The organism is Fictibacillus sp. NRS-1165 (genome assembly GCF_050468105.1).
GTDB lineage: Bacteria > Bacillota > Bacilli > Bacillales > Fictibacillaceae > Fictibacillus_C > Fictibacillus_C terrinigri.
This window is the reverse complement of record NZ_JBDPNU010000031.1, coordinates 115,343-173,013: the sequence shown is the minus strand read 5'-3', so window position 1 is coordinate 173,013 and position 57,671 is coordinate 115,343. Positions and strand designations below refer to the sequence as shown.

General features: G+C 45.8%; 57 protein-coding genes, 1 riboswitch and 1 other annotated feature (2 of these 59 running past the window's edge). Of the genes, 54 read left to right on the top strand and 3 right to left on the bottom strand.

The annotated features are described in order from the left end of the window. From spoIIGA to ABHN01_RS15815, 25 genes are all read left to right on the top strand, one after another. Window positions 1-426 carry the end of a sigma-E processing peptidase SpoIIGA gene (spoIIGA, locus tag ABHN01_RS15935; RefSeq protein WP_429876338.1) on the top strand. The gene continues 501 nt to the left of window position 1, outside the view, so the window shows 426 of its 927 coding nt (coding positions 502-927); its start codon lies off the left edge, out of view; the stop codon is at window positions 424-426. Between the two features lie 25 nt (window positions 427-451). Continuing rightward, the gene (gene sigE, locus ABHN01_RS15930; protein WP_429876337.1) at window positions 452-1,171 is read left to right on the top strand and encodes an RNA polymerase sporulation sigma factor SigE; all 720 of its coding nucleotides are present in this window, start codon (window positions 452-454) and stop codon (window positions 1,169-1,171) included. Between the two features lie 266 nt (window positions 1,172-1,437). Beyond that, the gene (sigG, locus tag ABHN01_RS15925) at window positions 1,438-2,220 is read left to right on the top strand and encodes an RNA polymerase sporulation sigma factor SigG (RefSeq protein ID WP_062231643.1); all 783 of its coding nucleotides are present in this window, start codon (window positions 1,438-1,440) and stop codon (window positions 2,218-2,220) included. An 89-nt stretch (window positions 2,221-2,309) separates the two neighbouring features. Continuing rightward, the gene (locus ABHN01_RS15920; RefSeq protein WP_290399637.1) at window positions 2,310-2,597 is read left to right on the top strand and encodes a YlmC/YmxH family sporulation protein; all 288 of its coding nucleotides are present in this window, start codon (window positions 2,310-2,312) and stop codon (window positions 2,595-2,597) included. A 104-nt stretch (window positions 2,598-2,701) separates the two neighbouring features. Then, window positions 2,702-3,619: a peptidoglycan editing factor PgeF gene (pgeF, locus tag ABHN01_RS15915; protein WP_429876336.1), complete on the top strand. Its 918-nt coding sequence runs from the start codon at window positions 2,702-2,704 to the stop codon at window positions 3,617-3,619. After that, window positions 3,534-4,211, top strand: a complete 678-nt coding sequence (locus ABHN01_RS15910) for a YggS family pyridoxal phosphate-dependent enzyme (protein WP_429876335.1) — start codon at window positions 3,534-3,536, stop codon at window positions 4,209-4,211. Before pgeF ends, ABHN01_RS15910 begins: the two co-directional genes overlap by 86 nt. A gap of 12 nt (window positions 4,212-4,223) precedes the next feature. Further along, window positions 4,224-4,655 carry a cell division protein SepF gene (locus ABHN01_RS15905; protein ID WP_429876334.1) on the top strand — a complete coding sequence of 144 codons (432 nt, stop codon included), beginning with the start codon at window positions 4,224-4,226 and terminating at the stop codon, window positions 4,653-4,655. A gap of 22 nt (window positions 4,656-4,677) precedes the next feature. Next, entirely contained in the window at window positions 4,678-4,953 is a 276-nt protein-coding gene (locus ABHN01_RS15900; protein WP_290400423.1) for a YggT family protein, read from the top strand. A gap of 16 nt (window positions 4,954-4,969) precedes the next feature. Then, a complete protein-coding gene (locus tag ABHN01_RS15895; RefSeq protein WP_429876333.1) occupies window positions 4,970-5,743 on the top strand; it encodes an RNA-binding protein in 774 nt (257 codons plus the stop codon). Window positions 5,744-5,827: 84 nt separating this feature from the next. After that, the gene (locus tag ABHN01_RS15890; protein WP_290399632.1) at window positions 5,828-6,325 is read left to right on the top strand and encodes a DivIVA domain-containing protein; all 498 of its coding nucleotides are present in this window, start codon (window positions 5,828-5,830) and stop codon (window positions 6,323-6,325) included. 53 nt (window positions 6,326-6,378) lie between these two features. Further along, window positions 6,379-6,600 (top strand) — a binding site (T-box leader). A gap of 72 nt (window positions 6,601-6,672) precedes the next feature. Beyond that, entirely contained in the window at window positions 6,673-9,438 is a 2,766-nt protein-coding gene (gene ileS / locus ABHN01_RS15885) for an isoleucine--tRNA ligase (protein ID WP_429876332.1), read from the top strand. 153 nt (window positions 9,439-9,591) lie between these two features. After that, window positions 9,592-10,353, top strand: a complete 762-nt coding sequence (locus ABHN01_RS15880) for a YqcI/YcgG family protein (protein WP_429876331.1) — start codon at window positions 9,592-9,594, stop codon at window positions 10,351-10,353. 150 nt (window positions 10,354-10,503) lie between these two features. Then, the gene (gene lspA / locus ABHN01_RS15875) at window positions 10,504-10,986 is read left to right on the top strand and encodes a signal peptidase II (RefSeq protein WP_290399629.1); all 483 of its coding nucleotides are present in this window, start codon (window positions 10,504-10,506) and stop codon (window positions 10,984-10,986) included. Continuing rightward, on the top strand, window positions 10,967-11,884 hold the full coding sequence (locus ABHN01_RS15870; RefSeq protein ID WP_429876330.1) for an RluA family pseudouridine synthase: 918 nt from the start codon (window positions 10,967-10,969) through the stop codon (window positions 11,882-11,884). Before lspA ends, ABHN01_RS15870 begins: the two co-directional genes overlap by 20 nt. A gap of 166 nt (window positions 11,885-12,050) precedes the next feature. Next, on the top strand, window positions 12,051-12,626 hold the full coding sequence (gene pyrR / locus ABHN01_RS15865) for a bifunctional pyr operon transcriptional regulator/uracil phosphoribosyltransferase PyrR (protein ID WP_290400422.1): 576 nt from the start codon (window positions 12,051-12,053) through the stop codon (window positions 12,624-12,626). A gap of 122 nt (window positions 12,627-12,748) precedes the next feature. Then, window positions 12,749-14,098 carry a solute carrier family 23 protein gene (locus tag ABHN01_RS15860; RefSeq protein ID WP_429876329.1) on the top strand — a complete coding sequence of 450 codons (1,350 nt, stop codon included), beginning with the start codon at window positions 12,749-12,751 and terminating at the stop codon, window positions 14,096-14,098. A gap of 137 nt (window positions 14,099-14,235) precedes the next feature. Continuing rightward, window positions 14,236-15,162: an aspartate carbamoyltransferase catalytic subunit gene (locus ABHN01_RS15855; protein ID WP_429876328.1), complete on the top strand. Its 927-nt coding sequence runs from the start codon at window positions 14,236-14,238 to the stop codon at window positions 15,160-15,162. Continuing rightward, window positions 15,137-16,423, top strand: coding sequence for a dihydroorotase (locus tag ABHN01_RS15850; protein ID WP_429876327.1), 1,287 nt, complete (start codon window positions 15,137-15,139; stop codon window positions 16,421-16,423). Before ABHN01_RS15855 ends, ABHN01_RS15850 begins: the two co-directional genes overlap by 26 nt. Then, window positions 16,420-17,523 (top strand): carbamoyl phosphate synthase small subunit, encoded by a 1,104-nt coding sequence (locus ABHN01_RS15845; RefSeq protein ID WP_429876326.1) that lies wholly within the window; start codon window positions 16,420-16,422, stop codon window positions 17,521-17,523. Before ABHN01_RS15850 ends, ABHN01_RS15845 begins: the two co-directional genes overlap by 4 nt. Beyond that, entirely contained in the window at window positions 17,508-20,711 is a 3,204-nt protein-coding gene (gene carB / locus ABHN01_RS15840) for a carbamoyl-phosphate synthase large subunit (protein ID WP_429876325.1), read from the top strand. Before ABHN01_RS15845 ends, carB begins: the two co-directional genes overlap by 16 nt. Next, a complete protein-coding gene (locus ABHN01_RS15835) occupies window positions 20,708-21,481 on the top strand; it encodes a dihydroorotate dehydrogenase electron transfer subunit (RefSeq protein WP_429876324.1) in 774 nt (257 codons plus the stop codon). The genes carB and ABHN01_RS15835 overlap by 4 nt, the downstream gene beginning before the upstream one ends. Next, window positions 21,478-22,416, top strand: coding sequence for a dihydroorotate dehydrogenase (locus ABHN01_RS15830; protein WP_429876323.1), 939 nt, complete (start codon window positions 21,478-21,480; stop codon window positions 22,414-22,416). The genes ABHN01_RS15835 and ABHN01_RS15830 overlap by 4 nt, the downstream gene beginning before the upstream one ends. Continuing rightward, complete coding sequence (gene pyrF / locus ABHN01_RS15825; protein ID WP_429876322.1) at window positions 22,389-23,114, top strand: orotidine-5'-phosphate decarboxylase; 726 nt, start codon at window positions 22,389-22,391, stop codon at window positions 23,112-23,114. The genes ABHN01_RS15830 and pyrF overlap by 28 nt, the downstream gene beginning before the upstream one ends. Further along, entirely contained in the window at window positions 23,095-23,724 is a 630-nt protein-coding gene (gene pyrE / locus ABHN01_RS15820) for an orotate phosphoribosyltransferase (protein WP_429876321.1), read from the top strand. The genes pyrF and pyrE overlap by 20 nt, the downstream gene beginning before the upstream one ends. A 27-nt stretch (window positions 23,725-23,751) precedes the next feature. Continuing rightward, complete coding sequence (locus ABHN01_RS15815) at window positions 23,752-24,408, top strand: class I SAM-dependent methyltransferase (RefSeq protein ID WP_429876320.1); 657 nt, start codon at window positions 23,752-23,754, stop codon at window positions 24,406-24,408. A 14-nt stretch (window positions 24,409-24,422) separates the two neighbouring features. On the opposite strand, the gene ABHN01_RS15810 is transcribed toward ABHN01_RS15815, so the two are convergent. Then, entirely contained in the window at window positions 24,423-26,126 is a 1,704-nt protein-coding gene (locus tag ABHN01_RS15810; protein WP_429876319.1) for an Rqc2 family fibronectin-binding protein, read from the bottom strand. Window positions 26,127-26,221: 95 nt separating this feature from the next. Here ABHN01_RS15810 and ABHN01_RS15805 point away from each other — a divergent pair, with 95 nt between their 5' ends. From ABHN01_RS15805 to spoVM, 17 genes are all read left to right on the top strand, one after another. After that, the gene (locus ABHN01_RS15805; RefSeq protein WP_429876318.1) at window positions 26,222-28,888 is read left to right on the top strand and encodes a calcium-translocating P-type ATPase, SERCA-type; all 2,667 of its coding nucleotides are present in this window, start codon (window positions 26,222-26,224) and stop codon (window positions 28,886-28,888) included. Window positions 28,889-29,111: 223 nt separating this feature from the next. Further along, on the top strand, window positions 29,112-29,369 hold the full coding sequence (remA, locus tag ABHN01_RS15800; protein WP_290399615.1) for an extracellular matrix/biofilm regulator RemA: 258 nt from the start codon (window positions 29,112-29,114) through the stop codon (window positions 29,367-29,369). Between the two features lie 12 nt (window positions 29,370-29,381). Beyond that, window positions 29,382-29,996, top strand: a complete 615-nt coding sequence (gene gmk / locus ABHN01_RS15795) for a guanylate kinase (protein ID WP_429876317.1) — start codon at window positions 29,382-29,384, stop codon at window positions 29,994-29,996. 2 nt (window positions 29,997-29,998) lie between these two features. After that, window positions 29,999-30,202: a DNA-directed RNA polymerase subunit omega gene (gene rpoZ / locus ABHN01_RS15790; RefSeq protein WP_290399613.1), complete on the top strand. Its 204-nt coding sequence runs from the start codon at window positions 29,999-30,001 to the stop codon at window positions 30,200-30,202. A 130-nt stretch (window positions 30,203-30,332) separates the two neighbouring features. Then, complete coding sequence (gene coaBC, locus ABHN01_RS15785) at window positions 30,333-31,526, top strand: bifunctional phosphopantothenoylcysteine decarboxylase/phosphopantothenate--cysteine ligase CoaBC (RefSeq protein WP_429876348.1); 1,194 nt, start codon at window positions 30,333-30,335, stop codon at window positions 31,524-31,526. After that, on the top strand, window positions 31,523-33,940 hold the full coding sequence (priA, locus tag ABHN01_RS15780; RefSeq protein WP_429876316.1) for a primosomal protein N': 2,418 nt from the start codon (window positions 31,523-31,525) through the stop codon (window positions 33,938-33,940). The genes coaBC and priA overlap by 4 nt, the downstream gene beginning before the upstream one ends. 24 nt (window positions 33,941-33,964) lie before the next feature. Continuing rightward, entirely contained in the window at window positions 33,965-34,438 is a 474-nt protein-coding gene (def, locus tag ABHN01_RS15775) for a peptide deformylase (RefSeq protein WP_429876315.1), read from the top strand. Between the two features lie 9 nt (window positions 34,439-34,447). Beyond that, the gene (fmt, locus tag ABHN01_RS15770; RefSeq protein WP_429876314.1) at window positions 34,448-35,383 is read left to right on the top strand and encodes a methionyl-tRNA formyltransferase; all 936 of its coding nucleotides are present in this window, start codon (window positions 34,448-34,450) and stop codon (window positions 35,381-35,383) included. Further along, window positions 35,380-36,753, top strand: coding sequence for a 16S rRNA (cytosine(967)-C(5))-methyltransferase RsmB (gene rsmB, locus ABHN01_RS15765; RefSeq protein WP_429876313.1), 1,374 nt, complete (start codon window positions 35,380-35,382; stop codon window positions 36,751-36,753). The genes fmt and rsmB overlap by 4 nt, the downstream gene beginning before the upstream one ends. After that, window positions 36,747-37,832 (top strand): 23S rRNA (adenine(2503)-C(2))-methyltransferase RlmN, encoded by a 1,086-nt coding sequence (gene rlmN / locus ABHN01_RS15760; RefSeq protein WP_429876312.1) that lies wholly within the window; start codon window positions 36,747-36,749, stop codon window positions 37,830-37,832. The genes rsmB and rlmN overlap by 7 nt, the downstream gene beginning before the upstream one ends. A 6-nt stretch (window positions 37,833-37,838) precedes the next feature. Further along, window positions 37,839-38,603, top strand: coding sequence for a Stp1/IreP family PP2C-type Ser/Thr phosphatase (locus tag ABHN01_RS15755; protein WP_290399607.1), 765 nt, complete (start codon window positions 37,839-37,841; stop codon window positions 38,601-38,603). Further along, the gene (gene pknB / locus ABHN01_RS15750) at window positions 38,604-40,604 is read left to right on the top strand and encodes a Stk1 family PASTA domain-containing Ser/Thr kinase (protein ID WP_429876311.1); all 2,001 of its coding nucleotides are present in this window, start codon (window positions 38,604-38,606) and stop codon (window positions 40,602-40,604) included. After that, complete coding sequence (rsgA, locus tag ABHN01_RS15745; protein WP_429876310.1) at window positions 40,594-41,487, top strand: ribosome small subunit-dependent GTPase A; 894 nt, start codon at window positions 40,594-40,596, stop codon at window positions 41,485-41,487. Before pknB ends, rsgA begins: the two co-directional genes overlap by 11 nt. A gap of 1 nt (window position 41,488) precedes the next feature. Continuing rightward, on the top strand, window positions 41,489-42,136 hold the full coding sequence (gene rpe / locus ABHN01_RS15740) for a ribulose-phosphate 3-epimerase (protein ID WP_290399604.1): 648 nt from the start codon (window positions 41,489-41,491) through the stop codon (window positions 42,134-42,136). Between the two features lie 24 nt (window positions 42,137-42,160). Beyond that, a riboswitch (TPP riboswitch) is annotated at window positions 42,161-42,268 on the top strand. Between the two features lie 72 nt (window positions 42,269-42,340). Next, entirely contained in the window at window positions 42,341-42,913 is a 573-nt protein-coding gene (thiT, locus tag ABHN01_RS15735; RefSeq protein WP_429876309.1) for an energy-coupled thiamine transporter ThiT, read from the top strand. After that, window positions 42,910-43,551: a thiamine diphosphokinase gene (locus tag ABHN01_RS15730; RefSeq protein WP_429876308.1), complete on the top strand. Its 642-nt coding sequence runs from the start codon at window positions 42,910-42,912 to the stop codon at window positions 43,549-43,551. The genes thiT and ABHN01_RS15730 overlap by 4 nt, the downstream gene beginning before the upstream one ends. 100 nt (window positions 43,552-43,651) lie before the next feature. Next, on the top strand, window positions 43,652-43,732 hold the full coding sequence (gene spoVM / locus ABHN01_RS15725; RefSeq protein ID WP_053354533.1) for a stage V sporulation protein SpoVM: 81 nt from the start codon (window positions 43,652-43,654) through the stop codon (window positions 43,730-43,732). A 105-nt stretch (window positions 43,733-43,837) separates the two neighbouring features. Here spoVM and rpmB read toward each other — a convergent pair whose 3' ends face one another. Continuing rightward, window positions 43,838-44,026: a 50S ribosomal protein L28 gene (rpmB, locus tag ABHN01_RS15720; protein WP_053354532.1), complete on the bottom strand. Its 189-nt coding sequence runs from the start codon at window positions 44,024-44,026 to the stop codon at window positions 43,838-43,840. A gap of 228 nt (window positions 44,027-44,254) precedes the next feature. Between rpmB and ABHN01_RS15715 the strand changes: the two genes are divergently transcribed. The 11 genes from ABHN01_RS15715 (at window position 44,255) to rnc (ending at window position 54,702) form a co-directional block, all read left to right on the top strand. Further along, window positions 44,255-44,617: an Asp23/Gls24 family envelope stress response protein gene (locus tag ABHN01_RS15715; RefSeq protein ID WP_053354531.1), complete on the top strand. Its 363-nt coding sequence runs from the start codon at window positions 44,255-44,257 to the stop codon at window positions 44,615-44,617. A 15-nt stretch (window positions 44,618-44,632) separates the two neighbouring features. Beyond that, on the top strand, window positions 44,633-46,315 hold the full coding sequence (locus ABHN01_RS15710; protein WP_429876307.1) for a DAK2 domain-containing protein: 1,683 nt from the start codon (window positions 44,633-44,635) through the stop codon (window positions 46,313-46,315). A 92-nt stretch (window positions 46,316-46,407) separates the two neighbouring features. Continuing rightward, a complete protein-coding gene (gene sdaAB / locus ABHN01_RS15705) occupies window positions 46,408-47,070 on the top strand; it encodes an L-serine ammonia-lyase, iron-sulfur-dependent subunit beta (protein ID WP_429876306.1) in 663 nt (220 codons plus the stop codon). Between the two features lie 20 nt (window positions 47,071-47,090). Continuing rightward, the gene (gene sdaAA, locus ABHN01_RS15700; protein WP_290399599.1) at window positions 47,091-47,978 is read left to right on the top strand and encodes an L-serine ammonia-lyase, iron-sulfur-dependent, subunit alpha; all 888 of its coding nucleotides are present in this window, start codon (window positions 47,091-47,093) and stop codon (window positions 47,976-47,978) included. Continuing rightward, entirely contained in the window at window positions 47,975-50,017 is a 2,043-nt protein-coding gene (gene recG, locus ABHN01_RS15695; protein ID WP_429876305.1) for an ATP-dependent DNA helicase RecG, read from the top strand. Before sdaAA ends, recG begins: the two co-directional genes overlap by 4 nt. A 148-nt stretch (window positions 50,018-50,165) precedes the next feature. Then, on the top strand, window positions 50,166-50,744 hold the full coding sequence (fapR, locus tag ABHN01_RS15690; RefSeq protein ID WP_429876304.1) for a transcription factor FapR: 579 nt from the start codon (window positions 50,166-50,168) through the stop codon (window positions 50,742-50,744). After that, the gene (plsX, locus tag ABHN01_RS15685; protein ID WP_429876303.1) at window positions 50,741-51,751 is read left to right on the top strand and encodes a phosphate acyltransferase PlsX; all 1,011 of its coding nucleotides are present in this window, start codon (window positions 50,741-50,743) and stop codon (window positions 51,749-51,751) included. The genes fapR and plsX overlap by 4 nt, the downstream gene beginning before the upstream one ends. Then, window positions 51,751-52,689: an ACP S-malonyltransferase gene (fabD, locus tag ABHN01_RS15680; protein WP_429876302.1), complete on the top strand. Its 939-nt coding sequence runs from the start codon at window positions 51,751-51,753 to the stop codon at window positions 52,687-52,689. Before plsX ends, fabD begins: the two co-directional genes overlap by 1 nt. 4 nt (window positions 52,690-52,693) lie before the next feature. Beyond that, window positions 52,694-53,434 carry a 3-oxoacyl-[acyl-carrier-protein] reductase gene (gene fabG / locus ABHN01_RS15675; protein ID WP_429876301.1) on the top strand — a complete coding sequence of 247 codons (741 nt, stop codon included), beginning with the start codon at window positions 52,694-52,696 and terminating at the stop codon, window positions 53,432-53,434. Window positions 53,435-53,579: 145 nt separating this feature from the next. Beyond that, on the top strand, window positions 53,580-53,816 hold the full coding sequence (gene acpP, locus ABHN01_RS15670; protein WP_290399593.1) for an acyl carrier protein: 237 nt from the start codon (window positions 53,580-53,582) through the stop codon (window positions 53,814-53,816). A 100-nt stretch (window positions 53,817-53,916) separates the two neighbouring features. Next, window positions 53,917-54,702 (top strand): ribonuclease III, encoded by a 786-nt coding sequence (rnc, locus tag ABHN01_RS15665; RefSeq protein ID WP_429876300.1) that lies wholly within the window; start codon window positions 53,917-53,919, stop codon window positions 54,700-54,702. A 45-nt stretch (window positions 54,703-54,747) separates the two neighbouring features. Here the strand turns inward: rnc and ABHN01_RS15660 are convergent, their stop codons facing one another. Further along, window positions 54,748-54,972: a DUF1128 domain-containing protein gene (locus tag ABHN01_RS15660; protein ID WP_053354522.1), complete on the bottom strand. Its 225-nt coding sequence runs from the start codon at window positions 54,970-54,972 to the stop codon at window positions 54,748-54,750. Window positions 54,973-55,082: 110 nt separating this feature from the next. Here ABHN01_RS15660 and smc point away from each other — a divergent pair, with 110 nt between their 5' ends. Continuing rightward, a protein-coding gene (smc, locus tag ABHN01_RS15655) for a chromosome segregation protein SMC (RefSeq protein WP_429876299.1) crosses the window boundary here: on the top strand, window positions 55,083-57,671 show its 5' portion. The gene runs 981 nt beyond the window's last position; only the first 2,589 of its 3,570 coding nucleotides appear in the window; the start codon lies at window positions 55,083-55,085; its stop codon lies beyond the right edge, outside the window.

The window sequence follows — 57,671 nt, the reverse complement described above, 5'->3', positions numbered from 1 at the left end:
GAAATTAAAGTAGAGGATACATGCATACACGCCACTGGTTTGATCGACAGTGGAAACAAGCTTCACGATCCAATTACCAAGGTGCCGGTCATGATATTGGATCTGAATACCCATGCAGAACATCTGCCTCCCGAAATCGCAGCATTCTCAAAAGACATTGAGACGTTAAATGATGGAGGCATCATGGAACATTCATGGGAATCACGTCTGCGGATCATTCCGTTTCGTGCGGTCGGGAAAGACAGCGAATTTCTGCCAGCCATCAAACCCGATGAAGTGGTGATTGCGAGTAAACAGGGCAGCTTTTCTTGCTCTAGAGTTCTTATCGGATTAACGTATACGGTATTATCCAGTGAAAATACGTTTACTTGCATTGTTCATCCAGAAGTCATGTCCAACGGGATTGAAAGCATAGCAGCCTCATAGAACAGGGAGAGGGGAGAATGGCAAAGTGAAACAGCTTCGTCTGAAACTGACGCTTCTTTGGTACAAACTGTTAATAAAGCTGGGGATTAAAACAGAGGAAATCCACTATATAGGCGGACATGAAGCATTACCGCCGCCGCTGAGCAAGGAGGAAGAAGCTATACTTCTTGAAAAGCTGCCGACCGGTGACAAGGCAGCAAAGTCATTGCTCATCGAGAGAAACCTAAGGCTCGTTGTCTACATCGCTAGAAAGTTTGAAAATACAGGAATCAATATAGAGGATTTGATCAGCATCGGAACCATCGGATTGATCAAAGCGGTAAACACGTTTAACCCGGAAAAGAAAATCAAACTGGCTACATATGCATCCAGGTGCATTGAGAATGAAATCCTCATGTATTTGCGCAGAAATAATAAAACACGTTCAGAAGTTTCTTTTGATGAACCGCTCAATGTCGACTGGGATGGAAATGAACTTTTATTATCAGATGTCCTTGGAACAGAAGAAGATATAATCACACGCCGATTAGAGGCGAATGTGGATCGAAAACTGCTTCTCAAGGCTTTATTTACTTTAAACGACAGGGAGAAACAGATCATGGAACTTAGATTCGGGCTGTCAGGAGGCGAAGAAAAGACCCAGAAGGATGTTGCAGATATGCTGGGTATTTCTCAGTCCTACATTTCAAGATTAGAGAAGAGAATTATTAAACGGCTGCAAAAGGAATTTAATAAAATGGTCTGACGGGAGGCATATGCCTCTTTTTTATTTTCGTTTTTTTCTTTGTTAGCTCGATAATGATGGTTGAAAGACGTTTCACCCTTGACCTGAATCAGGACCATAAACTGAAGGTGCTTTTTGTTTTGAAAAAAATTTCCAGCTTATTTAAGCTGTGCTGCCATATGATTTCCGGTCTCTGCCTCCATTCATCGGGATGATGCAACTGCATAAAAAATCCTGTCAGGGAAATACTGACTTTGACAATAAACTCCCGGTAGGAGGGAAATCCATTGACCCGAAACAAAGTAGAGATCTGCGGAGTAGACACGTCTAAGCTTCCAGTATTAAAAAATCCCGAAATGCGTGAATTGTTCACAAAGATGCAGAACGGGGATCCTACTGCACGCGAAACGTTAGTAAACGGCAACCTGCGCTTGGTTCTCAGCGTTATCCAGCGATTTAATAACCGCGGGGAGTTTGTGGATGATTTATTTCAGGTCGGCTGCATCGGCCTCATGAAATCCATCGATAATTTTGACCTTGGTCAAAATGTTAAATTTTCGACATATGCAGTGCCTATGATTATTGGTGAGATAAGAAGATATTTGCGGGACAACAATCCCATACGGGTATCGCGTTCTCTGCGTGATATCGCCTACAAAGCTCTTCAGGTAAGAGACCAGCTTATGAATAAGCTTTCAAGAGAACCTACAGCACAGCAGATTGCAGAAGTACTTGAGGTGCCAAAAGAAGAAGTTGTTTTTGCACTGGATGCTATACAGGATCCCGTTTCACTTTTTGAGCCTATTTACAATGACGGAGGCGATCCTATCTATGTTATGGATCAGATCAGTGATGATAAGGCTAAAGATTTTCAGTGGATTGAAGAGATCGCGTTAAAAGAAGCGATGAGACGACTTAACGAAAGAGAAAAAATGATCTTGACGATGAGATTTTTTCAAGGGAAAACTCAGATGGAGGTCGCTGATGAAATCGGGATCTCCCAGGCCCAGGTCTCACGACTGGAAAAAGCGGCAATATCACAGATGAACAAAAATATACAGAGCAGTTAAAAGCCAACCCGCTGATGAAGCGGGTTGTTTGCTGTACATGAATTCATAAGCCCGCTCATATAGATAGTAAAAAGAAGGGCGGGGATACGATGATGAAGATTTCTGACTTTCAGGTCAAGGACGTCGTAAATGTGGCAAACGGCAAAAAACTTGGACATATCGCTGATTTGGAGATTAACTTAAGCACCGGAAAAATCGAATCACTGATCATTCCGGGACCGGGAAAAATGCTAGGTTTTTTTGCAAGAGAAAGTGATATCGTCATACCATGGAGAAATATTGTGAAAATCGGCACTGATGTCATTCTTGTACGGTATATGGATGCCCAGGAAGCCGGTGAATACATTAAAGAGCCTTTCGATCAGCTGAAAAAGTAAATAGCATTATACCCCATGACTCATCTGTGATAAAATAAATAGCATAATAATCCAATATTCGTCTCCATTTGATAATACTTTTTCACAGAAGGAAGTGTGCGGTTTTGAGAGCTGAACCATTTGTACAACAAGGCAGCATGTATAAACTGGCTGACTGGATGAACCAGCATCCCGGATTAACAGCAGGAATCACATCACGGCACAATGGTTTTAGCAAGCATCCATATGAATCATTAAATTTAGGATTTCATGTCGGAGACCACCCGAAGGATGTTCTGAAAAACCGGAAGAGCGCAAGTTCAGCCATTGGCGCTTCTTTGGAGCAGTGGGTGGGCACTGAGCAGGTGCATGATGCCATCATCAAAAAAGTAACGAAAGAGGATGCCGGAAAGGGCGCCAAAGATTTGGCAAGTGCGATTAAAGGCACCGATGGAATATATACCGCAGAAGAGGATCTACTACTCACATCACTTTACGCTGACTGTGTGCCCCTTTTCTTTATGAGTCCTGCCAACCAGCTTGTAGGCCTTGCCCATGCGGGCTGGAAAGGAACGGTCGGCAAGATTGGAGCAAACATGGTGGGTCAATGGGTGAATGCGGAAGGTGTCCAGCCCGAGGACATCATTGCAGCTATAGGCCCGTCGATCGGCAGCTGCTGCTATGAGGTTGATGAATTTGTCATAACAAAAATAAACAAAGTGCTTCATGGTGATCCGGCAAAATTTCCATACCATCAGGTAAACAAAGAACATTATATGCTGGATTTAAGGGAAGTAAATAAAATGATCCTGATTGAAGCAGGTATGAAAGAAGAAAACATCATTGCGACTTCCTATTGTACAAGCTGTATGAATGATCAATTTTTTTCTCATCGCAAGGAACACGGGAAAACGGGCAGGATCATGAGCTATATCGGGCGTTTGAAAGGAGCAGAACGTGAATATCCAGCAAAATCTTTCAGTCATACAAACGAACATATCAGAAGCATGCAAGAAAAAAAACAGAAAGCCAGAGGACGTTAAAGTCATTGCCGTTACGAAATATGTGAGTACAGAAACGGCGATTAAGGCGGTGAAATCAGGCGTTTCACATATCGGTGAAAACCGTCCGGAGGGACTCAAGGAAAAGTACGACGTTCTAGGCCGGGATGTGACGTGGCATTTTATCGGGTCTCTGCAATCAAGGAAGGTGAAGGAAATTCTTCCGTATGTGGATTATATACATTCACTGGACAGGCTTTCTCTTGCAAAGGAGATCGATAAGAGAGCAGACCGTGTCATCGATTGCTTCGTTCAGGTCAATGTATCCGGGGAAGAAACAAAACACGGCATGCCTGCTAAAACAACCCTATCATTTGTCGATAAAATGAGGGAGTACCCAAATATTCGAATTGTAGGGCTGATGGCCATGGCTCCTCATACAGAAGAAGAGGAAACCCTTCGTTCTGTATTTTCAACACTCAAACAGCTGCAAAATGACATACAGGCTAAGCATTATGATTTTGCGCCATGCAAAGAGCTTTCCATGGGAATGTCCAATGATTATGAAATAGCTGTCCAGGAAGGAGCAACGTTCGTGAGAATTGGGACCAGCCTGGTCGGCAAAGAATTTTAGGAGGTGCCAATCATGAGCATTAAGAACAAATTCAAGCGTTTTTTTGATCTTGAGGAAGATGAATATGTATATGAAGAAGTGGTTGAAGAGAATGGTGAAGAAACTGGAGAGAACAACGAATACCCCCCTGCCCATGCGAAGAAAAACAAGCAGAACGTTGTCAGCCTTCAAAGTATACATCAGCAATCTAAAGTCGTCCTTGTGGAACCAAGAGTCTATGCGGAAGCACAGGACATCGCTGATCAATTAAAAAACAGGCGTGCGGTCGTCATGAACCTGCAGCGCATTCCCCATGATCAGGCAAAACGGATCGTTGATTTTTTAAGCGGGACCGTTTATGCGATCGGTGGAGATATACAAAAATTAGGCCCTAACACATTTTTGTGTACACCGGAAAACGTAGATATCTCCGGTTCGATATCGGAAATGCTGGAAGGCGAATAAGACGAGGACGGTGCTTTCTTTGATATACCAGATTGGGGACATTATTTCTGAACTTTTCACTATCTACCGCTATATAATCGTAGCTTACATATTAATGTCGTGGTTCCCGAACGCAAGGGAATCTTCGATCGGCCAATTTATCGCCAGAATCGTGGAGCCATACTTGGCGCCGTTCAGGAGAATCATCCCTCCCCTCGGCATGATTGATATTTCTCCGATCGTTGCACTATTTGCACTGTCGTTTGCACAATACGGTGTAAGAATGGTCGTTTACTGGATTGCCCAATACCTGGCATAGAGGCATAGGAGCATAAATGAACATATATCAGCATTTTCGAAAAGAAGAATATCCATTTATCGATCAAGTGCTGCAGTGGAAGTCTGAAGCTGAAGAACGTTATTCTGTAAAACTCACCGATTTCCTTGATCCCCGGGAACAGGATATCGCTGAGAGCATGATTGGAAAAGGCTCGGAAGCTTCCCTGTCGTTCTGGGGAGGCTCTTCTTTTTCTGAGAGAAAGAGAGCCTTGATCTATCCATCCTATTTTCAGCCGGAAAAAACAGACTTTGAAATTACTGTACTGGAAGTGAACTATCCGACTAAGTTTGTAACGATCGAGCATCGGGACGTACTCGGTTCTCTGATGAACCTTGGAATGAAGAGAGGAAAGTTTGGCGATATTCTTCATAGCCAGGACAGGATGCAGATCATTGTTGCTGGGGATGTGAGTGACTTTGTCCGGCTTAACCTGGAACGGATTGGAAAAGCGGCGGTCAGACTGAAAGAAGTTTCAGAGCATGACCTCATTCTCTCTGAAGAGGCATATGAAGAGAAAGAAGGAACGGTTTCCTCATTGCGGCTCGATGTCGTTCTTTCCGAGATTTATGGCCTTTCCAGGTCCAAAATGAGCCCGCTCATTACCGGGTCTAAAGCCAAGGTCAACTGGAGGATCACAGAAGAGGCCTCGTTCCTAGTTGAACCAGGAGATTATTTATCGCTTAGGGGATATGGCCGCAGCAAACTGTTCGCAGTGGAAGGAAAAACAAAAAAAGACAGATGGCGGATAAGATACGGAATTTTACAATAAAGATGATACGGTCTAGAAGGAATGGCCTGACTATTGTCGAAACTAGGTTAGTAATAGAAAGCATCATTAGTGGAGGTGGCGGAAATGCCTTTAACACCATTGGATATTCATAATAAAGAGTTTACCCGTGGATTTCGCGGTTATAATGAAGATGAGGTCAATGATTTTCTTGACCAAGTCATAAAAGATTATGAATCAGTGATCCGTGAGAAAAGAGAATTGGAAGAAACAGTTGAAAATTTGGAAGAGAAGCTTTCCTATTTTAAAAATATTGAAGAAACGTTAAACAAATCGATTCTAGTTGCGCAGGAAACGGGTGAAGAGGTAAAGCGAAGCGCAACAAAAGAAGCGAGGCTGATCGTCAAGGAAGCGGAAAAAAATGCTGACCGCATAATTAATGAATCCCTTGCTAAATCCCGTAAGATCGCAATGGAGATTGAAGAACTTAAAAAGCAATCTTCTGTTTACCGCACACGATTCCGTATGCTCATTGAGGCACAGCTTGAAATGCTTAAAAATGAAGACTGGGATGCTCTTCAGCCAGCGGAACGCGGGGAAGAGTACGAACTGGAGATGAAATAGAACGCTTGACGTTTTTTCAACCAAAGCATATAATTTTTTAAAGATTATTATATTTGGCAACGATGAAAGGGAAAGTATGTAGAGTACCCATTTATTGCAAGCGAGCCGGTGATGGTGGAAGACCGGTAAATGGACTGTACAGAAGATCACCCCGGAGTTTCCCGGCTGAACCTATTAAAGTAAGCCTGGCGTTCGATCACGATACGATTTTAAAGCGGGTTTCTTCTTTAGGAACCTATTAGGGTGGTACCGCGGGTGGCCTTCTCGTCCCTTTACAGTGACGAGAAGGCCTTTTTTATATGCGTAGACATAGTTTGATTTGATTTTCGAGATGCAGGAGGAAAAATATGAATTACAAAGACACGTTATTAATGCCGAAAACAGAATTTCCGATGCGGGGCAACCTGCCGCAGCGGGAACCTGAAGTTCAAGCCAAGTGGGAAGAGATGGACATTTACAATAAAGTTCAGGAACATACAAATGGACGCCCTTCCTTTATTCTTCATGACGGACCTCCCTATGCAAATGGAGATATCCATGTAGGCCATGCGGAGAACAAAATCCTTAAAGATATGATCGTGCGTTATAAATCAATGTCGGGCTATCATGCACCATATGTTCCTGGCTGGGATACACATGGACTTCCAATTGAAACCGCCTTAACGAAGAGCGGAAAAGTAAAAAGAAAAGAGATGTCGGTTGCTGAATTCCGCAAGAAGTGTGAAGAGTATGCCCTCACTCAAGTAGACCGCCAGCGTAATCAGTTTAAACGGCTGGGAGTGCGAGGTGATTGGGAGAACCCTTATATTACTTTGAACAAAGCGTATGAAGCCCGTCAGATCGAAGTATTTGGCGAAATGGTGAAAAGAGGATTCATCTATAAAGGTTTAAAGCCTGTTTATTGGTCTCCTTCATCTGAATCGGCATTGGCGGAAGCGGAAATCGAATACTATGACAAGCGTTCGGCATCCATTTATGTAACATTCCAAGTAAAAGACGGGAAAGGTGTGCTCGACCAGGACGTCAGCATCGTCATCTGGACAACGACCCCATGGACGATTCCGGCAAACCTCGGTATCTCTGTTCATCCTGATCTTGACTATGTGGTTGTTGAAGCAGAAGGAAGAAAGCTTCTTGTAGCGCAAGCATTAGTCGAACAGCTTGAAAAAGAATTGGATTGGAAGGATGTCTCTGTTCTAAAGACCGTAAAAGGTAAAGAGCTGGAGTACATTGTTGCTCAGCATCCTTTTTATGACAGAGAATCCCTCGTTATGCTGGGTGACCATGTCACGACTGACGCAGGAACAGGGTGTGTCCATACGGCACCGGGGCACGGGGAAGATGACTTCCTTGTTGGTAAAAAGTATGGCCTTGATGTGCTTTGCCCCGTTGATGACCGCGGTGTGATGACAAGTGAAGCTCCTGGCTTTGAAGGTATCTTTTATGATGAAGCAAACAAACCAATCACAGAAAAACTTCAAGAAGCTGGTGCGTTGTTAAAACTATCGTTCATCACTCACTCCTACCCGCATGACTGGAGAACGAAGAAACCGGTAATCTTCCGTGCCACCGCTCAATGGTTTGCTTCCATTAAGGGAATGCGTGGAGAGATGCTTGATGCCATTAAAGAAGTCAACTGGATCCCAAACTGGGGTGAAACCAGGTTGTTCAACATGATCAAGGATCGTGAAGACTGGTGTATTTCAAGACAGCGTGCATGGGGTGTTCCGATCCCGGTCTTCTATGCTGAGAACGGTGAACCGATCATGACAGAAGAAACAATTGCCCACGTTGTTAAGTTGTTCCGCGAACACGGCTCCAATGTCTGGTTTGAACGTGATGCAAGAGAACTTCTGCCTGAAGGATTCACTTCCGAGCATAGTCCTAACGGACGTTTTACTAAAGAAACAGACATTATGGATGTTTGGTTTGACTCTGGTTCTTCCCACTGGAGCGTACTTGAAGAACGTGAAGATTTGTCCCGTCCGGCAGATCTTTATCTGGAAGGCTCTGACCAATACCGAGGCTGGTTTAATTCATCGCTTTCTACATCAGTAGCGATCACTGGGAAAGCTCCTTATCAATCAGTCCTCAGCCACGGCTTCGTTCTTGATGGTGAAGGAAGAAAAATGAGCAAGTCGATCGGGAACGTCATGGACCCGATTAAAGTGATGAATCAGCTTGGCGCAGACATTATCCGCCTATGGGTATCTTCTGTAGACTATCAGTCAGACGTCCGGGTCTCCGATGATATTCTTAAACAAGTGGCTGAAGTGTACCGTAAGATCCGTAACACGCTGCGTTTCTTGCTGGGTAATTTAAACGGTTTTGATCCAAAAGCCAACGCCGTACCTTTTGAAGAGCTTGGCAAGATTGATCAGTATATGCTGGTTAAACTCAATAAACTGACCGACCGGGTGAAGAGGGCGTATGACGAGTATCAATTCCTCACTGTATATAATGCGATCCATAACTTCTGTACAATCGACTTGTCCTCTTTCTATCTGGACATTGCAAAGGATACGCTTTATATTCAAGCAGAAGATGATATCAAACGCAGAAGCATCCAGACGGTTCTTTACGAGGCACTCGTGTCTATCACGAAACTGACGGCTCCGATTCTTGCCCACACGGCAGATGAAGTTTGGGACTATATCCCTGGAGTTACTGAGAAAAGTGTACAATTAACAAGTATGCCTGATACTGTGTCTTATTCTGGAGAAAACCAATTACTAAAAGATTGGGATCGATTTATGGATCTGCGTGATGAAGTTCTCAAAGCACTGGAAGAAGCGAGAAATGCGAAGGTCATCGGAAAATCTCTCACAGCATCCATCACTTTGTATCCTTCAGAAAATGTGAAGACTTGGCTTGAAGGGGTAGAAGACCTCAATAAGCTATTCATCGTGTCTGAAGCGGTAATCGGCGGCACAAAAAACGAAGCTCCTGAAGGCGCAGCACAATACGAACATCTGGCTGTTGCTGTTAAACCAGCTGAAGGTGAAACGTGTGAGCGCTGCTGGGTTGTTACACCCGAAGTCGGTTCTGATGAGAAACATCCAACCCTCTGTGCATCATGTGCTGAGATTGTAGCTGAAAACTACAAAAATTAAATGTTTCATCTTTGCTGAAGCAAAAGAGCTGTACTTCTCAGCCTGTAATTAACAGGTTGAGGGGAGCAGTTCTTTTTTTATTGTCTGCTTTTCATCGGACATTCACCTTATCTCTTGTTCAGCAATAAAGTAAAGTCAAGGGGGCGCGCGCGAATGGAACGTCTATTAGACAGGGAGAACGCATCATTATTGCCAGTCGGTTGGAAAAGGGAGGCTTTCCTGGCTTTTCATCAAAAAATGATCGATCAAGAGCGTAAGTTTCCTTGCATTCCTGCGATACAAGGCTATCAGCTGAATCATATACGTTTTGGTTTCGCGCCTGCACCCGAACATGAAAAAGCACCAGCTGTTTTTGCACGTTTGCTGGAGTCCTATGGTTCGTGTTCACGTGAAACCGGCGATTATTCTGCACTGGTTGTATTCTTTCATTCTCTCTCTGGCCCGGGTGCAGGAGCAAAGAACGTGGCAGCTTACGAGAACATTTTCTGGGATCTTATGATCAGAACCCATAAGATGGACAAAGAACCTTGGCCTGTTCATATTTCTCCAGATCCAGAGGATAGGACATGGGAATTCTGCTTCGGTCAGGAACAATACTTTGTATACTGCGGAACACCGGCACACGAAAGAAGGTACAGCCGTTACTTTCCTTGCTTCATGCTCGCTCTTACCCCTCGATGGGTGCTTTCCCGTTTTAATGAGGATAAAAAAAGGGCAGACAAAATGTCAGATTGGATCAGGAGCAGGCTGTTATCTTATGATACTGCGCCGATTCATCCTGAATTAAAAAAGTATGGGGATGAAGATAATAAAGAATGGAAGCAATATTATTTAAGGGATAACGAAACAGCCGCATCCGTTTGTCCATTTCATCATCTGCGGGGGAACGGCCCGCAACCTAACAATGGCAACTGATGTAATGGGCGGAAAGAGGCAGGCAGAACTCTGCTTTTTTCTATGCACAACAGGAATCCAAACTCAATTTAATTCACGCTTTAGATTGTGCTCGGCCTTCTGCCTGTGCTAAAATTTGAAAGTACAAACTTAGGAATCGGAGGAAACAAAGTGTATTATTATCTTCTGGCGCTTTTGGTGCTTGGCCTCGACCAGGTGACAAAATGGTGGATCGTTAAAAACATGAATTATGGACAAAGTATAACCGTGATCGAAAATGTTTTTTACATAACCTCACATCGGAATAGAGGAGCTGCCTTCGGTATACTTCAAAATCAGATGTGGTTTTTTATCATCATTACGATTGCTGTTATTGCAGCAGTGATCTATTATATGCAAAAGCATGCGAAACACCAGCCGTTGCTGCGCACAGCACTTGGCCTTGTTCTCGGCGGTGCCACTGGAAACTTTTTGGACCGCATCATCAGAAAGGAAGTCGTTGACTTTCTTGACGTTAAGATATCGAGCTATAATTATCCGATTTTTAATGTAGCCGATTCAGCACTTGTAGTCGGTGTTATATTGATTTTTATTCAAACATTAATGGAAAGCAAGAATAAGAAGGAGAACATGAATGGAGCACATCGAGGTTAAGATAGACGAAGATTACCAATCCGAGCGGATCGACAAGGTGGTAACTTCTATTGAATTAGACTGGTCACGGTCTCAAGTTCAAAACTGGGTGAAAGACGGTTTGGTAACGGTCAACGGAAAGACAGTCAAAACCAACTACAAATGCAATGCCGGTGACGTTATTTCGATCACAATTCCTGATCCGACCATCTTGGATGTTGTAGCTGAAGAAATGGATCTGGATATTGTTTATGAAGATTCAGATGTGCTTGTAGTGAACAAGCCAAGAGGAATGGTGGTTCATCCGGCTCCTGGCAATTATTCAGGCACGCTCGTTAATGGGCTCATGGCTCACTGCAACGATTTATCGGGAATAAACGGAGTGCTGCGCCCAGGCATCGTGCACCGTATTGATAAGGATACCACTGGACTGTTGATGGTTGCTAAAAACGACATGGCCCATGCATCTCTTGTGAGCCAGTTAAAGGCAAAGACAACAACAAGAAAATACAAAGCCATTGTTCACGGTGTGATGCATCATGACAAGGGAACGATTGATGCACCGATCGGAAGAGACAAGAGTGACCGTCAAAAGATGACGGTCACAGATGAAAACAGCAGAGATGCTGTAACCCATTTCAATGTCCTGGAAAGATTCAATGATTTTACACTGGTGGAATGCCAGCTGGAAACCGGCAGAACACATCAGATTCGTGTACATCTGAAATATATCGGCTTTCCTCTTGCCGGCGATCCGAAGTACGGCCCCAAAAAGACACTGGATATCAATGGACAAGCCCTGCATGCTGGTCTGCTAGGCTTTGTACATCCGCGCACGAAAGAATATATGGAATTTGAAGTTCCACTTCCAGATGATATGGAACAGCTGCTCGACAATCTTCGACGGAAAATGGGTTGACAGGTTATCTTCTTTCTGTAATAATGAAACCAAATGAATAGTCCTTTAACGACAGTCCCGTGAGGCTGAGAAGGAAAACGGATTTAGGCTTATGGCCTAACTATGTCCTCTCACCATATGGGTGAGAGGAATTTTTTATGGGCCGTTTTCAAAGGATGATTGTAACATATCCTATAAAGAAGAAGGTGAGCAGGTCATGCAAAAGGCAGTCATTATGGACGATCAGGCGATTCGCCGGGCATTGACAAGAATTGCCCATGAGATTATTGAGCGAAACAAAGGGATTGAAAATGTCGTACTCGTTGGCATTAAAACCAGGGGTGAATATTTGGCAAAACGTCTCGCTGAGCGGATCCAGAACATCGAAGGAAAACCGGTTAATGTCGGTGACATCGATATCACTCTTTACCGCGATGATCTCAAAGTAAAGACTGAGAATCTTGAACCCGAGTTAAAAGGAACCGATATTCCTGCAGATATTACCAATAAGAAAGTCATACTAGTGGACGATGTTCTGTTCACAGGACGAACAGTTAGAGCGGCGATGGACGCGGTTATGGACATCGGGCGCCCTGCGTCCATTCAGCTGGCTGTCCTCATCGACAGAGGTCATCGTGAGCTGCCGATCCGGGCTGACTTCGTTGGGAAGAATGTACCAACATCAAATACAGAAATTATTTCTGCTTCCGTAGCGGAAGTCGATGGAGCGGATGAAGTTTCCATCCACGAAAAAAGCAAATAAAGAACGTCCCTTTAAATCGAGTCCAGAGAGGCTAGCAAGGGAGGTTTGGATGACAGGCTGCAGCATCAGGCAGATCTGTGTATTCAGCACAACCTCCTTAACTTGCAAAGGAGGTATTTTTTATGGGTAAAAACAAAAACGAAAATACAAATCAACAGGACACAACCCAGGCAGTGCTTGATGTCCGGGATGTACCTAAACTTCATCAATGGATCACATTGAGCCTTCAGCATCTGTTTGCCATGTTTGGTGCGACAGTACTTGTCCCCTTCCTGGTGAAACTGGATCCCGGCGTTGCACTGGTTTCCAGCGGCCTTGCCACACTGGCTTACTTGCTTGTAACGAAAGGCCAAATCCCTGCTTATCTTGGTTCTTCCTTTGCGTTCATTTCACCGATCATTGCTGTAAAAACCCTCGGAGGGCCAGAAGCAGCGATGGTGGGAAGTTTCCTTGCAGGTCTTGTTTACGGTGCTGTGGCGCTGATCATTAAGACGAGCGGTCTGAAATGGCTGATGAGAATCATGCCTCCTGTAGTCGTCGGCCCTGTTATCATCGTGATTGGACTGGGACTCGCCAATACAGCGGTTAAAATGGCGATGAACAATCCGCATACGAACGAATACAGTCTGTCCTACTTCACAGTTGCACTGTTCACACTGGCTGTCACAATTATATGCTCGATGTATTTAAAAGGAATTTTTGGAATCATCCCGATCCTGATCGGCATCATTGCAGGCTACCTCTTCGCATTATCAAGGGGTATGGTGGATCTGTCGAAAGTAAAACAAGCCAGCCTGATCGACGCACCTGATTTTATGTTCCCGTTTGTATCCTACACCCCGCACTTTTCCTGGTCTATCGCTTTGATTATGATGCCGGTGGCCACAGTGACGATTGCGGAGCATATCGGGCACCAGCTGGTCCTGAGCAAGGTTGTAGGAAGAAATTTTCTAGAAAAACCGGGACTGCACCGATCCATTCTTGGTGACGGAATCGGAGTAATGATCGGATCTTTTATCGGAGGGCCGCCAGTGACCACTTACGGTGAAAACATCGGTGTCCTTGCCATCACAAGAGTGTTCTCTGTGTTTGTCATCGGGGGAGCAGCCGTAACGGCCATCTGCTTCGGCTTTTCAGGAAAGGTTACGGCGCTGATCAGCTCTGTACCAACCCCTGTCATGGGAGGTGTTTCCATTCTGCTATTCGGGATTATCGCCTCTTCAGGCCTTAGAATGCTTATCGACAATCAAATTGATTTTGGCAACAAACGAAACCTGATCATCGCCTCCGTTATCCTGGTCACAGGGATCGGCGGAGCAGTCCTACAGTTTACCGAAACACTGCAGGTCGCGGGAATGGCGCTTGCCACTTTAATCGGTGTGTTCTTAAACCTGATTCTCCCAGGCCGTGATGAAGATTCTGAATTGCTGAATAAAATGTTTGGAGTATCCGAGAAAGACCCAGCTGCATAATGAACACCTTTTAACTGAGTCCGAGAGACTTAGAAGGGTGAAACCGGCAGAAAGAGCGTACACGCTTTTTCAAGTCTGGCCACACCCTGACCAAAACCGTCAGGGTGTTTTTTTAGAAAAAACAAGGAGCTGATCCTATGAAACACTTACTAACGATGAAAGATCTGTCTGTGATCGAGATCGAACAGATCCTGCATGATGCACACGCGTTTGCCAAGGGAGAAAAATGGAAGCCTGAAGGCCAGACATTCGCAGCCAACCTGTTTTTTGAACCCAGTACGAGAACAAGAATGAGTTTTGAAGCTGCTGAACGAAAATTAGGGCTTGACGTACTGAATCTTGACTGTGGCTTTTCAAGCACATTGAAAGGGGAATCCCTGTACGACACAGTGAGAACGCTTGAAGAGGTCGGTGCTGCGGCAGCTGTCATCCGGCACAGCAAGGACCGGTATTTTGATGAACTGGCCGGCAGAGTAAGAATTCCGATCATCAACGCGGGGGACGGATGTGGAAACCATCCTACTCAGTCTTTGCTGGACTTGCTGACCATCCAGCAGGAATTTATTGTCCTCCAAGGATTAAAGGTAGTGATTGTTGGAGACATCCGGCATAGCCGCGTTGCAAAATCGAATGCCGAAATCCTTGACCGGCTGGGCGCAAAAGTAGCCTTTTCCGGTCCAAAAGAATGGTATGACGAGGAAACGGCTGAAAATCGTTACCTAACCATGAATGAAGCCGTTGAAACAGCAGATGTCCTCATGCTTCTCAGAATTCAGCATGAACGCCATGAAAGCAAAAGCGGAATGACTTCAGAACTGTATCATAACCGTTACGGTCTCACTGTGGAACGTGAAAAAATAATGAAAGACCACGCGATCATCATGCATCCGGCTCCTGTAAACCGGGGGGTGGAAATAGCGGATGAACTTGTGGAATGCAGTCGTTCGCGCATCTTTAAGCAGATGAACAATGGTGTGTTTATCAGAATGGCAGTCCTCAAATGGGCGCTGGAAACCAATTCAAAGGAGGAAGTTCAAAATGGGCATCTTGTTAAAGGGTGGTAAAGTACTTACAGGAAATAACGAACAAATGGTACAGGATATTTTGATCGAGGGGAAAAGGATCTCTGATTTGGGGAATCTGATTCCAGAAGAAGGCCATAACGTGATTGATGTCTCAGGTAGACTGATCACTCCAGGGCTGATCGATCTGCATATTCATTTGCGTGAGCCTGGCGGTGAACATAAAGAAACGATTGAAACGGGAACAAGAGCCGCAGCGAGAGGCGGGTTTACGACAGTTGCCGCCATGCCAAACACCAAACCGGTACCGGACAATGCGGAACAGATTCAATGGGTGAATGAAAAGATCAAAGAAACAGCTTCTGTCCGAGTGCTGCCTTATGCTTCGATTACAATCAGGCAAGCAGGCAAGGAACTTACCGATTTTGAAGCATTAAAACAGAATGGTGCATTTGCCTTCACTGATGACGGGGTGGGAGTTCAGTCAGCCGACATGATGCTGCAGGCGATGACGAAGGCCAAACAGAATGAGGCAGTCATTGTTGCTCACTGTGAAGAAAATACACTGATCCACAAAGGCTCGGTACATAAAGGAGCTTTTGCCCAAACCCATGGATTAAATGGAATACCTTCCGTATGTGAAGCGGTACAGATCGCAAGGGATGTTCTCCTCGCTGAGGCAACAGGAGCGCGTTACCACGTCTGCCATGTAAGCACGAAGGAATCCGTCCGTGTGATTAAAGATGCGAAAGCTGCTGGGATTAAAGTAACGGCTGAAGTCACACCACATCACTTGCTGCTGTGTGATGAAGATATTCCTGGATTGGACACCAACTATAAAATGAATCCTCCTCTTAGAGGGAGTGACGACAGAAAAGCGCTGATCGAAGCGTTTAAATCCGGAATTATCGATTTTCTCGCGACTGACCACGCGCCTCACAGCAAGGATGAGAAAGACCAGGGAATGGAGCTGGCTCCGTTCGGCATCGTCGGCCTGGAGACAGCCTTCCCGCTGCTTTATACCAACCTTGTTCAAACCGGGGTGATGACGCTGCAAGAGCTGGTTGACGGTTTTACACGTAAGCCTGCTGAAGCGTTTGAGCTTCCATATGGAACATTAGAGCTTGGAGCAGTTGCCGACTTGACGGTCATCGACTTAGAGCATGAAGAAAAAATTGATCCAGACCGGTTTGCATCAAAAGGTAAGAATACGCCGTTTTCCGGATGGAGCTGTAAAGGCTGGCCCGTACTGACATTTGTAGAAGGAAGCATTAAGTATGAAAAGGAGAGTGTGAACGCATGAAACGGATTCTTATTTTAGAAGACGGCACCGAATTTCATGGTGAAGGATTTGGGAGTGCAGAGGAAAAAGATGGCGAAGTAGTCTTCAATACAGGGATGACAGGATATCAGGAGATCTTGTCCGATCCTTCCTACTGCGGACAGATCGTAACACTGACCTACCCGCTGATCGGAAATTATGGTGTCAACCGCCAGGATTTTGAATCCATCTCTCCAGCCATTCATGGACTGATCGTGAATGAAGCATGTGCACTGCCGAGCCACTACCAGTCACTTGGAACGCTTGATGAACTTTTAAAAGCTAAAAACATACCGGGATTAATGGGGATTGACACTAGAAAACTCACCCGGTTAATCCGAAAACACGGGACCCTAAGAGGTAAGATCGTTTCAGCTGATTCTGATACTTGTGCCATTGTAGAGGAGCTTAAAAATGCCCCGCTCAGAACCGACCATGTTCAATCGGTTTCAACGAGAACTCCTTATCATCTGCCGAATACAGGACGAAGGGTAGTTGTTGTGGATTATGGCGCAAAAAGCGGAATCTTGAGAGAATTATCACAGCGCAGCTGCGATGTGATCGTAGTTCCTTACAATACAAGAGCAGAAGAGATTATACTGCTTAATCCGGATGGCATCCTTTTAAGCAATGGCCCCGGGAATCCGAAAGATGTACCGGAAGCCCTCGGAATGATCAACACCATTCTTGAAGAGGAAATTCCGCTGTTTGGAATCTGTCTCGGACACCAGCTGTTCGCACTGGCCATTGGTGCAAATACAGAAAAACTGAAATTTGGACACCGCGGATCCAACCATCCTGTTAAAGATCTTCAGACAGGCAAAATAGAACTGACGGCACAGAACCATGGGTATACCGTCAGCCCGGAAACGCTCGAAGGAACAGAGCTTGAGTTAACGCATATTGCTGTAAATGACGGAACAGTCGAAGGGTTGGGACATAAAGTGAAACCTGCATTTTCTGTCCAATACCATCCTGAAGCCTCACCGGGGCCGATGGATGCCAATCCGCTATTTGAAAAGTTCATGAACATGATGGAAACCGCTAAGGAAGAGGGGAAAGAAATATGCCTAAACGCTTAGATATTAAAAAAATACTTGTAATCGGATCAGGTCCGATTGTCATCGGACAAGCTGCAGAATTCGACTATGCCGGCACACAGGCTTGCCAGGCATTAAAGGAAGAAGGCTATGAGGTAATCCTTGTCAATTCCAATCCGGCAACAATTATGACCGATACTTCTATCGCAGACAAAGTTTTCATCGAACCGCTTACCGTTCCTTTCGTCAGCAGGATTATCCGGCAGGAACGCCCTGACGGACTTCTTGCGACGCTTGGAGGTCAAACAGGGCTTAACCTGGCTGTCGAACTGTCTGAGAGCGGAATTCTTGAAGAATGCTCTGTTGAACTGCTTGGAACGACATTGACAAGCATTCAGCAGGCGGAAGATCGTGAACTTTTCAGAACGCTGATGAACGAATTAAACGAACCGGTTCCTGAGAGTGAAATCATCCGTTCGTATGAGGAGGCAGTCGCTTTTACTGCTGAAGTTGGCTATCCGGTAATCATCCGCCCTGCGTTCACGCTTGGCGGGACAGGCGGCGGAATTGCCGGAAATGAAGAAGAATTAAAGGAGATCGTAACGAGCGGGCTCCTGGCAAGCCCTGTACACCAGGTGTTGCTTGAAAAGAGCATCGCAGGCTTTAAAGAGATCGAATATGAAGTGATGCGGGACAGCAATGATACGTCCATTGTGGTCTGCAACATGGAGAACATCGACCCTGTTGGAATCCATACGGGTGATTCTATTGTAGTAGCACCAAGCCAGACACTAAGTGACAGAGATTACCAGCTTTTAAGAAACGCGTCCCTAAAGATCATTCGTGCTTTGAAGATCGAGGGCGGCTGCAATGTACAGCTTGCTCTTGATCCAGACAGCAGCAGCTATTACATCATTGAAGTAAATCCGAGGGTCAGCCGGTCATCGGCGCTCGCATCAAAAGCTACAGGCTATCCAATCGCCAAAATCGCAGCGAAAATCGCTGTCGGATATACACTTGATGAAATTAAAAACCCAGTAACCGGCTCTACCTATGCCAGTTTTGAACCAGCGCTCGATTATATCGTGACAAAGATTCCTCGCTGGCCGTTCGATAAGTTCGAAGGAGCCAACCGTAAGCTCGGTACTCAAATGAAAGCTACCGGAGAGGTCATGGCCATCGGAAGAAATCTGGAAGAGTCGTTGCTGAAAGCGGTCCGATCCCTCGAAACGAAGTGCTATCATCTTGAAATCAGCAACCCTAAGCAGACTAGAGAGGAACTGATTCCGGTGCTCGCAACCGCCGACGATGAGCGTTTATATCATATCGCACAAGCCTTAAGGATCGGAATGACAGTAAGGGAAATCTGGGAGATTACAAAAATTGATGTCTTCTTCCTGGAGAAGATCAAAGGGATCATCGACCTCGAACAGAAGGTTCTTAACAACGTTGGAGATCTCGGCCTGCTGCGTTCTGCAAAAGAAAAAGGCTTCAGTGATGTATGGCTGTCTAAAGCGTGGAACATGGCGGAAAAGGATCTTTATGACCTTCGATCGGAGAAGAACATCAAGCCCGTTTATAAGATGGTGGACACTTGCGCGGCTGAGTTCGAGTCTGAAACACCGTATTACTATGGGACGTATGCTGAGGAAAACGAATCGTTGCGAACAGAAAAAGAAAGTGTGCTCGTACTTGGTTCCGGCCCCATTCGGATCGGGCAAGGCATTGAGTTTGACTATGCGACGGTGCATACGGTTTGGGCGATCAAAGAAGCGGGCTATGAAGCGATTATTATCAACAATAATCCAGAAACGGTGTCGACAGATTTCAGCACGTCTGACAAACTGTATTTTGAGCCATTAACCGTAGAAGAAGTGATGCATGTCATCGATCAAGAGAAGCCAAAAGGAGTCATTGTCCAGTTTGGCGGCCAGACAGCGATCAATCTTGCGGATGCTCTGCATGAGCGGGGAGTAGCCATCCTTGGAACCTCACTTGACAACATGGACAGAGCAGAAGACAGAGACCGTTTTGAACAGGCGATGAAAGAACTGAACATCCCTCAGCCTGATGGAGAAACCGCATTTTCTGTCAAAGAAGCACAAGTTATCGCAGAGAGAATCGGCTACCCGGTCCTCGTAAGGCCGTCCTATGTTTTGGGAGGCAGGGCGATGGAGATCGTCTATAAGGAAAAAGAACTTCTTCAATACATGGAGAACGCTGTAAGGGTGAATCCTGAGCATCCTGTATTGATCGACCGTTATCTTGAGGGCAAGGAAGTAGAGGTTGACGCGATCTCTGACGGAAAGGATGTTTTCATCCCTGGAATCATGGAGCACATTGAACGTGCAGGCGTTCACTCTGGAGACTCCATTGCTGTCTACCCGCCTCAGCGATTAACGCCTGAACAGAAAGAAAAAATAATTGAACGAACGATTTCAATGGCAAGAGGTCTGGGGATCGTGGGTCTTCTTAACATCCAGTTCGTGCTGCATGGAGAAGAAGTCTATGTACTTGAAGTCAATCCAAGATCAAGCCGAACCGTTCCATTCTTGAGCAAGATTACTGGCATCCCGATGGCAAACCTGGCAACGAAGGTCATTCTTGGAACGTCATTAAGTGAGCTCGGCTATCCTACGGGCTACGCTCCTGAAAAACAAGAAGTATTCGTCAAAGTCCCTGTATTCTCCTTTGCGAAGCTCCGCAGAGTAGATACGTACCTTAGCCCGGAAATGAAATCCACCGGAGAAGTTATGGGAAGAGATAATACCCTTCAAAAAGCGTTGTATAAGGGATTAGTCGCTTCCGGAATGAAAATACCAACCTATGGATCTGTCCTCTTCACGGTGGCGGACAAGGACAAGCCTGAAGCTCTGCGTTTGATGAAGCGATTCTATGAAATCGGCTATACCATCATGGCTACTGAGGGTACAGCCAAATATCTCGAAGAACAAAAGATTCCTGTTACTGTCGTCCATAAAATCGGCAGCCGGGAAAGAAACCTTCTGGACATCATCCGTCAAGGGGAAGCACAATTTGTCGTCAATACATTAACGAAAGGAAAAATGCCTGCACGTGATGGCTTCAGGATCAGAAGGGAATCCTCCGAGAACGGCGTCGTGTGCTTAACGAGCCTGGATACCGCTGAAGCTTTGCTTGAAGTGTTGGAATCTTTAACCTTTACAGCGAGACAGATGCCTGCCTTTGAAAAGGATCGTGTTTTAGTATGAGAAAAGAGATGGTAAGTGTAGTTTCCCAAAAAGAAATCGCCCGAAATATTTTTGAACTGAAAGTAAAGGGGGATGTCGTATCAGATATGACATCTCCGGGCCAGTTCGTCCATATGAGAGTGAGCGACTCCTTCCAGCCGCTCCTTAGAAGACCGATCTCGATCTGTGACGTGGATCTGACAAGCCGAACACTGACAATGCTCTATCGAAAAGAAGGAGCAGGTACCTCGCTGCTCAGTGAAAAAAAAGACGGGGACATGATTGACCTGCTCGGACCATTGGGCAACGGGTTCCCTCTTGACGCACTTGCAGAAGGCAAGACAGCACTTCTTGTCGGAGGAGGAATCGGAGTGCCTCCATTGTATTACCTGGCGAAACAATTACAAAAGCGGGGGATCAAGGTCATCTCCGTCCTCGGCTTCCAATCTTTCGAAGACGCCTTTTACAAAGAAAAATTTGAAGCGGTGGGTGAAGTTTTCATATCGACTGTAGATGGATCTCAAGGGTGTAAAGGATTCGTGACGGACGTCATTAAAAGCCATTCGTTTACCTATGATTTGCTGTATTCCTGCGGACCGTCTGTCATGCTTAAAGCACTGGAGCAGCAGGTTCCGTCGGCCAGCGGATACTTCTCTTTGGAAGAGCGGATGGGGTGCGGCATCGGAGCATGTTTTGCCTGTGTCTGCCATGTGAACGGAGGGCTTCCTTCTGACTATGTAAAAGTCTGCAGCAACGGTCCGGTATTTCCAATCGGTGAGGTGGTATTATGAACAGGCTGTCAATAAGTCTTCCTGGTCTTGAGATGAAGAATCCGATCATGCCCGCTTCCGGCTGTTTTGGATTCGGCCGTGAATATGCGGGGTTTTATGATCTGTCGGTTCTTGGGGCTGCTGCCATTAAAGCAGCCACCGCCGAAGCAAGGTTTGGCAACCCCACTCCGCGGGTGGCGGAAACCCATAGCGGGATGCTAAATGCGATAGGATTGCAGAATCCCGGGGTAGACAAGATCATGGAGAAGGAGCTGCCGTTCCTTAAATCCTACAACATTCCGATCGTTGCCAATATCGCAGGATCCAGGGATGAGGATTATTGTGAAGTGGCAAGAAAACTTTCTTCCCATCCCCAAGTTTCTGTACTGGAGCTGAACATATCGTGTCCGAATGTAAAAGAAGGCGGGATCCAGTTTGGAACCGATCCAAAAACAGCAGCGGAGCTTACAAAAAAAGTGAAATCCGTTTCGTCCAAACCGGTCTACGTCAAACTGTCTCCTAACGTGTCCAATATTTCGGAGATGGCAAAAGCGGTCGAAGAAGCAGGGGCGGACGGACTTTCCATGATCAATACTCTTCTTGGGATGAGGATTGATCTGAAAACGAGGAAACCCATACTCGCCAACAAAACGGGGGGCTTATCCGGACCTGCGATAAAACCGGTTGCCATCCGAATGATTCATGAGGTGAGCCAGGCCGTCTCTATCCCGATCATCGGCATGGGGGGAGTAACCTGCGCTGAAGATGTGATCGAATTTATGCTTGCGGGTGCCTCCGCAGTTGCGATTGGAACAGCGAACTTTGTGGATCCGCTGATCTGTCCGGATATTATCTCTAAATTGCCGGAGCTGCTTGATCATATGAACGTGAACCATATCAGTGAATTAATCGGAGGGAGCTGGAAGGAATGCGAAGTCCCATCATTATCGCGCTAGATTTTCCTGGAAAAAAAGAAGTTGAATCATTCATTGAGCCTTTTGAGGGACAGCCAGTCTGGGTAAAGGTCGGGATGGAACTGTTCTATGAGGTAGGGCCGGATTTGATCTCCATCTTAAAAGAAAAACAGTTTAAGATCTTTCTTGATCTTAAGCTCCATGACATCCCGACAACCGTGCACAAAGCGATGAAACGAATCGCCGGTTTGGAAGCCGATATGGTTAATGTTCATGCAGCGGGCGGAACAGCTATGATGAAAGCGGCCATTGAAGGCCTGAATGAGGGAACAAGAAATGAAAAAAGGCCGCTCTGCATTGGTGTGACCCAGCTGACAAGCACATCGTCTCAAATGCTGAGGGATGAACTGCTCATCCATGAACCGATGCAGAATACGGTCAGCCATTATGCGTCCCTTGCCAGGGATAGCGGCCTTGATGGAGTAGTATGTTCCCCTCTTGAAGTGCCGCAGATCAAGAAGGTATGCGGAAGCGCTTTTCTAGCCGTAACACCTGGAATCAGGCTTGCGGGTGATGATAAGAACGATCAAAAAAGAACGGCCGATCCAGCGGCTGCCCAACAGCTCGGATCCGATTTTATCGTAGTGGGAAGAAGCATTACTCAATCTCTTGATCCATTGCAAACCTATCTAAACATCGAAAAAGAATGGGGGCTTCAACATGAAACAACAAATAGCTAAAGATCTGCTCTCTATCGAAGCGGTAACTCTTTCGGTAGAACATCCGTATACATGGTCTTCCGGAATGAAATCTCCCATCTATTGCGACAACCGCCTGACTCTGTCCTATCCGGAAGTCCGCAGCAGAATTGCGGAAGGATTAAAAGAACTCGTCCTGAATCATTATCCGGACGCGGACATGATTGCGGGAACAGCGACTGCCGGCATTCCTCATGCGGCTTTGCTTGCAGACCGCCTAAGCCTGCCTATGAGCTATGTGCGCAGCAGCGCAAAGTCCCATGGAAAAGGCAAGCAGATTGAGGGAAAAGCGGAAGCTTCCATGAATGTCGTTGTTGTTGAAGACTTGATCTCAACGGGTGGAAGTGTTATTTCTGCAGTGAAGGCATTAAGAGATGCAGGCTGCAATGTTCTTGGTGTAGTGGCTGTTTTTTCCTATGAACTCGTGAAAGGTTTTGACAACCTTGCTGATCATAAAATAAACGTGCAAACTCTAACCGATTTTAGTACATTAATAGAAACAGCCTCGGTGGAAGGCTATATTTCTAAAAAGGATCTCTCGCATTTGCTGCGCTGGAAGGAAAATCCGGAAAACTGGCTTCAAAACGCATAGCGAGATTGCGGAAGGAGCGCTTCTTTTATGAGGAAGATGAACGGTGAAGAGTTTGATGAATTGGTAGCTTTTTTTGATGGGATGGCACGTACGTCCTGGCTTGGCGAAGTCCATGATCAATTAAAAGAAAAAACCGGTTCCTGGAAAGATAAAAAAGTTTTGGATGTCGGCTGCGGGACAGGAAGGCTGCTGCTCCGCGGAGCTGACGAAGCGACCCAGCTTACAGGTGTTGACCTCTCATCCGAGATGATTATAGCAAGTGCTCAAAATTTCTTTTTTCATAACCGAAGTGAAAAGGGTGAATTCGTAGTCGGTGATGCGTGTGACTTGCCGTTTACCGATGATCGTTTTGATGTGGCGCTGTCTACATGTGTAATGTTCCTGCTTCCAGAGCCTGACAAAGGGATTCAAGAGATGATCAGGGTTCTAGGAAACGGCGGGGTGCTTGGCATGCTGAACCCATCTTCGAAGATGAGTCAAATGGAAGCCTTCCGCTTTTGCAAGGATCATGGCATTTCAGGTTTTGAGCAGACAGCTATGCTGAAATGGGCGAATGTCTCTACCCGAAGGCATCGCTATACTTCGGATGAACTGACAACCCTTCTGCAGGGCCTCAGTATGAAGGAAGTTACTCACTATGAGGTACTTGATGGGTTGGCAATCATTACAACAGCAAAAAAATAACCAGGCACACCTGGTTATTTTTTTAATTTTAACAGCTGATCTTCGTCCGGGGTAACATAGAGGGTCTGCTGCTGATCATAGATAACGAAGCCCGGTTTTGCACCTGATGGCTTTTTCACATGCCGGATCAGCGTGTAATCAACCGGAACGGAGCCGGAATGCCTGGCTTTGCTGAAGTAAGCGGCTAGCCCGGCAGCTTCCAAAAGAGCCGTTTCACTGATTTCTTCGCTTTTTATAACCACATGGGAACCTGGGATGTCTTTCGTATGAAGCCACGTTTCATTTTGCCGTGAAGCTTTAAACGTAAGATAATCATTCTGTTTATTATTTTTGCCGACGAGGATGGTCAAGCCGTCTGTGGATTGGTACGTTTCCAGCACAGGCTTCTCATTTTTTTTTGCTTTCTGCTGTTTTCGTCTTTTGACATAGCCCTGCTCTTCCAGTTCTTCTCTGATGCCGGCCACATCTCTGACAGAAGCAGATTCCATCTGCTGGATCAAACTTTCAAAATACAGAAGGTCTTCACTCGCTTTTTTCAGCTGTTCATCAATAAAAGCCACTGAATTTTTCAGCTTATTGTACTTTTTAAAATAGGCTTGTGCGTTCTCAGATGGGCCTTTCAACGGATCCAGCTGAATTTCCAGCTGTTGCTGATCCTCCTCGTAAAAATTCGTTACTTCAATTTTCTTCTGTCCTTTTTTCACCATATAAAGATGAGCGGTCAACAGTTCTCCCAGCACTTTAAACTTTTCGGCTTTTTCGGTGTCGGCGAGTGATGCTTTCAGCTTCTTAATTTTTTTTGCTATTTTTTCATGTTCGTTATGCAGCAATTTTTCCAAATCTGCGGCTTGCTGTTTTACTCTGTCCCGTTCGGCCTTGCCATAATAAAAGCGGTCAAGAAGCTCTCCCACTGTTGGAAATTCCTTCTTTTCCCCTTTTAAGTGAGTGAGATCAGTAACAGAAAAGTATTCTTTCCCATCGGCAAAGACCATCTGCGGGGTATAATGACCGCTCTGAAACTTCTCCATCATATCGGTAAATGATGCAGAGAGGGAATCTTTCGTGGCCAGTCCGGCCCGGAAGGTGATCTCCCTGCCGATGAGCGGAGAGATTCCACTGTAATGCTGTACGATCTGCCGGTCAACCTTTCCTTCGTTCCATTTTATTTTCCGGATGAAACCTTCTGCCGTTTCTGTGAGCGGAGATTGTTTTTCCTGGGGTGGAGGAGATACGTATGTTTGCCCGGGCAGCAGTGTTCTGTATCGATTCAGTGAAGGAGGGATGTGCTTGATGCAGTCAACAATCGCACCGTTCTTATCTTCTACCAGAATAATATTGCTGTGGCGTCCCATAATTTCGATGATCAGCGTTTTATAGGCGATATCACCGATTTCATCTCTGTTTTTTACTTTGATGTGGATGATCCTTTCCAGATCGATCTGTTCGATCGACTGGATTACAGCACCTTCCATATGCTTTCTCAGGAGCATGCAGAACATGGGAGGGACCGAAGGATGATCATACGTCTTTGCCGTCAGCTGTACCCTGCTGAATGACGGATTAGCCGATAGCAATAGTTTATGGTTTTTTCCGCCTGCTCTTATCGTAAACAGCAGGTCAGTTTTGTCAGGCTGATAAATTTTTGTGATTTTTCCGGATTGCAGTGTATTTTTTATTTCCGCTGTTGCTGCTCTAGTAACGATTCCATCAAAACTCATAGTTTCACCTCTGTTTCTCTCTTCATCAGTATAGCATTATTGAGGACATGCCTGCATATAAATGGCTATATACGTTATAAGGCAGAGGTGGAGAAATGAATTGGTATGAGCTATCGAAGGAAGATGTTGAACGCCTGACCAACAGCAGCCTGCAGAAAGGCCTTAGTGAAAAGGAAAGCCAGAAAAAGCTGAAGGCAGCAGGTTATAATCAGCTTCAGGAAGGAAAGAAACCGTCGTCGATTCTCGTTTTTTTCGCACAGTTCAAAGATTTCATGGTGCTCGTTCTTTTAGCCGCCACATTATTATCAGGCCTGCTTGGTGAGTACCTTGATGCGATTGCGATTATTCTCATCGTGATCATGAATGGAATTTTAGGATTTATTCAGGAAAGGAAAGCGGAAAAGTCGCTTTCCGCATTGCGTGAATTGTCTGCTCCTTCTGCACTTGTGATGAGAAACAGCAGCTGGGTATCGATTTCTGCGAAAGAGCTCGTTCCTGGCGACGTCATAAAACTTTCTGCTGGAGACCGGGTCGGTGCAGACATACGGATGGTCTCGGCAAGGGGCCTATATATTGAGGAATCTGCCCTGACCGGGGAATCCGTTCCTGTCCAAAAACGCGGAGATGCTTTACATGGAAGCGGTTTGCCGATTGGAGACCAGGCCAACATGGCTTTCATGGGAACGATGGTAACAAGAGGCAGCGGAACGGGTATCGTTATTGCTACCGGAATGAAAACAGAGATGGGAAAAATCGCTCATTTGATTCAGAATGCCGATACACTTGCAACACCCCTTCAGCTTAAACTAGAGCAGCTGGGCAAAATCTTAATCGGCATTGCTCTCCTGTTGACCGTACTCGTCGTTGCGACGGGAGTTTACAGGGGACATGACTTGTACAGCATGGTGCTTGCAGGCGTATCGCTTGCAGTTGCGGCCATACCTGAAGGGCTTCCTGCGATCGTAACGATCGCCCTCGCACTCGGCGTCCAGAAGATGATTAAGCGGAGAGCCATCGTAAGAAAGCTTCCTTCTGTTGAAACACTGGGCTGTGCGACTGTCATCTGCTCCGATAAAACCGGAACGTTGACTCAGAATAAAATGACAGTGACTCATCTGTGGAGTGAAGGGACGACCTGGTATGTAACGGGCAGCGGTTATGATACCGCGGGAGATTTTATGAGAAACGGCCAAAAAGCAAGAGTCGATCAGTTTGAAGGACTTCTTCAGCTCCTCTCTTACGGGGCGATCTGCAACCATGCAGAGATGACAGATACAGGCAGCATCATGGGAGACCCTACAGAAGCTGCTTTATTGATCAGTGCAGCAAAAGCAGGTTTGAAGAAAGAAAACATTCTCCGTTCGGTCGAAATTATGGACGAGGTTCCGTTCGACTCAACGAGAAAAATGATGAGTGTTATTGTCCGTAATCAAAGCGGTGAAATGTTTTTGATCACAAAAGGAGCACCTGATGTGCTGCTGGAAAAAAGTGATTATGTATTATGGGACGGCAAGCGGCAGCTCCTAAAACAGCAGCATACGGAACAGATCAAAGAGGCGATCATGGGGCTCGGAAGCCAGGCGCTGAGAACCATTGCTGTTGCCTATAAGCCCCTGCATGGGAAAGACAGGCCGACCGCAGGTCCGTCGGCAGAAAATCATCTCACATTCATCGGTCTTCAGGGAATGATTGACCCTCCTAGGGAAGAAGTGAAAGGCAGTATCGACCGATGTCATGAAGCAGGTATAAAAACGGTGATGATTACCGGTGACCATGTAGTGACCGCGAGTGCCATTGCCAGACAGCTGAACATCCTTCCTCAAGGGGGAAAAGTCATCGATGGAGCAGCTCTATCGGTCATGTCTGAAGATGATCTTGTAAGAGAGGTTGAGAATATCTATGTGTATGCAAGGGTCTCACCCGAGCATAAACTGAAAATCGTTAAAGCACTGCAAAAGAGAGGGCATATCGTGGCGATGACAGGGGATGGGGTGAATGATGCGCCCGCGATAAAATCTGCCAATATCGGCATAGCCATGGGGATAACAGGGACAGATGTAGCGAAGGAAGCTTCATCACTCGTTTTAAGTGATGATAATTTCTCAACCATTCGGGCAGCTATTGAAGAAGGAAGAAATATTTATGAAAACATCAGAAAGTTCATCCGTTATTTACTTGCTTCAAATGTAGGTGAAATCCTCGTCATGCTGTTCGCCATGATTTTATCCATGCCAATGCCGCTTGTGCCCATCCAGATTTTATGGGTGAACCTTGTGACTGACGGACTTCCGGCGATGGCGCTCGGTATTGATCCTGCGGAGGACAATGTGATGAAGCGCTCTCCGAGAAAGCCAAATGAAGGGGTATTCTCAAGAGGGCTGGGATGGAAGATTGTATCGAGGGGATTCCTCATTGGAATTGTAACCATACTCGCCTTCTGGACCGCTCTGCATGAACATCCCGATCAGCTGATGAAAGCACAGACTGTGGCTTTTTCGACATTGGTCATGGCCCAGCTGATCCATGTGTTTGACTGCAGAAGCGAGCGCTCTGTTCTGCACAGAAACCCATTTGGGAACATGGCATTGGTCTTAGCCGTTCTTTCTTCCGTGCTGCTTACGCTCGTGGTCATGTACATTACACCGCTCCAGGCCATTTTTCATACGGTTCCACTGTCCGGCCGTGATTGGATGCTTGTGCTGGGGATGGCTGCCATTCCTACATTTGCACTTACAGGGTTCCAAGCATTTAAAAAATTATAAACCGAAAGGGCAGAAACAAATCGGGAACAGTTTCTGCCCTTTTTTGTGTTCAGGGTTGTACAGACTGTTAAAATTGTTTAGAATAACGGAGGAATATGTTAAAATGATATAAATGTGCTGGGTACGGACATATCCATACATGTAATTAATTTGTACATAAATGATTATGATCTTGCTCGTTCTGGCTAGAATAGAACTACCAACGTTAGGAGCGGTTTTATACATGAAGCTAATCAATATTGGTTATGGAAACATTGTAGCAGCACACCGAATCATATCCGTGGTAAGCCCGGAATCAGCACCGATCAAACGCCTCATTACGATGGCAAGAGACGGAAATATGCTTATTGATGCCACATACGGCAGACGGACGAGGGCGGTCATCATTACGGACAGTGATCACGTTGTACTCTCTGCTGTTCAGCCTGAAACGGTGGCACAGCGGCTCCTCTCAATTGAAGAGGGAACGGAAGAAAGTTAAGTGGAGGTTAGTATGGATAGAGAACGGGGCATTTTGTTTGTGCTCTCCGGCCCTTCCGGAGTCGGAAAAGGAACCGTGTGCAAAGCGCTGAGAGCACAAAAGCTGGACATTCAGTATTCAGTTTCAGCGACGACCCGGAACCCACGGATTGGTGAGGTTCACGGAGTGGATTACTTCTTTAAGACAAAAGAAGAATTTCAACGCATGATTGAAAATAACGAACTGCTCGAATGGGCAGAATACGTCGGTAATTATTATGGCACTCCGATCGAGTATGTAAACCAGACACTGGATGAAGGGCGTGACGTTATTTTAGAGATCGAGGTTCAGGGAGCGCTTCAGGTTCGAAAGTCTTTTCCGGAAGGCGTTTTTATTTTCCTGACACCGCCTAGTCTCGAAGAGCTGCGCAGCCGCATTGTCGGCAGGGGGACAGAAACGGAAGATCTCATCAATAACCGAATGACAGTAGCCAGAGAAGAAATAGAAATGATGCAGCATTATGATTATTCCGTTGTTAATGACGAGATCAGCCAAGCCTGCAGCCGAATCCAGTCGATTATCACTTCTGAACACTGCAAGGTGGACCGTGTAACGAATCGTTATAAAAAATTACTGGGAGATGAATAAATATGCTTTATCCTTCAATTGATGCCCTTATGGACAAAATAGATTCCAAATATTCGCTTGTTACTCTTTCTTCAAAAAGAGCAAGAGAGATTCAGCGGAGCAACAACGGAATCGTAGAAAAGCCGGTTTCTCACAAGTTTGTCGGGAAAGCTTTGGAAGAGATTTACGCGGGTTACTTAATGCCAAAAACGTCTGACACTGAATGATGATCGATAACAACCTATGATGATAGGTTGTTATTTTTTTCAATTTAAACAGCAGTATGACAGATTAAGATAAATCATAATTATATTATGTAAACAAAATGGCAGGGGGGAGATCTCATTGGATCATTCAATGAAAAAGATATTGCTTTGTGTAACCGGAGGGATTGCAGCATACAAGGCTGCAACGATCGCAAGCCAGCTTTATCAGCTTGGATTTGACGTAAAGGTGATGATGTCAGAATCATCACAGAAATTTATTACACCATTGACACTGCAGACCTTATCCCGGAACGAAGTCTATACGGATACATTCGAAGAACGGAACCCGGCTGTTGTTGCCCACATTGACCTTGCAGATTGGGCAGATCTTGTTGTAGTGGCACCAGCAACTGCCAATTGCATCGGGAAGCTGGCAAATGGCATCGCTGACGACATGATTACAACAACGCTGCTGGCTACCAGAGCCCCAATCATGATTGCGCCTGCGATGAATGTTAACATGTATCAGCACCCTGCTGTACAGGCGAATATGCAGAAGCTCGCTGATTATGGTTACCGGTTCGTTGAGCCTGGAGAAGGGCTTCTCGCATGCGGCTATATCGGAAAAGGCAGACTGGCTGAGCCTGAAGAGATCATCGCCTGTATAAAGGATTTCACTGCAGGGCAGACCGATTTGCCTTTAGTAGGGAAAAGGGTATTGATCACAGCCGGCCCAACTAGAGAACAGGTGGATCCTGTTCGTTACTTTACGAATTATTCATCCGGGAAAATGGGTTATGCCATCGCAAGAGCGGCGGCGAGAATGGGTGCAGACGTTACCCTTGTCAGCGGACCGACTGCTCTTGAGAAGCCTGCAGGCGTACGTTTTGTTCCAGTCGAATCTACAGAGGAAATGTTTCAGGCGGTGATGAAAGAATATCAGGATATGGATCTTGTCATTAAATCCGCGGCTGTGGCAGATTATACACCGCGTATAAAATATGAAGAAAAAGTGAAGAAAAATAACGGCAGCTGGTTAGTGGAAATGGAGAAAACGACCGATATTCTATCTGTACTCGGAGAGAAAAAAGAGCAGCAAGTTCTTGTCGGGTTTGCGGCTGAAACCGGCGATCTTGAAAGGTATGCGCTTGACAAGATGAAGCGTAAAAATCTGGATATGATCGTTGCCAATAATGTGATTCAAGAAGGAGCCGGCTTCAGCGTCGATACAAACCGGGTAGTGATCTTTAAAAAGGATGGTTCTGCAAAGGAATATCCGCTCCTTTCCAAGGATAAAGTGGCAGAGGAAGTACTGTTGCAAGCGATGGAACTGATGCATTTATGATCGCCAAAGTAATTGTTGACGTACCGGCCAGCAGTGTAAACCGCACTTTTGATTATCTTGTTCCGGACGATTTAACAGATTCGGTAAAACCAGGTATGAGGGTTGCCGTTCCTTTCGGGCCAAGAAAGCTGCAGGGCTTCGTCATCGAGCTCACCGAAGAGGCCTCTGTTCAAAAATTAAAGAAGATCATTGAACTTTTGGATCCGGTTCCCGTTTTAACGGGAGAGCTGCTAACGCTCGGGCAATGGGTATCAGAGAAAACGCTCTGTTTTTTAATTACCGCCTATCAGGCAATGATTCCGGCCGCTTTAAAAGCCACTTACCAAAAAGAGTTTAGGCTGGTAGACGGAATAGGACTCGAGGATTTGCCGGATGAGGCGGGAGAATGGTTTAAATACCGGGAAAACATCCCTCTGGAAGACCTTATGAAAGTTTCTCCGACACCTCTTGCCCTCTTTCAAAAGCTGGTTCAGAAGAATTTTCTTGAAGTGATTTACAGGATGTCAGACAAAATTACGAAGAAAAGAATTAAAGTAGTACAGAGGCGGGGAACAGAAGAAGAAAGGGTTAAAGCTATTGAATCGCTGTCCACGCAGGCAGTAAAACAAAAAGAGATACTTTCCTTTCTTCATGGGTACGATCACCCGGTTGTATTAAAAGATCTTCTTGAAATGTTTGACACCACAAGGTCCACCGTCCAAGCTTTGGCTCGAAAAGGTTTAATCGAGATCTTGGAGAAAGAGATCTACAGAGACCCGTACGAAGACCGCGAATTCAAAAGAACGAAACCTCTTCCTCTGACCTTACAGCAGGAACAAAGTATTCAGCCTGTTTTGGCAGCACTTGAGGAAAAAAGGCATGAAACCTTTCTGCTTCACGGCGTCACGGGAAGCGGTAAAACTGAAATCTATCTGCAGAGTATTGACAGAGCGATTCGCATGGGGCAGGAAGCGATTGTTTTAGTGCCCGAGATCTCCCTCACCCCACAAATGGTCAACCGGTTTAAAGGCCGCTTTGGTTCCAGGGTTGCCGTTTTGCATAGTGCTCTTTCAGCCGGAGAAAAATACGATGAATGGCGAAAGATACAGAGAAAAGAAGTATCTGTTGTCGTTGGCGCCCGATCGGCAGTCTTTGCCCCGTTTGAAAATCTGGGTCTTATCATTATCGATGAGGAACATGAATCAAGCTACAAACAAGAGGAGAATCCACGCTATCATGCCCGTGATGTGGCTGTACAGCGTGGAGAGCATCATCGCTGCCCGGTTATTCTCGGAAGCGCCACACCGTCACTTGAATCTTATGCGAGAGCCCAAAAAGGCGTCTACACGCTTTGCGAATTAAGCGACAGAGTGAACAAACGGGATCTGCCTTCTGTTTCTGTAGTGGATATGCGGGAGGAACTAAGGGCCGGCAACCGCTCGATGTTTTCCCGTGAATTATTTGAGAAAATCAATGAGCGCCTTGAACGAGGAGAGCAATCCGTTCTATTTCTCAACCGCAGGGGCTATTCATCGTTCATTCTTTGCAGAGATTGCGGATATGTCGGAGAATGCCCGCATTGCGATATTTCTCTTACATACCATAAAAAGCAGCATCTTTTAAAATGCCATTATTGCGGACACCAGGAGCCGATGCCTTCCCGATGCCCCATGTGTGAAAGCCAGTACATTCGTTTTTTTGGCACAGGTACACAAAAGGTGGAAGAGGAGTTCACAAGGCTGATGCCTCACGCAAGAGTGATCAGGATGGATGTGGATACGACAGGGCGAAAAGGAAGCCATGAAAAGCTGCTTAACCAATTTGGCGAAGGAAAGGCTGACATTCTTCTAGGAACGCAGATGATCGCGAAGGGGCTTGATTTTCCAAAAGTAACATTGGTAGGGGTACTCGCTGCGGATACGATGCTTCACCTTCCCGATTTCAGGGCCTCAGAAAAAACGTTTCAGCTGCTCACCCAGGTGAGCGGAAGAGCAGGGCGCCACGAACTCTCGGGCGAGGTGGTCGTACAGAGCTATACCGTCGGCCACTACAGCATCGACCTCGCAGCAGACCATGACTATCATTCCTTCTACGAAACGGAAATGCGGATCAGGCGGGAGCACAAATATCCTCCTTATTATTATTTGTCTCTCCTGTCTTTTTCTCATACTGAACTGCTGAAGGCTGTAGACGCCAGTGAAAAATCAGCATCGTATCTTCGGCAGAAGGTGTCTCCTGGTACGATCATCCTCGGTCCGGTCGTCTCGCCGATCGCCCGTATTAAAGATAGATATCGCTATCAGGTAATGATAAAATACAAAAATGAACCGCGGCTGAGTGAACTGATCTCAGAGCTATTGCAGCATTTTCAGCATGAAATGGATGTGAACGGCCTGCAGATCTCAGTCGATATGAACGCACAAAACATTATGTAATTGTATAGATGGGAGAGAATGAGGATGGGAGTTAGGGAGATTGTATGCTATCCCAATAAAATTCTTGAGACGAAATGTGACCGTGTAACAGAATTCAACCAAAGCTTAAGCCGGCTTATCGACGATATGTTTGAAACGATGTATGAAGCGGAAGGAGTCGGCCTCGCTGCACCCCAGCTTGGAATCGGCAAACAGATCGCGGTTGTTGATGTTGGAGATGAAACAGGTAAAATCGAGCTGGTCAATCCTGTCATTGAAAGGATGGAAGGTGAACAGGATGGCCCAGAAGGATGTCTGAGCTTCCCTGGGATATTTGGGGATGTAAAACGCGCTCAAAAAGTAACAGTAACTGCGGAGGACAGGCATGGAAGGACATTCACGATTACAGCAGAAGACTTTCTTGCCCGGGCCCTTCAGCATGAGATCGACCATCTTAACGGAATTCTATTTACCTCTAAGGTCAGTTCGTATTATGAACCGGGAGAGTTTGAAAGGTAGGAATTACAAATGAAAATCGTATTTATGGGAACACCCGATTTTTCTGTGCCAGTTCTGCGCAGACTCGTTAATGACGGCTATGAAGTCGCAGCTGCCGTCACGCAGCCGGACAAGCCTCAAGGGAGAAAAAGGGAGATTAAGCCAACGCCGGTCAAAACAGAAGCGGAACTGCACGGCATCCCTGTCTTGCAGCCAGTAAAACTAAAGAATGAATTTCAGGAAATTATTGATCTTCAGCCAGATTTAATTGTCACGGCCGCGTATGGCCAGATTTTGCCTTCCGAAATTATAGAAGCGCCGAAATACGGCTGCATTAATGTCCACGCTTCTCTCCTGCCCGAATACAGAGGCGGTGCACCGATCCATCAGAGCATCATTGACGGGAAGAAGGAAACTGGTGTGACAATCATGTACATGGTGGATAAACTTGATGCTGGAGATATTCTGACACAGGTCGTGGTCCCTATTGGCGAAGAAGACCATGTCGACAGCATGTTCCGAAAACTCAGCGTCGCAGGAGCAGAACTGTTATCCAAGACCATACCTGATTTGATCGAGGGGAAATTGACTCCGGTGAAACAGGATGAGGAAAAAGTGACCTACGCTTACAATATCTCTCGGGAAAAAGAGAAGATCGACTGGACGAAGAGCGGTGAGTCGATCTATAACCAGATCAGAGGACTGCATCCTTGGCCTGTTGCTTTTACTTCATTGAACGGCCAGACGCTGAAAGTATGGTGGGGAAAAAAAGTGGCTGCCCAATCGGAAGCAGAGCCTGGCACCGTGCTTCAAACCAGTAAAGAAGGAATTCTGGTCAAAACAGGGGATACTATAGGTATCCTCATTACCGATCTGCAGCCTTCGGGCAAAAAACGCATGGCGGCTTCTCAATTTTTACAGGGAGCCAAACTTGCAGCAGGTATAAAGCTGGGTGAAGATCAGTGAAACAAAATGTGAGAAGTACAGCGGTCGATGTATTACTAAAGATTGAACAAAATCAGGCATACAGCAATCTTTTGTTAAATCAGGCCATTCAAAAGGCGGATCTTAACAAGAAGGACATTGGTTTATTGACTGAACTCGTTTACGGAACCCTTCAGCGTAAGAATACCCTGGATTATCTGTTGGAGCCGTATGTTGCAAAGGGGCTGCACAAACTGGATAAATGGGTGCTCGTCCTGCTTCGCATGTCACTCTACCAGATGATCTATCTCGATAAAATTCCTGACCATGCGATCATTAATGAAGCGGTAGAAATCGCAAAAAAACGCGGGCACAAAGGGATATCTGGTATGGTTAACGGAGTGCTGAGAAAAATCCAGAGAGAAGGAACGGCTGATCTTTCTTCCATCTCTGAAGACGGGAAACGGCTTGCTCTCCAATACAGCATGCCAGAGTGGCTTGTGAAGAGATGGATCAAACAGTACGGTTTGGAAAACACTGAAAAGATGTCTGCCGCCAACCTTGAGCCTGCTCCAGTGACCGGCCGTGTCAACCGCATGAAATCCAACCGTGAGAACGTGCTTGAATCCCTTGAAGGGGAGGGAATAGAGGGCAGCAATGGCGACCTGTCGCCGGATGCCATTAAATTAAAAAAAGGCAGCCTCTCACATACTTCTTTATTTAAGGAAGGATATGTTACAATACAAGACGAAAGCTCCATGCTCGTTGCGAGGGCGCTGAATCCGTCCATGAACGAAAAAATCCTGGATGCCTGTGCAGCTCCTGGAGGAAAAACAACCCATATTGCCGAACTGTTAAACAATACAGGAGAAGTAACGGCACTGGATCTTCACCCCCATAAGGTGAAATTGATCCAGGAGCAGGCGGACCGGCTCGGCCTTACCAATATTAAAACGGAGGCGCTTGACAGCCGTAAGGCAGTCGAAAGGTTTTCTTCCTCATCGTTTGACAGGATTCTGGTCGATGCGCCGTGCTCCGGTTTTGGAGTAATCCGGAAAAAACCCGACATTAAATGGTCGAAAAAAGAAGAGGACATTCATCGTATCGCTGAGATTCAGCTCCAGATCCTCGATAAAGTGGCCGAACTGTTAAAACCGGGCGGTACGTTGCTATACAGTACGTGTACCGTCGATACAGAGGAAAATAATGAGATCGCCGATGCTTTTTTAAAGCATCATCCTGATTTTGAATGGGACATGACTTTTAACGAACGGCTTCCAGAACCGTTAAAGCCGTACCTTAAACCTGCTGAAGCACAGGTACAGATTCTTCCTCATTATTTTAACAGCGATGGTTTTTACCTTGCATGCTTTAAGAAAAAGACTACAACTGGTGGTGAAACCCAATGTTAAAACCTTTAAGTGAAAAACAGCAGAACCCGGCAATTATGCCATCTATTTTTTCGCTTGAGCTGACAGATCTGGAAAATTGGCTTTCTGATATAAAAGAACCCAAATTCCGTGCTTCCCAGGTTTATGATTGGCTTTACGAAAAGAGAGTGACAAGTTACGAAGAAATGTCAAACCTGCCAAAAGGGCTTCGTGACAAGATGAAAGAAACCTATCATATTGAGCCGATGAAAGAACTGGCACGGCAGGAATCCTCCGATGGGACGATTAAATTTTTATTCGAACTTCAGGACGGCTATTCCATCGAAACGGTGCTAATGCGCCATGATTACGGCAACAGTGTCTGTGTGACGACACAGGTAGGCTGCCGTCTGGGCTGTACTTTCTGTGCTTCCACACTCGGCGGACTGAAAAGAAACCTGCATGCCGGAGAGATCGTCGCTCAAGTTCTTCAAGTGCAGCGTGCCCTGGATGCGACAGATGAACGGGTAAGCTCAATTGTTATCATGGGGATCGGTGAACCGTTCGATAACTATGAAGGATTAATCAAGTTCCTGAAAGTGGTGAACCATGATAAAGGACTGAATATCGGTGCGCGTCATATTACGGTTTCCACTAGTGGCATCGTGCCCTATATCTATAAATTTGCGGATGAAGGGATGCAGATCAATTTTGCTGTATCACTGCACGCGCCGAATACAGAGATCCGAAGCAGGCTCATGCCGGTCAACCGCATGTATCCGATGGAAGAATTGATGGAATCCATACGCTATTACGTCAAGAAGACCGGACGGCGTATATCTTTCGAATACGGTCTGTTCGGCGGCGTGAATGATCAGGTCGAACACGCTGAAGAACTGGCAGATCTGATTAAAAACATTAAATGCCATGTAAATCTGATACCGGTCAATTACGTTCCTGAACGTGACTATGTCCGGACACCTAAGAAGCAGATCTTCAAATTTTTAGAAACACTGAAAAAACGAGGTGTCAATGCGACCTTGCGCAGGGAGCAGGGACATGATATTGACGCGGCCTGCGGCCAGCTAAGAGCGAAGGAGCGTCAGGAAGAGACGAGGTGACGTAAATTGCAGTATGCCTTTAAAACAGATACTGGTAAAGTTCGTCAGCATAATGAAGACAGCGGGGGAGTGTTCACGAAAGGTGAACACTTTCTTGCCCTTATTGCTGATGGAATGGGCGGGCATAAAGCCGGTGATGTTGCCAGTTCCAAGACCATCCGATCTTTTGAGGAAGCATGGAATGCCGCTTCTGAAGAAATGGCACAGACACCTGTAAAAGCAGAAGAATGGCTTTTGAAAACTGTTACACAGACTAATTTTGACCTGCATCAGTTTGCCAATAAGAATATTGACTGCAGCGGCATGGGAACTACGCTTGTCGGTGCGCTTTGCACACCTTCCTTTTTAACGATTTTACATATTGGTGACAGCCGTGTTTATTATTTTTCTGAAGAAAAACTGATTCAAAAAACAGAGGACCATACACTCGTCAATGAACTTGTACGATCAGGACAGCTATCAGAAATTGAAGCGGAAAATCACCCAAGAAAGAATGTGATTTTGCGGGCACTCGGTACAGATGACCACATTGATGTGGACATTCAGACGATTTCCTGGGGAGAGGGCGACATGGTCTTATTATGCTCAGACGGCCTCTCCAACAAGGTAAGCCGCGAAACGATGGAGAACATATTGAACGATGGCAACCTCTCGTTGAACGATAAAGCTGATCGACTTGTGAACTTAGCAAATGAGGCCGGAGGAGAAGATAATATTACCGTCGGACTTGTCAGTCATACGCCCCATTCGTTGACAAAGGGAGTAAGTTAAATGATTGGCAAGCGAATAAGCGGCCGCTATAAGTTGCTTGAAGTTATCGGTGATGGCGGAATGGCGATTGTATACCGTGCCAAGGATTTAATCCTTGACAGGGATGTAGCGGTAAAAATACTTCGATCAGAGTTTTCGGACGACGAGGAGTTCATTAAGCGATTCAGAAGAGAGGCTGAAGCGGCAACAAGTCTCGCCCATCCCCACATCGTAAGCATTTTTGATGTTGGAGAGGAAAATAACGTGTACTTCATTGTAATGGAGTACGTAAAAGGGAAGACATTAAAACAATATATCCGGGAACACGGACGGCTGTCTGTTGAGGAATCCATACAGATTATAAGGCAGATCTCGTCAGGAATGGTAACGGCTCACGATTACGGGATCATACACAGGGATATCAAACCCCATAATATTTTGATTGATGAACATGGTGTGGCAAAAGTAACAGATTTCGGTATCGCTCTGGCGATTACATCAGCAACGATTACTCATACCAACTCAGTGCTCGGTTCGGTTCATTATTTTTCTCCAGAGCAGGCGCGCGGCGGAGTTGCCAATGCTAAATCGGACATTTATTCTCTGGGAGTTGTGCTGTTTGAGATGCTGACCGGCAGAGTGCCATTTACAGGAGAGTCGCCAGTATCCGTTGCTCTCAAGCATCTGCAGGAAGAGGTTCCGGAGCCTAGAAAAATCAACCCGGAAATTCCGCAAAGTGTTGAAAATATCATTCTTAAAGCACTGACAAAAAATCCGGTATACAGGTATGACAGTGCGCTGGAGATGATGGATGACCTGGACACCGCTCTTTCTCCCCACCGTTTGAATGAGACAAGGTGGAGTGATTATGATGATGCAGAGGATGCTACACGTGTTATGCCCCCAGTGTCCATGACAAAAGCAGCAGAAACCCCGGATGCTGAATCTAAAAATACTAAAGAGACACCGCCAAAAAAGAAGAAAAAGCGCTGGTGGCTGGCTTTTCTCATTTTCGTGCTACTGCTTGCAGGAGCCGGAGCCGCAGCCTTTATAATCATGCCGGATTGGTTTAAAGTGAAGGATGTTTCTGTTCCCAATGTGGTTCATAAGGATTACGAGTACGGATTTGAGCGGCTCGCAAAGCTAGGTTTTAACGTGGAGCGCAAAGAGCGGTATGATGAAGAAGTGGAGCAGGGAAAAATCATCAAACAAGACCCTGATGCCCATTCCATGGTAAAAGAAGGAAGCACCGTTACACTTTTTGTATCGAAAGGCTTTAAGAAAGTGGACATGCTGGATCTGACGGGAATGAGTGAAGATGGAGCACGAGACCTTCTGAGCGAGAAAGGCTATGACAGCAAGAACATCGAAACCATCCCGGTTGAATCGGAAGAGACTCCTGAAGGTGAAGTCATATCACAGAGCCCCGATAAAGGGGAAAAGGTCAATCCAAGCGAGATACAGGTGATTCTCCGTGTAAGTACAGGTCCGCCTACGATCCAGCTGGAGAACCTGTCAAACTCCTCAATAGAGGACGTAGAGAAATACATCTCGCAGGAAGGGCTGAAGGTGAATTTAACAAAAGAGTACTCAGACACAGTAGAGGAAGGAAAGGTCATCTCTCAAAATCCTTCACCCTACACCAATGTCCAAAAGGGCTCTACTGTCGATGTTGTCATATCAAAGGGCAAGAAACCGGAACCGAAACCTAAACCTAAACCAAAGCCTGAAGAACCGGAAGATATCACATTTAATAATAAAATCACGGTGGAAGTTTCCAAGGGTGACGAGAACAAGCAGTTCCTGGTGAGAATTGTATACAGTGATGCGAAAGAGGAAAATGCAATATTCGTAGAGGAAGAGATTTCTCAGACGAAAGAATATATGGTGCCTCTGACAGTTTCTCCAGACCATGATGCTTCCTATACCGTTTATTTAAACGGAAAAGAGCTCGCATCAAAAACGTTTAATTATCAAGATGCAAAGGAAGGTAAATTCAAAGGAGCGAACAATGGATATTAAGACTGAAGGAAGAATTATAAAATCAGTCGCAGGATTTTATTATGTGCAGTACAATGACGAAGTCTTTCAATGCAGGGGCAGGGGGAATTTTCGTAAAAAGAAGATTACTCCGGTTGTTGGAGATTGGGTCGTTTTCGAATCCACGAATCGGACTGACGGATATATTCTGGATGTTAAAGAAAGAAAGAACGAGTTAAACCGTCCTCCGATCTCAAATGTTGACCAGGCGATTCTCGTATTTTCTGCTGTCCGTCCTGAATTTTCAAGTTCGCTGCTGGATCGCTTCCTTGTGCACATTGAGGACAATGGCATTCAACCGGTGATCTGTATTACAAAAATGGATTTGATAGATAGCGAAGAATATCAGAAGGAGATCGCAGATTTCATCGCAGCATATAGGAAACTCGGCTATCAGGTTATTCCAACCTCTGCGATGTCTTTGGCCGGTATGGAAGACATCAAACCAATTTTCAAAGGGAAAACAAGCGTGTTTGCCGGGCAGTCAGGAGTAGGTAAGTCCTCTCTGTTAAATGCGCTGATGCCTGAACTCATGCTTGAGACGAATGACATATCAGACCATCTGGGACGCGGAAAGCATACAACGAGGCACGTCGAACTCCTGCCCTTTGAGGAGGGATTGATTGCCGACACTCCTGGATTCAGCTCTTTGGACTTTGTTGAGATTGAAACGGAAGAGCTCTGCTACAATTTCCCTGAGATGAAAGAGCGTGTATCAGAATGCAAGTTCCGCGGCTGCACGCACAGCTCGGAACCAAAATGTGCGATAAAAAAAGCGGTGGAAGAGGGAGAGATCCCGTCGTTCCGCTATGAACATTATCTTGAATTTTTGCAGGAAATCAAGGAACAAAAACGGAGGTACTAGCATGATTAAAGTTGCGCCATCCATTCTTTCCGCAGACTTTTCAAAGCTCGGTGAGGAAATTAAGAAAGTGGAAGAAAACGGTGCTGATTATATCCATATTGATGTGATGGACGGGCATTTTGTGCCGAATATTACGATGGGGCCGCTCGTTGTTAAGGCGATTCGCCCCCTCACGGATCTAACGTTTGATGTACATCTGATGATCGAAAACCCGGACAGGTATATCCCGGAGTTTGCAGCGGCGGGTGCTGATATTATTACTGTACATGTAGAAGCATGTCCGCATCTTCACCGCACCGTTCAATTGATTAAAGAGCAAGGCAAAAAAGCGGGTGTTGTACTAAATCCTGCAACACCTGTCGAATCGATAAAGCATATTCTGGCTGACATTGATCTGGTGCTTATCATGTCCGTTAACCCCGGCTTTGGAGGACAATCCTTTATCCACGGGGTGCTGCCAAAGATTGAAGCGTTATCGGCGATGATTAAGGAGCAAGGCCTGAACGTTGAAATTGAAGTAGATGGCGGCGTAAACTCTGAAACCGCACGGCTTTGCGAGAAAGCAGGAGCGACCGTTCTAGTTGCAGGATCGGCCATTTATGGGCAAAAAGACATAAAGGGTGCAATCCGTGCCATTCGTGGTGTATAATAAAAACCGAGAATAATTGAAAAAAGTAACCACAGGGGGAGTCCCATAAAGGGGCTGAGAGGGGAGTATTCTCCCGACCCTTTGAACCTGAAGCAGGATCATGCCTGCGTAGGAATGTGGAGCCGCTGTTGCTAAAAACAAGCAGCCGTCATTCACATGCCGGTTGCTTTTTTCATTTCTTAACCAGGTTAAGGGGGATGTATAATGAGTAAAAAAATCATGTTTTTGACCGAAGTGGCGATGATGTCCGCGCTAGCGATCATCTTGAGCTTTGTTCAATTTAAGGGGCTGTGGGCAAACGGAGGCTCGGTATCATTGGAGATGCTGCCGATCTTCTTAATGGCCTTCCGCCGGGGCTTGCCCGGAGGTTTGTTAACAGGTTTCATCGTGGGGATGGTGAAAATACTGGTTGATGGTACAGCAGGATACAACCCTGCCGGCATCGTTCTGGATTATCCGCTTGCGTTCTTATTGGCCGGATTCGCAGGCGTATTTAAAGTCAGCCCGGCAAGCGATTCAAAAAAGAGAATGTCGGCCATAGTGGCTGGCATCATCTTTGGCAGCGTGCTGCGACTGGCTTCCCATGTTGTCTCCGGTGTCATTTTCTTTGCAGCCTTCGCTCCAAAAGGAATGAACCCGGTCGTTTATTCCATTCTATATAATGGATCCTATATGGTTCCTGTAGCCATCATTACTGCGGTTGCTTTTATTTTTATGACGAAAACGGCTCCTCGCCTGCTGCACAGAACCGATCACAGAGTTGTTAACGCCGCATGAAAATCATTATTTTAGCGGGAGGTCCGGAAGAAAGACAGCCGGACTTCTCTTTGTTTACCGGCAAAAAGGTGATCTGGGCTGGTGTTGACCGCGGTGTTTTCTACTTGTTGAAAAAAGGAATCACACCCGACTGTGCTTTCGGAGACTTTGATTCGGTGAATGATGAAGAGCGTCAATGGATGGCGTCTTTTCAACTGCCTTCATTTGAGTATGACAGTGAAAAGGATAAGACCGATCTGGAGCTGGCACTTGATTGGGCACTCGGGCAAAATCCGGAGCAAATTCTGCTTCTTGGTGTTACAGGGGGGCGTTTGGACCATGAACTGGCCAATATACAGCTGCTCCTTCATGGAATGGAAGCCGGAGTCTCGATCGAAATACGGGACAAGCAGAACAGGTTAACATTAGTCAAGCCAGGTTTGCATACGATTCAACAAGAGATTGATTTTCCGTATATTTCCTTTCTCCCTTTTACTGGACCTGTGACCGGGCTGACTTTGAAGGGGTTCAAGTACCCTCTGCAGGATCAGTATGTGCCAATGGGTTCGACACTCTGCATTTCCAATGAGCTTGTAAATAAAATTGGTACTTATTCTTTCTCAAGCGGCATATTAATGTTGATAAAGAGCCATGATTAATTAATATTTTATGCGTCGGGCCGCATGGTACTATTTTTATAAAAGCGAATATATTTATTATGGAATGTCTTATTTTTTAAGGGCCTGGAGGAGGGGTATGATGAAATTTTACACCATTAAACTGCCTAGGTTTTTAGGGGGATTCGTACGCGCGGTTTTGGGTTCATTTAAAAAAGGATAAACAAAAGGAAAAAGCACCCTCGTAATGGGTGCTTTTTCTTTTCAAGAAGTTCGCTTACGCTTTTCCAAATAAAAAACAACGGAGATGCCGTTGTTTTAAGAGCGATTAAACGCGTTCAATTTTTCCGGACTTAAGGGCACGTGCAGAAACATAAACACGTTTAGGCTTCCCGTCGACCAAGATACGGACTTTTTGAACGTTTACTCCCCAGCTCTTTTTAGATTTGTTCAATGCGTGGGAACGCTTGTTTCCTGTTTTAGGTCCTTTACCAGTAACGTAACATTTGCGTGACATAATTGTACCTCCTTTATAACAGTAAAACTGTATCATATCAGTCGTATGTTAAATACTAACCTATAGTAGCATGACCACTAAAGAAAAGCAACAAATGATTTTTAACATTTCAAGTAAAAATCCTTGACATGGCTTTGTGACTTATTGTCAAATGGAGTTGTCCTTTCAAAAAAACCATATATATAGTAAAATGAGGATTAGCCATAATTGATTAAAGGGGGATTCATCATGTCCATTGAAATGAAGAATAAATACGGCCAGATTGACATTTCTACGGAAGTGATTGCTACGATTGCTGGCGGTGCTGCGATTGATTGCTACGGTATTGTAGGCATGGCTTCCAGAAAGCAGTTAAAGGATGGGATTACCGAGCTTTTAGGACGTGACAACTTCTCCCGGGGGATTGTGGTTCGGCAAGAGGAAGACGAAGTACATATTGACATGTACATCATTGTAAGCTATGGAACGAAAATCTCCGAAGTAGCCCATAATGTACAGACAAAAGTGAAATATACCCTCGATCAAATGCTGGGTCTCTCTGTAGATTCTGTTAACATTTTTGTTCAGGGTGTCAGGGTGACAACCCCTTAGTTAGGAGGAAAGTTCGTGTCTTTGACAGTTTTAGACGGAAAAAAGTTTGCGGGCATGGTTGCATTGGGAGCCGCAAACTTATCAAAAAACGCAGCAATGGTAGATGCACTTAATGTTTTTCCTGTGCCGGATGGGGATACAGGAACCAACATGAACCTTACCATTACTTCCGGTGCGAAAGAAGTTCGAAACAACGTAACTGCCGATATTGGTAAAGTCGCGAGCTCATTTTCCCGTGGTTTGCTTATGGGAGCAAGAGGCAACTCCGGGGTTATATTATCCCAGCTTTTTCGTGGTTTTTCAAAATCAATCGAAGGAAAAGAAACGATTACTTCGGTTGACTTTGCAAGAGCATTTGAGAACGGAGTGGAAACAGCCTACAAAGCTGTGATGAAGCCTGTCGAGGGAACCATTCTTACGGTGGCGAAAGATGCGGCAAAACGCGCTGTCAAGGCTGCCAAAAAAAGTGACGATATTCTTTTTGTTATGTATGAGGTCGTCACCGAAGCTAAAGCATCCCTGGACAGAACGCCTGACTTGCTCCCGGTATTGAAGGAAGTCGGAGTCGTGGATTCAGGAGGACAAGGCCTGCTTACGGTTTATGAAGGTTTCCTTTCCGCACTGGAAGGAAAGGATCTTCCCGCAATCTCGCCTCAAGCTCCGTCCATGAAGGAAATGGTGAAAGCAGAACATCATAAAGCACAGGTTCATATGAGAACGGAAGACATTCATTACGGTTACTGTACAGAGTTCATGGTGAAATTCGAGCCTGAGAAATTAAAAAAGGCGCCATTCAGTGAAGAGGCGTTCCGAAATGAGCTGAACGAACATGGTGATTCCCTGCTGGTTGTCGCAGATGAAGATCTTGTAAAAGTTCACATTCATACGGAAGAACCGGGCAATATGCTGACTCTTGCTCAAAAGCACGGCAGCCTGATCAACATTAAAATTGAAAACATGCGAGAACAACATACGGCGATTTTAGAGTCTGAGACAGGGCCGCATCAACCTGTTAAAAAGGCTGAATCCAAACAGGAGAAAAAAGCGTACGGCATCGTTACTGTTGCGATGGGGAGCGGAATTAAAGCACTGTTCACTTCACTTGGTGCTGGGTATGTCATCGAAGGCGGACAAACGATGAACCCAAGTACAGAAGATATCGTCAAAGCCATTGAAGAGGTGAATGCTGAAAAAGTGATCGTGCTTCCGAACAACGGAAACATTGTGATGGCAGCCGAACAGGCGGCATCTATCGTAGATCAGGACGTGATTGTCGTCCGTTCGAAGAATGTGCCTCAGGGTATGGCTGCACTGCTTGCTTTTAACCCATCAGCAGGGCTTGAAGACAATCAAAAGAAAATGACTGACGCCTTCTCAAGTGTTAAATCCGGTCAGCTTACGTTTGCTGTAAGAGATACATCCATCGATGGCATCGAGATTTCCAAAGGAGATTTCATGGGCATCTTAAACGGCAAAATTGTAGCTTCCATGCCGGATAAAGAAGAAGCGGTCCAGCAGCTTGTAAAGGAAATGATCGATGAGGAATCTGAAATCATTACCCTTATTGCCGGAGAAGATGCATCAGAAGAAGACACGGAAAGCTTAGTTCAATTTATTGAGGATTCCTTCCCTTCTGTAGAAGTGGAAGTCCATGAGGGCAATCAGCCGCTTTATCCGTTTATTATCTCAGTTGAGTAAGTAAAATCTTCTCTCCATTATTGTTCACTTATGATACAGTAATGGAGGGAATCTTTTTTATGTGCAGCTATATTTTTATCGGAGGGACATGAATGAAATTTAAAAGTGTTTTTGATATCATCGGGCCTGTTATGATTGGGCCTTCGAGTTCTCATACAGCAGGCGCAGCCCGAATCGGAAGGGTCGCTAGAGACTTGTTCGGCAGGAAGCCGGATTACGCCCATATCTCATTCTATGGATCGTTTGCAAAGACCTACCGTGGGCATGGAACGGATGTGGCGATCGTCGGCGGAATCCTTGATTTTGATACTTTTGATACTAGGATTGTGGATGCGCTTTCATTGGCGAAGGAGCAGGGCGTTGAAATAAAGATAACGGAAGAAGATGCGTTGACGGAACACCCGAATACTGCAAAGATCATCCTTGGAGACGAGAATGATAAAATTGAACTTGTTGGGATCTCGATCGGCGGAGGAAAAATAGAGATTGTTGAGCTTAATGGTTTTGAACTGAAACTGAGCGGAAACCACCCGGCTCTTCTGATCGTTCATAATGACCGATACGGAGCCATCGCCGGCGTAGCGAATATTCTTGCAAAGCACCAGATTAATATTGGCCATATGCGGGTTTCGCGGAAAGAAAAAGGGCAGGAAGCTCTTATGATTATTGAGGTAGATCAAAACATAGACCCAGTAATCATCGAAGAGATCGAGTCGCTTCCGATCGTACAGCAAGTAGTAAAAATCAATGAGTAACTTGAAAGGGAGAAATACGTATGTTTCGAAATGTTGCCGAATTAGTTGAACTTGCCGAGGCAAAAGAATGCAAGATTTCTGATATTATGATTGAACAGGAAATGGAGTTTACGGGACGGACGAGAGAAGAGATCCTCAGTCAGATGGACAGGAATTTAAAGGTGATGGAAGAAGCGGTCGAGCGGGGGATAACCGAAGATGTTAAGTCTCATTCAGGGTTGACAGGCGGAGATGCGATCCTCCTGCAAAATTATTTAAAAAGCGGAAAAAGCCTCTCTGGAGAGTTCATGCTTGATGCGGTCAGTAAAGCCATCGCAACCAATGAAGTCAATGCTGCAATGGGAACCATCTGTGCTACCCCGACAGCAGGTTCAGCAGGTGTGGTTCCTGGCACTCTTTTTGCATTAAAAGATAAATTAAATCCGACAAGAGAACAGATGGTTGCTTTTTTATTTGCTTCCGGTGCTTTCGGATTCGTTGTCGCCAACAATGCTTCCATATCTGGTGCTGCCGGGGGCTGCCAGGCGGAAGTTGGATCAGCGACCGGTATGGCGGCGGCTGCCATTGTTGAGCTGGCTGGCGGGACACCTTCACAGTCTGCAGAAGCGATGGCCATCGCCCTGAAGAACATGCTTGGCCTCGTCTGTGATCCGGTTGCCGGCCTGGTAGAGGTGCCGTGCGTAAAGCGAAACGCCATGGGAGCAAGCAATGCGATTGTCGCTGCCGATATGGCGCTTGCTGGAATTAAGAGCAGAATTCCATGTGATGAAGTCATCGATGCGATGTACAGGATCGGGCAATCGATGCCGACCGCATTGAAAGAAACGGCGCAAGGAGGGCTGGCGGCTACACCAACTGCCCGGGAGCTTGAAGCGAAAATCTTTGGTATAGCCCTGGATAAAAAATGAAGCTAAACGAATTGAAGGTAACACAAATCAATGGGATCGGTGAGAGCAAATCAGAGGAACTGAAAGAGCTTGGAATTGTCTCAGTGATGGATCTGCTTGAATATTTGCCTTTCCGTTATGACAATCATCAGCTAAAAGATCTGGCCGATGTTAAACATGAAGAAAGGGCAACAGTCGAAGGGAAGGTTCACAGTGAACCTTCTCTCCGTTATTTTCCAAGAAAAAAATCAAAATTAAGCATAAGAGTGCTGATCGGCCGTTATTTAATAACCGCTGTTTTTTTTAATCAGCCCTATTTAAAAAAGCAGCTGACCCCCGGGCAGACGATAACTCTTACTGGAAAATGGGATGCCCATAAGATGACCATGACCGTTAACGACATCAAATTCGGGCTTCAGCCTGAAAATGAAAGTATTGATCCTGTCTATCCGGTCAAAGGAGAGATGAGCGTCAAGCAACTCAGGCGGCTCATTAAACTCGCTTTCAGCCAGTTTGGTGAAGTGGTGGAGGAAGTGCTGCCGGCTGAAAGCCTGGAAACCTATAAGCTTTGGCCGAGAAAGCAGGCGCTGTACAGCCTTCATTTTCCTCAGAGCTTTGAACATTTAAAACAAGCGCGGCGCAGGATGGTGTATGAAGAGTTCTTGCTCTTCCAGTTAAAGATGCAAATGTTTAAAAAGATCAACCGCGAGCAGTCTGCAGGAGAAAAACTCCATTTCTGCATCGATGATGTTGATGGGTTTGTGGATTCCCTGCCATTTCCGTTAACGAATGCCCAGCAGAGGGTGATGAAGGAAATCCTAAATGACATGTCTTCTCCCCACAGAATGAACCGGCTTCTCCAAGGAGACGTCGGATCCGGTAAAACAGTCGTAGCGGCTATCGCGCTTTTTGCTGCTTTTTCTTCAGGAAGCCAGGGAGCATTGATGGTACCGACGGAAATACTGGCTGAACAGCATTACCAATCGCTTGTACAGCTGCTCGAACCGCATCATATGAAAGTGGAATTGCTCACGAGTTCAGTGAAAGGAAAACGAAGGGCTGATATATTAGCACGGCTTTCTGAAGGAGAAGTGGATGTGTTAATCGGTACTCACGCCCTAATTCAGGACGAGGTTGTATTCAGGCAACTCGGCCTTGTCATTACAGACGAACAGCATCGTTTCGGTGTCAAACAGCGGCGGGTGCTGCGCGAAAAAGGCCAATCCCCCGATGTCTTGTTCATGACGGCTACGCCTATTCCGCGGACGCTGGCGATCTCTGTGTTCGGCGACATGGACGTTTCGGTCATCGACGAGATGCCTGCAGGAAGAAAAGCGATTGAAACTTATTGGGCAAAGCACCACATGCTTGACCGGGTTCTTGGATTTGTGCAGAAAGAACTTGATAAAGGCAGACAGGCCTATGTGATCTGCCCGCTCATTGAAGAATCAGATAAGCTGGATGTTCAAAATGCGATTGATGTGCATGCTCAGCTCCAGCATTATTTTCATCAGAACAGGGTCGGTTTGATGCACGGAAGACTTCATTCTTCTGAAAAAGAAGAAGTGATGAGAGAGTTTGCCGAGAACCGGTGCCATGTGCTTGTGTCTACAACAGTAGTGGAGGTCGGAGTAAATGTACCGAACGCAACGATGATGGTGATCTATGATGCCGAACGGTTTGGGCTGTCACAGCTCCATCAGCTCCGTGGCCGTGTCGGACGAGGAAGTGAGCAGTCATATTGTATTTTAATCGCTGACCCGAAATCAGAAGAAGGAAAAGAAAGAATGCGGATCATGACAGAAACGTCTGATGGTTTTGTTCTATCGGAAAAAGATCTCGAACTTAGAGGTCCCGGGGATTTTTTCGGGAACAAACAAAGCGGGCTTCCTGATTTTAAGATTGCGGATATCGTACATGACTACCGGGTGCTTGAGGTGGCGAGAAACGATGCTTCCCGGATGGTCAAAACCGCTTCCTTCTTTAAGGATGAAGCCTTTGCACCTCTTAGAAGATTCCTTGAAGAAGAGGGAGTGTTTACATCAGAGCGCCTTGACTGACGAAGTGTTCCGGCGCTTTTGGACCTCTCCTTCCTTGAAATGATATAGCTGCTATTATATACTACTGTTAGTACCAGCTCTTAAAAAGTAAAAAAACCGTGCATCCATAGAGGCTGATGCTTAAATAGCATATCTGGATGGTGTATACATGAAGAGGACAAAAAAGGAACGACAGGCTTTGCTTAAAGCTACGATTGAAGAGACTCCTTTTATTACGGATGAAGAACTGGCAGATAAATTTTCAGTCAGTGTCCAGACGATTCGCCTGGACCGCCTGGAACTATCGATCCCAGAACTGCGAGAACGGATCAAATACGTGGCACAGCAGCAGCTGGATACCGTTAAAGCCCTTCCCCTGGAGGAAGTCATCGGCGAAATTATTGATCTCCAGCTGGATGAAGCCGCAATATCCATCTTGGACATAAAGAGTGAACATGTATTTTCCCGGACAAAAATAGCCAGAGGCCATCATCTTTTCGCGCAGGCGAACTCGCTTGCGGTGGCCATTATTAACGATGAGCTGGCTCTGACATCAAAGGCAAGGATCCGCTTCACCCGACAAGTAAAAGAGGGGGAGCGAGTCGTTGCGAAAGCACGGGTCAGCAGCATTGAGGGCTATCGGACAACAGTAGAAGTCACGAGCTACGTTGAAAAAGAGGTGGTGTTATCCGGGGAGTTCATCATGTTCCGTTCGACTGGAGAGGGAAGGGAAGGAACTACGACATGAGAATTGCCATCGATGCAATGGGTGGCGACAATGCACCTGAAGCTCAGGTAAAAGGAGCTTTAAAAGCACTCGCTGCTTTTGATGATCTTACCATCGTTTTAGTTGGAGATGAAAAGAAAATCTCCCCTTATTTGAACGGTGAGAATGATATTGAGGTCATTCATACAGAAGAAAAAATTGAAAGTGATGATGAACCGGTCCGTGCCGTGAGGAAGAAAAAGAATGCTTCTATGGTTCTGGCTGCGAAAGAGGTAAAAGAAGGACGCGCGGATGCCTGTATTTCGGCGGGAAACACCGGAGCTCTTATGGCTTCTGGTCTATTTAATGTCGGCAGGATCAGCGGAATCGACCGTCCGGCCCTTTCTCCAACGCTTCCAACCGTAGACGGCAAGGGTTTTCTGCTTCTGGACGTAGGCGCCAATATGGATGCAAAACCTGAGCATCTGCTGCAGTACGCCATCATGGGCAGTACATATGCTGAACAAGTAAGGGGTACGAGTTCTCCGAGAGTCGGCCTTTTAAATGTCGGTACAGAAGATGAAAAAGGGAACGCTTTAAGCAAGGCAGCCTTTCAGCTGCTGAAAGAAGCGCCAGTGAATTTTATTGGCAATGTGGAAGCGAGGGAACTACTGAACGGAGCAGCCGATGTGGTCGTCTGTGATGGTTTTTCCGGAAACGTCGTCTTAAAAACGATAGAAGGAACGGCTCTGACGATGTTTTCTTTGCTGAAGCAGGAGCTTACAGCAACGGCAATCAGCAAGCTTGCCGCAGGAATTTTAAAACCCCGCCTAAAAGGCTTGAAGAACAAGCTGGATTATTCGGAGTATGGCGGAGCAGGATTATTCGGCCTGGCTGCGCCGGTAGTAAAAGCCCATGGTTCATCCGATGAGAACGCGGTATTCAACGCGGTCAGACAGACGAAAACGATGGTAGAGAAAAATGTGGTTCAAATTATTGCTGAAAAGATGAAAGAATTTGAAAGAGAAGAACAGAAGGGGGAAGAATAATGGGTAAAATTGCGTTTCTTTTTCCGGGACAAGGCTCCCAAAGCGTAGGAATGGCTCAGGAACTGGCACAAAACTTTGAAGAAGCCCGAACTATCTTTGATACAGCAGATAAAAAACTCGGTGTCTCTTTATCTTCTATCATTTTTGAAGGGCCGGAAGACGACTTAAAGCGTACAGAAAATACACAGCCGGCATTGCTTACTGCAAGTACTGCTGTTCTGGAAGTTTTTAAAAAACACGGCATTAAACCGGATTATACAGCCGGCCATAGTCTTGGTGAATACTCAGCTCTCGTTGCAGCCGGCAGCCTTTCATTTGAGGATGCGGTATACGCGGTCAGACAGCGGGGACTATTTATGGAAGAAGCAGTGCCGACAGGTGTCGGTGCCATGTCCGCCATCCTTGGGATGAAACAGGAGGAGCTTGAAGCGATTACAGAAAAGGTGTCTGAGAACGGGGACGCTGTTCAGGTCGCTAATCTTAACTGCCCAGGGCAGATCGTTATTTCTGGCACAGCCCAGGGAGTAGCCGATGCTTCAAGCCTTGCTAAAGAAAACGGCGCAAAAGTGATCCCTCTTCAAGTGAGCGGTCCTTTCCATTCTTCTCTCATGGAACCGGCAGCTGAAAAGATGCAGGATGTACTTGATTCGATTACTATCCGTGATGCCGAAATTCCGGTGATCGCGAACGTCACTGCCAAACCGGTTACAAGCTCGGTGGAAATTAAGGAAAAGCTGGTTAAGCAGATCTACTCGCCTGTCAGATGGGAAGAAACGATTAATGAACTGATGGCTTTAGGCGTAGATACCTTTATTGAAATCGGACCCGGAAAAGTGCTTTCAGGGCTCGTGAAGAAGGTGAACCGCCGTGCAAATGTCATCGCCATCAGTGATGAAGCAACGATAAATGCGGCAGTTGTAAAACTGAAGGGAGAGTAAACCAATGTTAAATGGAAAAACAGCTCTTGTTACAGGTGCATCCAGAGGGATTGGCAGAGCGATCGCACTGGAACTTGCCAAGAATGGCGCTAAAGTGGCCGTAAACTATGCAGGCAGTGAAGCGAAGGCAAAGGAAGTCGTCGATGAGATCCGCTCAATGGGGCAGGATGCCATCGCGGTGCAGGCGAATGTCGCGGACAGTGAGTCAGTTGCCGGAATGGTCAAAGCAGTGATTGAGGAGTTTGGTTCTCTTGATATCCTAGTTAATAATGCCGGGATCACAAAAGACAATCTCATCATGAGAATGAAAGAGGACGAGTGGGATGCGGTCATTGATACAAACTTGAAAGGTGTATTCCTTTGTACAAAAGCTGTTACCCGCCAGATGATGAAACAAAGAAAGGGAAGAATCATTAATATTTCTTCCATTGTCGGTGTATCAGGAAACCCTGGACAAGCCAACTATGTTGCAGCAAAAGCAGGTGTCATCGGCCTCACAAAATCTACGGCTAAGGAATTAGCCAGCCGAAGCATTACCGTGAACGCAGTGGCTCCAGGATTCATTGATACTGATATGACGGACGTGCTTGAAGAGAATGTAAAAGGCGAGATGCTGAAGGCGATCCCGCTTGCCCGTTTCGGAAGCACAGACGACATCTCTTCACTCGTCACGTTCCTTGCCAGTGACAGCAGTTCCTATATTACTGGACAAACGATTCATGTTGACGGCGGAATGGTGATGTAAGAATAGGGAAAGCTGGGTAGAGAGAGTCTTTCAGCGTTTCTTGATCCGGCTACAACGATCAATCCGGTCGTTTCAGCTTTTCTCTGTTTTCTATCTTTTTTTTTCTTATGAAATGGTATATATTATTGAAAGGAGGTGAATACACATGGCAGACGTATTAGAAAGAGTTTCAAAGATTATCGTAGATCGTCTTGGTGTAGACGCTGCAGAAGTTAAACCAGAAGCTTCTTTTAAAGAAGATCTTGGTGCTGACTCCTTGGACGTTGTTGAACTAGTAATGGAACTTGAGGACGAATTTGATTTGGAAATTTCCGACGAAGATGCTGAGAAGATTACAACGGTTGGTGACGTTGTTAATTACATAAACAGCAACAACAACTAATTTTATGCTAAGCAAAGTCCCGTAACAGATGGTGCGGGACTTTAAACCTGTTGGCAGAAGAATAAAGCTGGTACCCTCTAAGTTTTTGCAGGAGGCAATGATGAAAGGTTCAAAGAAACAGACGTCAAATTTAAAGAAACATTCAAGGCAGAGGTTTAAGCATCAGGCAAGAAAACAAATGGATGAAAAGGTACGCAAACAAAAGGTAGCCCCCTTACAGGAACGAATTAATCTCTTCTTTGACAATGAAAAATTGCTGGTTCAGGCATTTACCCATTCATCATATGTGAATGAGCATCGGGGACGTCCTTACGAAGACAACGAGAGGCTTGAATTTTTAGGGGATGCAGTTCTTGAGTTAACCATTTCTCAATTTCTTTACTCAAAGTTTTCAACGATGAGCGAAGGAGAGTTAACGAAATTAAGAGCGGCCATTGTCTGTGAGCCATCCCTTGTCATATTGGCCAACGAGCTTCATTTTGGGGATTATGTATTGCTGGGCAAAGGCGAAGAAAATACTGGCGGACGAACGCGGCCCGCTTTGCTTGCAGATGTGTTTGAAGCCTTTATTGGTGCATTGTACCTTGATAAAGGGATCGAAGCGGTTAAAGAATTTTTGGAAATACATGTATTTCCCCGAATTAATGAAGGTGCTTTTTCTCATGTGATGGATTTTAAGAGCCAGCTTCAGGAATATGTTCAACGCGAAGGCCTTGGGACCATTGATTATAAAATCATTCAGGAAAAAGGTCCGGCGCATAACCGGGAATTCGTATCTGAGGTAAAATTGAATGAGGATACGTTTGGTGTCGGCTTTGGACGTTCTAAAAAAGAAGCAGAGCAGCATGCTGCACAGGAAGCGCTGGAGAAAATAATGAAACATTAAAAACACCCTGCGAACAGGGTGTTTTTCTTATGATTATGTACGAGCTTACTTCTTTTTTAAGGAACCGAGCTCGGAAACGATGCCTTCCATATCCCGGACACTGAATCCTGGCATTTTCATTACCATATCATAAAGTTCTTTGATGTCATCATACTGGTCAACGGTGTAGTCATCCCCTTGGATCAGACCGGAGTTTACAAGCTGAAGCTTTTTTTTCAAGCCTTCTATCATAAACTCTATATTCTCCTGGCTGGGAGTGGATAAGTTCATAGTAGCACCCTTTCTATCCTCTTTCTTTCGTAATTGTAGCACAAAAGAATCTATTTGTATGTTGATCTATGTTAAAATAAATTAGTTAAGAATACATAAGGGGGATTAAGATGTTCCTCAAACGATTAGATGTAGCAGGGTTTAAGTCTTTTGCGGACCGAATCAATATTGAATTTGTACCCGGTGTGACCGCGGTCGTTGGGCCCAACGGGAGCGGCAAAAGCAACATTTCGGATGCCGTCCGCTGGGTGCTTGGTGAACAATCCGCCAAATCCCTTCGCGGTTCCAAGATGGAAGATATCATCTTTGCGGGAAGCGATAACCGCAAGCCGCTCAACGTCGCTGAAGTAACGCTAACTCTTGATAACGAAGATCAGCATATACCGCTTGAATATAATGAGATCAGTGTCACGCGAAGGGTCTATCGTTCGGGTGACAGTGAATATTTGTTGAATAAACAGCAATGCCGCCTGAAGGACATCGTGGACCTGTTCATGGATTCGGGGCTTGGGCGTGAAGCGTATTCGATTATCGGTCAGGGAAAGATTGAAGAGATCTTGAGCAGCAAATCGGAGGATAGACGAAGAATCTTCGAAGAGGCGGCCGGGGTTCTGAAATACAAAACCCGAAAACAAAAAGCAGAGCAAAAATTGCAGGAAACCCAAGAGAATTTAAACCGTGTCGAAGATATTCTGCATGAATTGGAAGGCCAAGTTGAACCATTGAAAATACAGGCTTCCATCGCCAGAGATTTCCTTGAGAAAAAAGAAGAGCTGCAGCAGATCGAAGTGGCTTTGACTGTATATGAAATTGAGGAATTGCACGAAAAATGGGAAAAACAATCCAGGCTTGTAGATGAACTTAAGAACAAGGAGTTCGAACTGTCATCGAAAGTAAAACATGAGGAAGCTTCTCTTGAACGGGCCCGTGCGGATATACAGGCGCTGGACGAGTCCATTGATGAACTGCAGCAGTCGCTGCTCGTCGCCAGTGAAGAGCTGGAAAAACTTGAAGGAAAGCGCGAAGTTTTAAAAGAACGAAAGAAAAACTATCATCAGAATAAAGAGTCTCTGAAACAGCAGATTCAAACGCTGAAGAAAAAAAGCGAGGTACTGCAAACAAGTTCTCTTGAAGGTGCCAAGCATTTCGGAGAAAAGAAGAAGGAGCTGCGTTCACTAAGGAGCCAGCTGAAGGAAGAAGAAAACAGTCTTTCCATTATTGAACTTGATCTCGAGACGGAGCTTGAACGGCTGAAAAGCGATTACTTTGAGAACTTAAACAGCCAGGCATCGGTTAAAAATGAGATCAGGTATCTCACAGACCAGCAGAATCAGCAGCAGTTTAAATCAAGCAGACTGGATCAGGAACATGAGAAATATGTAGCAGAACGAGAGAAAGTGAGCTCAGATAAGAAGGCGCTGCTCATGAAAGTCAAGGAAGCCGAAGAGAAAATCCAGGCGCATTTAAAGCAGTATGCTTCGATAAAACAGAAGCTCGAACAAAAGGAACAAGAGAACGAGGAAAAGCAGAGCCAGTTGTATCAGGCTTATCAGTTCATTCAGCAGTTCAAATCGAAAAAGGAATGGCTCGAGTCGATGCAGGACGAATATCAGGGGTTCATACAGGGTGTAAAGGAAGTGCTGAAAGCAAAAGGGACCATTCTGCAGGGTATAGAAGGCGCAGTGGCAGAACTCATCAGTGTGCCTGCTGATATTGAAACAGCGATTGAAACAGCCCTTGGCGGATCCATGCAGCACGTGGTCACGCAAAGTGAGAAGGATGCTGTAGCGGCGATCGCATTTTTAAAGAAAAAAAGGTACGGCAGAGCTACCTTCCTGCCACTGTCTGTCATAAAGGGACGGTATATTCAGCCGTCCGATATCAGCTTGGTCGCCTCGCATCCCGCTTATGTCGGAGTGGCCTCAACTCTTGTAACAGGGGACAGTAAATACGAGAAGATCATCGCTAACCTGTTAGGGAATATCGTGATCGCTAAAACGATCGAGGGGGCAAACGAGATCGCCAAAGCCCTGCGTTACCGGTACCGGATTGTCACTCTCGAAGGGGACGTAGTCAGTGCGGGCGGTTCCATGACAGGCGGAAGCATCAAGCAGAAGAATTCATCGCTCCTTGGAAGACAGCGCGAGCTCGACGCCGTCACTGAAAAACTGGCTAGAATGGAACAGCAGACGGCGGCCGTTGAAGAGCAGGTAAAAGATTCAAAAGCATCGATTGCCAAGTTGAGGTCTGAGCTTGAAACCTTTCGAGAGGAAGGAGAAAACAGCAGGCTTGAGGAGCAATCGGTCAAAAGCAGGCTGAGGGAAATTGAAATCGAAGAGAAAAACCTGAATGACCGGCTCTCATTGTATGACCGGGAGAAGAACAGCTTCCAATCAGAACAAAGCACGATTACTGAAAGAGTTAAAGAACTCGAAAAATCGTTAGAGAAAAACGTAAAAGATGCAAAAGCATTGGAAACACAGATTGAACAGCTGGATGCCCGCAAGAAAGACCAGCAAACGTCAAAAGAAGAGATTCAGCAGTCAGTCACAGCGTTGAAAATCAAGATCGCAGAAAAAGAACAGCAAGCGGCCAACCAGGAAGAGAAGCTGGAAAGACTTCAAATGGAGCTCAGGGATGTCAATGAACAGCTAAAAGAGACCGAGCAGGATTTCTGGATGCTGGAAGAAGAGATGAAC

Excerpts from the sequence above, each read along its gene's own strand:
- ABHN01_RS15830 (WP_429876323.1), top strand. The coding sequence starts at position 21,478 with ATGAACAGGCTGTCAATAAGTCTTCCTGGTCTTGAGATGAAGAATCCG.
- sdaAB (WP_429876306.1), top strand. The coding sequence starts at position 46,408 with ATGAAATTTAAAAGTGTTTTTGATATCATCGGGCCTGTTATGATTGGG.
- pknB (WP_429876311.1), top strand. The coding sequence starts at position 38,604 with ATGATTGGCAAGCGAATAAGCGGCCGCTATAAGTTGCTTGAAGTTATC.
- priA (WP_429876316.1), top strand. The coding sequence starts at position 31,523 with ATGATCGCCAAAGTAATTGTTGACGTACCGGCCAGCAGTGTAAACCGC.
- fabG (WP_429876301.1), top strand. The coding sequence starts at position 52,694 with ATGTTAAATGGAAAAACAGCTCTTGTTACAGGTGCATCCAGAGGGATT.
- ABHN01_RS15855 (WP_429876328.1), top strand. The coding sequence starts at position 14,236 with ATGAAACACTTACTAACGATGAAAGATCTGTCTGTGATCGAGATCGAA.
- rnc (WP_429876300.1), top strand. The coding sequence starts at position 53,917 with ATGAAAGGTTCAAAGAAACAGACGTCAAATTTAAAGAAACATTCAAGG.
- ABHN01_RS15730 (WP_429876308.1), top strand. The coding sequence starts at position 42,910 with ATGAAAATCATTATTTTAGCGGGAGGTCCGGAAGAAAGACAGCCGGAC.
- thiT (WP_429876309.1), top strand. The coding sequence starts at position 42,341 with ATGAGTAAAAAAATCATGTTTTTGACCGAAGTGGCGATGATGTCCGCG.
- fapR (WP_429876304.1), top strand. The coding sequence starts at position 50,166 with ATGAAGAGGACAAAAAAGGAACGACAGGCTTTGCTTAAAGCTACGATT.
- ABHN01_RS15810 (WP_429876319.1), bottom strand. The coding sequence starts at position 26,126 with ATGAGTTTTGATGGAATCGTTACTAGAGCAGCAACAGCGGAAATAAAA.
- rpmB (WP_053354532.1), bottom strand. The coding sequence starts at position 44,026 with ATGTCACGCAAATGTTACGTTACTGGTAAAGGACCTAAAACAGGAAAC.
- sdaAA (WP_290399599.1), top strand. The coding sequence starts at position 47,091 with ATGTTTCGAAATGTTGCCGAATTAGTTGAACTTGCCGAGGCAAAAGAA.
- ABHN01_RS15850 (WP_429876327.1), top strand. The coding sequence starts at position 15,137 with ATGGGCATCTTGTTAAAGGGTGGTAAAGTACTTACAGGAAATAACGAA.
- ABHN01_RS15845 (WP_429876326.1), top strand. The coding sequence starts at position 16,420 with ATGAAACGGATTCTTATTTTAGAAGACGGCACCGAATTTCATGGTGAA.
- pyrF (WP_429876322.1), top strand. The coding sequence starts at position 22,389 with ATGCGAAGTCCCATCATTATCGCGCTAGATTTTCCTGGAAAAAAAGAA.
- ABHN01_RS15880 (WP_429876331.1), top strand. The coding sequence starts at position 9,592 with ATGGAACGTCTATTAGACAGGGAGAACGCATCATTATTGCCAGTCGGT.
- coaBC (WP_429876348.1), top strand. The coding sequence starts at position 30,333 with ATGAAAAAGATATTGCTTTGTGTAACCGGAGGGATTGCAGCATACAAG.
- ABHN01_RS15715 (WP_053354531.1), top strand. The coding sequence starts at position 44,255 with ATGTCCATTGAAATGAAGAATAAATACGGCCAGATTGACATTTCTACG.
- recG (WP_429876305.1), top strand. The coding sequence starts at position 47,975 with ATGAAGCTAAACGAATTGAAGGTAACACAAATCAATGGGATCGGTGAG.
- rpoZ (WP_290399613.1), top strand. The coding sequence starts at position 29,999 with ATGCTTTATCCTTCAATTGATGCCCTTATGGACAAAATAGATTCCAAA.
- ABHN01_RS15805 (WP_429876318.1), top strand. The coding sequence starts at position 26,222 with ATGAATTGGTATGAGCTATCGAAGGAAGATGTTGAACGCCTGACCAAC.
- remA (WP_290399615.1), top strand. The coding sequence starts at position 29,112 with ATGAAGCTAATCAATATTGGTTATGGAAACATTGTAGCAGCACACCGA.
- ABHN01_RS15870 (WP_429876330.1), top strand. The coding sequence starts at position 10,967 with ATGGAGCACATCGAGGTTAAGATAGACGAAGATTACCAATCCGAGCGG.
- fmt (WP_429876314.1), top strand. The coding sequence starts at position 34,448 with ATGAAAATCGTATTTATGGGAACACCCGATTTTTCTGTGCCAGTTCTG.
- acpP (WP_290399593.1), top strand. The coding sequence starts at position 53,580 with ATGGCAGACGTATTAGAAAGAGTTTCAAAGATTATCGTAGATCGTCTT.
- carB (WP_429876325.1), top strand. The coding sequence starts at position 17,508 with ATGCCTAAACGCTTAGATATTAAAAAAATACTTGTAATCGGATCAGGT.
- ABHN01_RS15895 (WP_429876333.1), top strand. The coding sequence starts at position 4,970 with ATGAACATATATCAGCATTTTCGAAAAGAAGAATATCCATTTATCGAT.
- ABHN01_RS15660 (WP_053354522.1), bottom strand. The coding sequence starts at position 54,972 with ATGAACTTATCCACTCCCAGCCAGGAGAATATAGAGTTTATGATAGAA.
- gmk (WP_429876317.1), top strand. The coding sequence starts at position 29,382 with ATGGATAGAGAACGGGGCATTTTGTTTGTGCTCTCCGGCCCTTCCGGA.
- rpe (WP_290399604.1), top strand. The coding sequence starts at position 41,489 with ATGATTAAAGTTGCGCCATCCATTCTTTCCGCAGACTTTTCAAAGCTC.
- ABHN01_RS15860 (WP_429876329.1), top strand. The coding sequence starts at position 12,749 with ATGGGTAAAAACAAAAACGAAAATACAAATCAACAGGACACAACCCAG.
- ABHN01_RS15920 (WP_290399637.1), top strand. The coding sequence starts at position 2,310 with ATGATGAAGATTTCTGACTTTCAGGTCAAGGACGTCGTAAATGTGGCA.
- plsX (WP_429876303.1), top strand. The coding sequence starts at position 50,741 with ATGAGAATTGCCATCGATGCAATGGGTGGCGACAATGCACCTGAAGCT.
- spoVM (WP_053354533.1), top strand. The coding sequence starts at position 43,652 with ATGAAATTTTACACCATTAAACTGCCTAGGTTTTTAGGGGGATTCGTA.
- ABHN01_RS15905 (WP_429876334.1), top strand. The coding sequence starts at position 4,224 with ATGAGCATTAAGAACAAATTCAAGCGTTTTTTTGATCTTGAGGAAGAT.
- rsgA (WP_429876310.1), top strand. The coding sequence starts at position 40,594 with ATGGATATTAAGACTGAAGGAAGAATTATAAAATCAGTCGCAGGATTT.
- ABHN01_RS15815 (WP_429876320.1), top strand. The coding sequence starts at position 23,752 with ATGAGGAAGATGAACGGTGAAGAGTTTGATGAATTGGTAGCTTTTTTT.
- ABHN01_RS15835 (WP_429876324.1), top strand. The coding sequence starts at position 20,708 with ATGAGAAAAGAGATGGTAAGTGTAGTTTCCCAAAAAGAAATCGCCCGA.
- ileS (WP_429876332.1), top strand. The coding sequence starts at position 6,673 with ATGAATTACAAAGACACGTTATTAATGCCGAAAACAGAATTTCCGATG.
- def (WP_429876315.1), top strand. The coding sequence starts at position 33,965 with ATGGGAGTTAGGGAGATTGTATGCTATCCCAATAAAATTCTTGAGACG.
- pyrE (WP_429876321.1), top strand. The coding sequence starts at position 23,095 with ATGAAACAACAAATAGCTAAAGATCTGCTCTCTATCGAAGCGGTAACT.
- ABHN01_RS15890 (WP_290399632.1), top strand. The coding sequence starts at position 5,828 with ATGCCTTTAACACCATTGGATATTCATAATAAAGAGTTTACCCGTGGA.
- rlmN (WP_429876312.1), top strand. The coding sequence starts at position 36,747 with ATGTTAAAACCTTTAAGTGAAAAACAGCAGAACCCGGCAATTATGCCA.
- fabD (WP_429876302.1), top strand. The coding sequence starts at position 51,751 with ATGGGTAAAATTGCGTTTCTTTTTCCGGGACAAGGCTCCCAAAGCGTA.